The following is a 57,671-nucleotide window of genomic DNA, read 5'->3' as shown; positions in this document are numbered from 1 at the left end:
ATACCATCCTCGTTTGTCGCAGGAAAAATTATTGACGTTCTGTAAGGAGCAAGGAATCCAGCTGGAAGCTTGGAGACCTCTTTTAAAAGGAGAAATCTTTGAAGACCCAACATTGGTAGAACTTGCCGATAAATACAATAAGTCAGTTGCTCAAATCATTTTGCGCTGGGATCTTCAGAACGGGGTAGTCACGATTCCTAAATCTGTCACACAGCATCGAATCGAAGAAAATATTGAACTTTTTGACTTTGAACTGACAAATGAAGATATGACGCGTATATCTGCACTAAATCAAGATAAACGTAATGGTGCAGATCCAGATGACCCGGAGTTTTATAAATAGTTTGTATGAAGTAAGTGAAAGTCTTCCTGTTGTTTGGAAGGCTTTTTTTTTTAGTTTGGTACTTATAGTCCCTAAACAACCATTTATGGTCCTTCAAAATCATTTATAGTCCCTCATGATTAATTTATGGTCCTTCAATAAAACTTATAGGCCCTAAAAATTAGTTTATAGGCTTTTCGACAAATCCGTCTTAAATTTCTACAAAACTACCTTACCTACCTTACCTTCAAAACATTCATTATTTCTTCGTGTTTTAAATCATTAGATTCGGGAAAAATGATAAACGTAATGTAATGAAAGGGAGTGTAACAATGACAAAACGAGTATTGATCGTCGTAACGAATCATCAAAACATTGGTAATAATAAGACAGGGCTCTGGTTAGAGGAGTTTGCGGTTCCTTTCAATGAGTTTCGTGACAAAGGATATGATATTACGGTAAAAAGCATTAAAGGTGGAGATGTTCCGCTAGATCCGAACAGCTTAGAAGGTGTAGATAAAGAAACATATAAGGAAGCACTGGCTCAGTTGGAAGGTACTGCAGAACTTACTCCTGATGATGCAACGAGCTATGACGCGATCTATCTACCTGGCGGGCATGGTACCGTTTTTGATTTCCCGAAAAGTGACGCATTAAAAGAAGTAGTAAGTCAGATGGCACAAACAAATAAAGTAATCGGAAGTGTCTGTCATGGACCTGCAGGACTTACAACAGCAACGCTTAAAGATGGTACACCTATCGTAAAAGGTAAAACGGTTACAGCATTTACGGATGAAGAAGAAGAAGAGATGCAGCTGACGAAAGAAGTACCGTTCTTACTCGAAACAAAGCTTCGTGAACTTGGAGCAGAGTTTCAACGGGCAGGAAAATGGGAAGATTTTGCGGTAACAGACGGCACACTTGTTACAGGACAGAATCCTCAATCGAGTAGAAGTGTAGCACTTCGAATGATTGAAGTGTTGGATAAACAATAAAAGATGAACGGAAGCGACTAGCCGAGGCTGGTCGTTTTTTTTGTAAAAAAATATCACTGATTATCAATTATCAATGAATCTTCTTAAGAAATTCGTTTAAACAGGAACAAATACAAGGACTTAAGACCTACTACTCATACCCAGCGCTAAATATAACTGGAAAGAATTTAGGGACAATTTATCATTGACGATGATAATCATTATCAATTAAGGTTATACATGTAATCAATAATGAGAATCATTTTCACTGATGTGTCGGATAATCCACTAGGAGGAATAAATGATGAGCATGCTACAAATAGAGATGAATGAAAAATATCTAAAACAACAAGAAAAAAGAGAGTCTAACGCAAGATCTTATCCACGTCGTATTCCAATCGCAATTGAAGAAGCGGAAGGAATCTATGTAAAAGATGCTGATGGGAAGACATATATTGACTGTCTGGCAGGAGCAGGAACACTTGCGCTAGGGCATAATCATCCGGTAGTGATAGACGCTATTGAGAAAGTGCTTCATGACAAGCGCCCTTTACATACACTGGATTTAACAACGCCAGTAAAAGAGGAATTTGTAAGTGAAGTGTTTGATAGTTTACCAGAAGAATTCGCAAAACGTGCAAAGATTCAATTCTGCGGACCGACTGGCGGAGATGCCATCGAAGCAGCGATCAAGCTTGTAAAAACAGCAACTGGTAGAAGAAGCATCCTATCTTTCCAAGGAGGCTATCATGGCGCTACGCACGGAACGATGGCGCTATCTGGTAACTTAGGGCCGAAACAGAGCGTGCAAGGCTTGATGCCAGATGTACACTTTATGCCATATCCATATGAATATCGCTGCCCGTTCGGAATGGGTGGAGAAGATACGTGGAGAATCAGCGCTAACTATATTGAGAATCTTTTATATGATCCAGAAAGCGGAATCCTTCCTCCAGCGGCCATGATTTTAGAAGTCGTACAAGGAGAAGGTGGATCTATTCCTGCTCCAGTTGAGTGGCTGCGTGAGATCCGCCGCATCACGAAAGAGCGTAACATTCCATTAATCATTGACGAAGTGCAAACAGGTATCGGACGCACTGGTGAACTATTTGCCTTTCAACATGCTGGAATCACTCCGGATGTAGTCGTTCTGTCTAAAGCGATCGGTGGAAGCTTGCCTTTATCTGTTGTGATCTATGATCGTGAACTGGATAAATGGGGACCTGGTGCGCATATCGGAACGTTCAGAGGAAACCAGATGGCTATGGCAGCTGGAACAGCAACACTGCGTCATATTAAAGAAAACAACTTATCACAGCATGCTGCTGAACTTGGCGAGAAACTTATGCTTGAACTTTCAATCCTACAAAATGAAATTCCTGAGATCGGTGATGTTCGAGGCCGAGGTTTGATGGTAGGGGCAGAAATTGTGAACCCGCGCATTCCAACTGGATTAAAAGGAACATATGCCGCAAACTCTGAACTCGCTAGCCGCATTCAACGAGAATGCTTTAACAGAGGATTGATCTTAGAAGTAGGCGGAAGGCATGGCAGCGTTGTCCGATTCTTGCCACCGCTTATCATTACAGAGGAACAACTGGATGAAGTAATCGCAATTTTCACAGATGCGGTAAGAGCCGCACTAAAATAGAGGTGCTAGATGAATACAACTGATTTTGATCGCTTTTTTCTTAACGATAGCGGAGCGGGGATACAAAGTTTTCAGCAAACCATTCTTGAAACTCAGCATCTGTTAAGTGGATTTTATAAAGATAATTCAGATGCTTATAACGGTTTATTTCCTACTGAGATCGAGACAGAGATAAATGAACTATCTCTCACTTCGAGTGACGGAGAAGAACCGTTAACCGTACTAAAAGATGTTATGGAGAAAATTGTGAGAAACAGCATACATGTTTCTCATCCGACGAGCATGGGACACCTACATTGTCCACCTCTTATCCCAGCCATTGCAGCTGAATTGATCATCGGAGCACTAAATCAATCAATGGATTCTTGGGATCAAAGCTCAACGGCTACTTATTTAGAAGAGCGATTGATCAAATGGGTAAGTAACAAGCTTATCCTTTCATCTTCAGCAGATGGGACATTTACGAGTGGTGGTACTCAATCGAACTATATGGGGCTTCTACTCGCTCGTGATTTCTTTTGTGATAAACGATGGGGATGGAATGTTAAAGTTCACGGATTGCCACCAGAGTCGCATAAGCTTCGTATCTTATGTTCAGAAGATGCCCACTTTACCGTGAAGAAGTCAGCGTTTCAACTTGGACTAGGTGAACAGGCAGTCGTAACGGTTGAAACGGATGAAAATAAAAAGATGAATACTGCTAAATTAAGAGAAGAAATTGAGCGCTTGAGAAGTGGCGGACTTGTCCCGATGTGTATAGTTGCAACGGCCGGGACAACGGATTTCGGCAGTATCGACCCGATTCAAGAGGTTGCAGCTATTGCTCAAAACCATGGATTATGGCTTCATGTTGATGCAGCTTACGGGGGTGCGTTACTTCTTAGTAAAAAGCATTTTCATAAGTTAACAGGAATTGAGCGAGCAGATTCCATTACGATAGACTTTCATAAGCAGTTTTATCAACCAATAAGCTGTGGAGCTTTCTTCGTAAAAGATAGAGCAAATTTCAAATATATTGCACATCATGCAGACTATTTGAATCCTGAGAACGACGAACAAGATGGACTCGTTCACCTAGTGAGCAAATCGGTTCAAACGACAAGGCGTTTTGACGCGTTGAAGCTCTTCATGTCATTACGAATCGTTGGCGAAAAGAACTTTGCCAGCATGATTGATTATACGCTTCATCTTGCGAATCAGGCAGCAGGGGTAATGGATCAGAACCCACAGATTGAAGTGTGTAACGTAAATCCCGAAATTAATGCTATTGTATTTCGTTATACTGACGCACCAACTGATTCATTAGATGAACTGAATACTTATATCTACAAAAAAATTCTTCATACAGGAACAGCTTTAGTCGCGAAAACAAAAGTGAAGGATGAAGTCTTTTTAAAGTTTACTTTACTGAATCCACGTACAACAATCGTGGATATTGAAGATATTCTTCATAGCATTACTCAATTTGCAGCAGAGTACGAAAACAGGGGGATCACCCAATGACAAATCATAAACAACAAGCAGAAAATGCGAGCATACAGAGCTTCTTAAATTGTTATCTTCGAGAAACACAAGCATTTGTTACCTTTGAAGATACGGTTGATCATTTAGGATGGAGTGGGGAGACGCCGGACAGATGGGTGAAGATTGAACTTAGGAATCAAGGTTCAGCAATCTTTGCGGCAATCAAGCATTGGTCTTTAACAGGCAGACATTTGTTTCACTTTCCTATTCTTTATCAAAACAATGAAAACGTGATAAAACTCGATTACATTTCGCTTGTTGCCATTCTTTCAAAAGAATTGTTGCTAAAACAAGATCGTGAGGATGCAGAAGATGAATTGATGCTGCGGACGATTTTAAGTAAAAAGAACATACAACGGTACCTAGAAGCACGTGAAGGTGACTCCGTGAATTTAGAAAGCAGTGAGTTTACATTCATTGAAGCAGAGCAGTCGCTTTTGTTTGGTCATCTGCTTCATCCGACTCCAAAAAGCAAGCAAGGCATGAGTGATGAAGAGGAATCTCTCTATTCCCCAGAACTTAAGGGAACGTTCCAGCTCCATTTCTTTCAAGCGGACAAGTCGATCGTCGATCAGGATACTGCAGATGAAGTGACAGCAGAAGAAATAACTCGGACGCTACTACAACGGGATGAGGAGTTCGTCAAACAGATAGAGATTAATGATGAGTCAGTCTTCATACCTGTTCATCCTTTACAAGTTCAAGTTCTACTGAATGATACGTTTGTTCAAACTTTAATCAAAGACGGTAAGTTGAGCTACATCGGTCCATTCGGTGAGCTGTTCTCGGCAACATCATCAATGCGTTCTGTTTACAGCCACAATTTTAAATATATGTTCAAGTTCTCTGTACCTGTGAAGATTACAAATTCACTGCGCGTTAATCTTGAAAAAGAACTGCATAGAGGGGTAGAAGTTTCTCGACTCATGCAATCGATAATCGGACAAGAGATGAAGGAGATCTACCCATCGTTTCAGATCATAAAAGATCCCGCATTCTTAAATATCCCTACAAATAAAGAGACATCTGGATTTGAAGTGGTGATCAGAGAGAATCCTTTTTACGAGAATGATAGAAATGCAAGTTTAGTAGCAGGTCTTTGTCAGGACCACGGTTTTGGAGGGAACTCTAGAATTGCTTCAATCATTCATGACATCGCTCAAAGAGAGAACAGAACGACAGAAGAAGTCAGTAAAGATTGGTTCCAGCAATATTTATCAATCGCTCTAGATCCGATGCTGTGGCTGTACGAAAGATACGGTGTAGCACTTGAAGCGCATCAGCAGAACTCGATCGTCCAAATGGAGAATGGCTATCCGAAGCGTTTTTATTACCGTGATAATCAAGGTTACTATTACAGCGAATCAAAAGCCGATCTGCTCGTTGAACAGCTTCCAAGCCTAAATCGTAAGAGTGTAACGATCTGCAGTGACGAGGTCGCGATCGAACGGTTCCGTTATTATTTCTTCATGAACCATCTCTTTGGTCTCATCAACGGATTTGGAACCGCAAATCTTGTCGCAGAAGAAGAACTTATGGACATGCTACGTCATCGTTTGAAACACCATGATACGTTAACAGACGGAAAGTCAGGCCTGATCAGAAGCTTACTAGATGCGGAAGAACTTCCGTGTAAAGCGAACTTACTTACTCGTTTTCATGATATGGATGAGCTTGTTGGTTCTCTGGAAACACAGTCTGTCTACACAAAGATCCCAAACCCATTACAAAAGGTGATGAAAACAGATGCAGCCAGAATTTAGTTTCTATGATCACACCATCCAAAAGACGTTATCGTATGTAAAAGTAGATTTGGAGCGGGATGTATCACTTCTCCATAAGTGGCAGCAGCAACCGTATGTGATTCCATACTGGAAACTGGATGTCTCGTTTGAAGAATACAGAAAGCACTTAGAAACTTTCCTGGCTGATCAGCATCAAACGCTGTATATGGGATTAATAGATGGAGTTCCGATGAGCTATTGGGAAGCATACTGGGTAAAAGGAGATGTGGTAGAGAAGAGCTATGATCCACATCCTAAAGACCAGGGAATTCATCTTTTGATCGGAGAAGAATCTTTTATTGGGAAGGGTTACGCACTTCCCTTATTACGTGCCATCGTACATTATCAGTTTTTATCAAAAGGGACTGAGAAAGTAATCGCTGAACCTGATATTCAAAATGAGAAGATGATACATGTGTTTGAAAGGTGCGGCTTTGAAAAAGTGAAGCCGATCGAATTGCCGGATAAGACCGGGATGCTCATGTATTGTCATAGAGAAACGTTCGAGAGGAGATGGAGAGATGTCTTTCAAACCATCACAACATAAAGAGATATATGACATCATCGGTGTCGGCATCGGTCCATTCAACCTTGGGCTAGCGGGGATGCTAGATGAAACAGAAGGTAAAAAAGCGCTCTTTTTTGAAAAGAAAACAGAATTCAACTGGCATAAAGGAATGCTGATCGATGGTACGACACTACAAGTACCATTCTTTGCAGATCTAGTTAGTATGGCTAATGTGAGAAGCAAATACACGTTTCTAAACTATCTGCAGAAACATGATAGACTATACCACTTTTATTTCTTAGAGAACTTTCATATCCCGAGAAAAGAATACAACCACTATTGCCGTTGGGTAGCGAGTCAGCTTGATTCTTGCTCATTTGGTATGGGAGTTGAACACATTCAACCGGTTGAAGATGCGGAGAGCTCGGTATACGAAGTGAGTGTAGAGTCTTTAGAAACCGGGGAAACACAGACGTACTATACGAAGCATCTTGCTGTCGGCATCGGTACGATTCCATCTATACCTTCGCATATAGAGAAGAAACTTGGTGCAAAGGTCATCCACTCTTCACAATACTTAGATCGAAAAGAAGAGATTCTTAACGCAAATTCAGTTACAGTCGTCGGTTCTGGTCAGAGTGCAGCAGAAGTGTTTTATGATCTAGCACAGCATCAGGATAATGACTCTTATTCTTTAAACTGGTTCACGCGATCAAAAGGATTTTTCCCAATGGAATATTCGAAGCTTGGTCTTGAATATTTTTCACCCGATTATACGAATTTCTTTTACAACCTCCCTTCTTCAAAGAAGGATGAGCTTTTGAAAAAGCAAGACCTTCTCTACAAAGGGATCAGCATGGACACGATCGCGGATATTTATGATCTGCTTTATGAAAAATCAGTTGGACAACATAAGCCTGATATTCACCTACAGGCGATGACCGAACTTGTTCATCTTGAAAGAAGTGAAGATACTCACTTGCTTACACTTCGTCAGAACGTAACAGGGGAAGTGTTTGAATTGAAATCTGATGTCATCGTGTTAGGGACAGGCTATGCTCCAGCATTTCCGCATTTCTTAATGAAGATGCAGGATCAGATTCAATGGGATTCTAAGAATCGCTATCAGATTACTAGTGATTATCGTTTGGAGACAAAGGGTCTGCAAAATAACCACATCTTTATTCAAAACGGAGAGCTTCACACTCACGGTGTAGGTGCTCCAGATCTTGGTCTCGGCGCACATAGAAACGCAGTTATTATCAATACGCTATTTGAGAAGGAAATGTATCCTGTTACTACAAAAAATGTGTTTCAGAATTTTGGAACGGAACCTTCATGGAAACCAGCAACCGTTCGTTAAACCTTTTTTTATTAAGCTGTGTCTTTCTATTCGTATGCACAGAAGTATTACTATCGCCTTTTTATCCTCAATTTTTTAAAAAGGTATATGGCATAAATGATCCGGACCTGACAGGGTTCTACATTATGACGTGCAGACTCGTCGTTGTAGTCTTTACTCCGATCTGGGGATTGATCGCCTACAAAAGTAATAACAGCTCTACCTTATTGATCATCGGACAATGGGGAACAGGAATTTCCTGCTTTCTGATGGCGATCTCACAAAGCTTTGAAATGTTTGTAGCAGCGAGTGTACTTTTATTGATCTTTAAGAGCAGCTACTTTCTGTTGTATACCATTTTAATCTCTGAGAATCGAAATTCTACAACAGGGGCAGCAGCCAGCTATCATGCCGTTTTACAAGGTGCGATCGTTACAGCGACTATTCTGTCTGGATGGGTTATAGGAATGGATAATCCTTTACTGATCTTTTGGATCGTTGGAATTATTGAATGTTTAATGGCAGTCTTTAGTCTATTTTTCTTAAAAAAAGTAAACAAAAACGTAATTGTAGAATCAGATTTAAAACAAACAAATCATCGAAGCTTAATAACTCAATTCTTGTTTTTTGGAATTATCGTTTTAACGCTTCATCTTGCAGTAAATATGATCCGGCCATTTTTTACAACATACACGGAAAATGTCTACAGCACGAATACGATGATGAGCAGTTGGTTGTATTTGATTCCGAGTCTGATGGCAATCGTCACATTGCCTCTCACAAAAAAATACAGTGAACGGTTAGGATGGTACGGCTATGTTGGTGCGGCGAGCATGATTATTGTCGGTTTGTTTCTTCAAGGAATCGAAACGAGTATCGCGGGACTCATCTTTTTCCGCTGTATGTTCGGTATAGGTGCTGCGTGGTGTCTTGCAAAAATAGACGTATTTATCTTTAAGTGGAGTGTTAATATGCATGGAGACTATAGCAAAATCTCAGCGATTCAAAATGTAGGGTTGCTGCTAGCTCCAGTCGCGGCATCATCCATTGTTAACACCCGTTCAATATCAGCAGTATTTACTTTTGCTAGTTTGTTCGTCGTTCTCCACTTACTTATTTTTTTATGGGGAACGTACTCGAGAGAAAGAAACAAAGCAAAATTGCACTTACATAAGGAGGAAGAACATGCTTTATATAAATGAAACAGAGTCCATGCTAAAAAAAGATACGTGGGAAAAAGTGAACAAAAATTTGTTAGCTAAGATGCTTGCAGAATATATGTATGAAGAGATGATTTTCCCAGAGCAAGAAGATGGGGGATACATTTTTACTGTGAACGAAGAACGCAAATATCGTTTTACTGCCCAAAAACGTTTATTTGAAAGCTTTGATGTAGATCCGGAATCAATCGAAGTGCTTGAGAATGGTGAATGGAAATCTGCAATCCATGCGATTCGCTTTTTGATGGATATTCAGCCGATGATCGGCATGTCCTCCGAAACAGCGGGTCACCTTATCAAGGAACTAAACCATACACTTATTGCCGATGCGAATCTTTTAAACAATCATAAAAGAACGTCTGACCAATTAGTAGATCTTGATTATGCCGAGCTTGAGGGAGAGATGTCAGGTCATCCATGGATCACGTACAACAAAGGTCGTATCGGTTTTGGATTCGATGACTATAACAAATACGCTCCTGAAAATCAGAATGAAACAAAGCTGTTCTGGATTGCCGTTCATCGCGATCGTGCTCAGTTTCAATCTGTACAAGAACTTCATTATGAAAAACTTTTAATGAGAGAACTAGATGGTGTTCTTGTTCAGCGCTTTAACGAGATTTTACGAGAGAACGGGAAATTACCGCTAGATTATTATTTTATGCCAGTACATGAATGGCAATGGAATAACGTTTTAGTTCAAAATTTTGCTGAGGATCTAGCGACAGGCATGATTGTTCCTTTAGAAGAAGGAACGGATCATTACTTGCCACAACAGTCTGTTCGAACGTTTGTTAATGTGACAAACCCGTTGAAATCTCATGTCAAGCTTCCGATGAGTATTTTAAACACGCTTGTGTATCGTGGACTTCCGTCAGAACGAACACTGATCGCACCTCGCGTTACAGAGCACATCAAAGGAATTTTTGAAGGTGACAGTTTCTTACGTGACGAATGTGAAGTGGTCCTTCCGGGAGAGGTTGCGAGCATTAATGTAGATCACCCTCACTATAGCCAGCTAAAAGGAGCACCTTATCAATATCTGGAGATGTTAGGAACAATCTGGCGTGAAAGTATCTACACGTATCTAAAAGACGGTGAACAACCGATCACGCTTGCTGCCCTTCATCATGTTGATGGAAACGGAAAGCCTTATGTACAAAGTCTTATTGAAAAGTCTGGGTTAACTGCTGACGAATGGATGAAGAAGTTCTTTGGTGTTGTGATGCCACCGTTGCTTCATTTCCTTTATCAATATGGAACAGTCTTTTCACCGCATGGTCAGAACACGATACTGATCTTAAAAGATTACCAGCCTGAGAGGTTAGCAGTAAAAGATTATGTAGATGACGTGAATATTTCAGATCAGCCTTTCAAAGAGTTAGAGGGTGTAACAGAGGAGCTGCGCGCTGTATTACGAAGTGAACCACCTGAAGGTTTAACGCAATTTATTTTCACGGGACTATTTATCTGTCATCTGCGTTATCTCTCAAACGTAATGGTACGTAACGGTTTAATAGAAGAAAAAGCATTCTGGTCACATTTGGTAGACAGTATTGAATCGTACCAAGCAAGATTCTCACATCTAGAAGATCGTTTTAAGCTGTTTGATTTCTTTAAGCCAGAGCTTACAAAGCTATGTTTGAACCGAAATAGAATGGTAGATTACGGATATGGAGATGGAGATGACCGTCCACATGCCTCTGAGTTTGGAAAAGTACGAAATGCACTTTATGAAATTCGCCAAAACAAAGAGATGGCTGTTCAATAATTAGAAAATGAGGACTTCCCTGGTAAACGGGAAGTCCTTTTTTTGTGCTTTTAGGTGATGAGTTGCGATTTACCGGTGGAAAGAGCGATCGTTCGGGTGGTGAGTTCACAGTTACAGGTGGTTACGATATGTCTACAGGTAGAAAGAGACCATTTACCGGCGAACGTGTGACCGAAATAAAAACACGTACCGTAAAATGCAAGTATTTAATCTGAACCTTCTGTTTTTTTATTCCTGTATGTAATATTATGGTAGGTGGGTATTGTGAGGGATAACGAAAAGAAGCGGTGGTTCTAACGAAACGTCTGCTTCAATATGGTATTACGCCTCGTTTCATGTGGAAGTGGGATCCGAATGGAGTTCCATGTATGGCATGTTAGTTGAAGGTGATCAAGGGACACTTACTTTTCAAGGCGCACGTTATCTAGGTTTTGAACGTAATAGCCCATCCCAATCTGTATAAGTTGAGGGTTTAAGAATATGAGAAGATTAAATCAAAGTGATCATGAAGATGTAATGAGACTTCTAAGTAAACGACCAGCAGAGAACCTGTTTACATTGTGGGGAATAGAAGCATATGGATACGAAGCAGATATTCAAACCCTATGGGGGCAGTTCGATTCCGATGGTGAGTTGAACGCTGTGCTGTGTAAATTTAAGAACAAATATACACCGTATTGGGAAACAGGTTGTAATGTGCAGGTAATTGCGGACATGATCAATGCCGATACAAACGAGAAACAAGTTAATGGAATAGAACGGTTAACGAAAGAGATAGAACCTTTGATTACAGAAGGTTACTCAAAACGCGAAAGTTATTATTATGCAAAATGTGACCCCACACCGAATCATAACCATTCTGATTCAGTCAGATGTTTAAGCGAAGAAGAAGTTCCTCGGCTCATCTCTTTTTATCAAGAAGTTCCTGAATTTAAGAGAGAATATAATCCTGAGTCTTTTATGGATCAGATGAGTAATGGGTGGTCTAGGATATTTGTTATCGAAGAAGATGACAAGTTGATTTCATCAGCATCTACAGTTTGCGAGACATCTGTCGCAGCAATGGTTTCAGGAGTTTGCACACTACCCGAAAAAAAGGGAAAAGGATTGGCAAGCATCTGTGTAGAACACCTGATGCATAACCTTTTTCAAGAAAACAAGACACTTACTTTATTCTATGACAATCCAGAGGCTGGCCGCATCTACAAGCGGTTAGGTTTTATAGACATTGAAAAATGGACGATCAATCACTGTAAAGAAAGGAATTACCAGAATGACAACTAGTCTAGATAGCTACCAAAAGAGTGTATTAAACGCATTTCTAAACAAAGAAGGACGATTGAAAAACATGCCTTCACAAAAGAAGAAAAAGCTAGTGGTGTTAGAATATTTAGTTCAGCAGCTGAATGACAACCAGTCCTATACGGAAAGAGAGATCAACGAATTTATTAAAACGTATCATGAAGATTTTTGTACCATTCGCAGAGAATTTATTGTGAACGGATACATGGACCGAGATGCGGGAAATTACATAAAAAGAGATGAAACACTTTGGACAAAATGGCAAGAACTCTAGTAACAGTTAGAAAGAAGTGAATGAAGTGGAGACTGGTATTTCGAATGAAAGTCTTTGGACTCATTTAAAAGAAGAAGCAGAAGCACGTTTTGGTTTTGAAGTGGATAAATGTACACCGATCGATCGAGGTTGGCTCAATCAAAAATGGAAGATAGAAACGAACCAAGGCGTTTTCCTAATCAAGCAATACAACAAAGAGCGGATGAAAAAGTACGACCTTCAAATGATACAATCAACCCTTCAAACACAAAATCGGTTGTTTTCATTAGGTTTAGTTTGTCCTGAGCTCTTGTCATATAAAGGTGATCTTTTACAGAAGTCGACAGAAGGTGAACGCTTTACCGTTATGCGTTTTATGGAAGGAATGTTAAATCCGCCTGGTAATGTTTCTAGTGAACAGATGCATTCTGTCGGTGAAGAAATTGGAAAGCTGCACGCGTTATTAAATGATGGAACATTAGAAGCAAAATCAGAAACGGTATTTAAGGTTCCTTCTATAGCAGTACGTGTGGAATATTGGCAATCTGAAATCAATAAGTGTGATGAACAAGGATTAGATCATGTCCGTTCTTTGATGGAACTTCAAATGGCTGCAACCTTAGCGTTTAATATAGAGCTGTTTGGAAATCTCACCCCTGGCTGGTGCCATCGTGACCTTTGGGTAGATAACTTGCTGTTTTCGGGTGATTACATATCGGCAATTCTCGATTTTGATCGAATGAACTATGACTTCTTAGAATTGGATATAGGCAGACTGATCATCTCAACATGTCTGCAAAATAATACATTAAATCGTAAAGCTGTCCAGGCATTTCTTAAAGGATACAATAATACAAATGAATTATCAGTTGAAAGATTAGTGATAGCTTTAAAATTAGTATGGTACATGGAAAGTACGTGGTGGATCGATGTCACTCCTCATGAAGGAGAGCCTCCGAAACGATTTCAGCAAGAAATGGTCTGGTTAGCCCGTCATCTACAACAATTAGAGCGAATGATGGACTGGAAAAAAGAAGAAGTAACATTCATGTTTTAACAAAGTAGCTTAAGGGAAATTCCTCATTAACAGATTAGAGGAGTGGTTGAGTGGAGACGAAACAATTATGTTTGCTGAAAAAAGAAGATATGACGAATCCAGAAAAAGTACCAGCTTGGGTGATAGAAGAGTATAAGACTTTTCATGAGACGGTGACCAACAAGACCTTTCCTTGTTATTTTGGAATGGCTGCTGAGAATAAGGGGGAGCTTCGTTATGCCTATGTGACGCATGATGATTGGTCGAACCTTCCTGAAGCGATTCGAGAGTTTAACAAACTTTTTGACGCACCTAAATTGATTCGTCACGGACTATTTGTGTTTGTTGAGCCGGAGAAAGAAGAGAAAGACATTCCGTATTACCGCGATTATTTTTGGAAAATGCTTCAGTCACTGCACGAAACAGATAATCAACCTTGGCCAGAGCATATACCGAAAGATCCGGACCATCACTTATTCGCTTTTTCATTTGATAATGAGCCTTATTTCGTATTCGGAAACGCGCCCGCATACAAACAAAGAAAAACAAGAGATCTTGGGAATAGCTTAGTTCTCGGATTCCAGCCTCGCCGCATTTTTGAAGGATTAGAAGGTACTTCACCAGGCGGAGCGATGTCTCGGGAAAAAGTTCGAGAGCGGGTAGAGAAGTGGGATAATCTTCCGAAACACCCGAACATCAGTCATTATGGGGACCCTGAACACCGTGAATGGAAACAATACTTTATTGGAGACGATGTTGAACCGATAGCGGGAAAATGTCCGTTTCATCATAAATAAAACGTAGAAAAGGGCTCTTAACCGAGTCCTTTTTTCTTTGTCCATTCGTGCTCTAGCATACTGAATAACAAAGAGTCACGCCATCCGTCATTTAGCATGATGGTTTGCCGCATTTTTCCCTCTAACTTCATATCTAATTTCATCAAAACTTTCTCTGATGCTCTATTTCTGGGGTCACATGTTGCAAAAATGCGATGAAGCAGCAGAACTTCAAAACCGAACTTAAGCAATAGTTGCCCGGTTTCTGTTGCGAATCCTTTTCCCCAATAATCAGGATGAATCACATAACCGATCTCACCCACACGATTTGTCAAAGAGGTGATCTGTAGTTCTCCAGCTCCGATCAACATCTGTGATTGATTTTCAACAGTTGCAAACGCATATCGTCCACGAGGATTTTTCTTTGCATCGTTAATAACTTCATTCACATAAGTAATAGAATCATTTTCGTCATTCGGTCCCCATGGCTGGTATTGAGACACAATTTCTTGTGAGGCATACTTATGAACATTTATCCAATCTTCAGCTACCATCTCTCGAAAAGAAATTCTTTTTGTATGTAACATCGATTGATCCCACCGTTCTCTGTTAAAGTTTTCTATAAATTTTACATGTAAAGTCAGCCCACGCCTATTTGAGGTCGCTAATTCTAATTACTTGCCAAGGGTTAAACATCGTTTGACCATGTTTGTTAAATGCATGTTCTTCACTTAACAGATAAGTAGCAGATAAATGTTTAAACTATGATAATCTAATACTATCAATAATTCACATATGTTAGTAGACTTCAGAAACAAGTGAAGATAGATGAAAGTGGGAGAGTTGATATTGAATCTAAAAGATAAGGCTAGTAAAATGGCAGCTATTTATAAAGAAAATAAAAAAGTGCAGGCTGTATTATTGGCAGGGTCTGTTTCAAGAGGCTGGGAAGACAAGCATTCAGATATTGAACTAAATATTTTCTGGTCAGAACCTCCGACTGATGACGATAGAATGTTTCCTATTCGCGAGGTAGATGGATCAATCATTGAGTTTCATCCGTTTGAAGAGGAAGAATGGGCAGAGAGCTATTTAACACCTCAAAATGTAAAGTTTGAGATCAGCAGTTTCTTAACAACTACAGCTAATACGTGGATAAAAGAAGTAGTGAAAGAGTTTGAAGTGGATTACGGCAAACAGTGCATGGCTTCATCCCTATTTTATGGAGTGAGTTTGTACGGAGATCGCGTGATTAGTGAAATGAAAAAAGAAGTGGAAGTGTATCCAGATCAATTAGCACAAAACATGATCAAAGAAAATCTAGCTTTATGGAGTAGGTGGAATAACCGTTATGCTCTATTGGATAGGAACGAGTGGATTATGTTGTATGATTTGATGGTGGGTGTTCAGAAGAAACTTCTTGGAACATTATTCGGTATGAATAAATTGTATATTCATCATCCGTCCTTTAAGTGGATGCATAAATATAGCGAGATCTTCACAATAAAGCCAGTTTATTTAGATGAGCGGCTATCTTCTATTCTCATTCAAAATGTTCATGAGAGTATAAAAGAATTAGAACTGTTGATTCGAGAAGTTTTTAACCTCGTGGAGAAACATTACCCTGACCTTCCATTTTTACCGGATTACAAAGAAAAGATGAGCTTTGTTCGACCGGAAAATAAAGGCTGATTCCAAGTATAAAAAAGCAGTTATGCACACACAATAGAAATAGCCATCCGGGTGGATTCGTCTTCTCGGGTGGTTTTTTATTTTTTTGTACGCTCATCGCCTGCCTCGCAAAAAGCGAGCAACGTGAACAAAAATCGATACAACAAAAAAAATAAAGTTTAACCGTTGACAAAAAGAGGTAAATAGAATATAAATAAATTAACAATAAACATTTTGTTAATTAAAAAAGGAGGTACACCATTGTCTAATAAGCAAGCTTTGAAACAATACGACATCAAAAAATATCGTACACCAGATGGTTACACTTCCGATATTTGCGTTTTTACAATAATCTCAGAAAAAAATGAGGCGTATAAACCTCCAACGATGGACCTTAAAATCATGCTGATTAAAAGAGCGGGACTTGATTCTGAAGGGAATTTGAACATCGAAGCAAACAAGTGGGCGATTCCTGGAGGTTTCGTGCAAGACGATGAAACAGGCTTTCAAGCAGCTAAACGAGAGCTAGAAGAAGAGACGAATATCTCTGGAATTCATATTAAACAATTTGGCGTTTACGACAAACCTGGTCGAGATCCTAGAGGATGGATCATCTCGAACGCACATTATGCGATTGTTCCTGATACGTATCTATCGCTAAGAAAAGCACAAGATGATGCGGCAGATATTGAGTTGTTCTCAATAAAAGATGTGCAGAAACTGGACCTGGCATTCGATCATGAACAAATCATTGGAGATGCGATTCAAGTGATCACAAACGATTTATTGCAAACGACTGTAGCTAAAAACTTTCTGCCTGAAAACTTTACTTACTCTGAACTACAGGCCGTATTAAGAACTGTAACCGATGATCCTGCAATTTTAAGCGATCAGTCATTTTCAAGAAAGATTAAATCTCTTCCTTTTATTCAAGAAGTACAAGGAAAAACAACCACCAGAACATCAAAGAGAGCGACAAAACTTTATACATTTATTGAAATGGATATTTTAAAGCCGATCTATACAGCGCGATATTAACCAAATTTTTTTACGGATAATAATTAACGAATCGTTAATAGTTAACCAAAACAATATGAGGAGGAATTTATGATGAAAAAAGCTTTAATCAATATTGACTACACATTTGATTTTGTGGCAGATGAAGGTGCACTAACTTGTGGGAAACCAGGTCAGGATATTGAAAGTGAGATTACTTCTATCACGGAACAATTTATTAAAAACGATGATTTTGTCGTTTTTGCCATTGATCAGCATCATAGAGATGATAAGTTTCATCCGGAGAACGAGCTTTTTCCACCACATAACATTGAAGGAACACATGGTCGTGAGCTTTATGGATCTCTTCAAGAAGTTTATGAAACACATAAATCAAAATCGAATGTTTATTGGATGGATAAGACTCGATACAGTGCCTTCGCGGGAACAGATTTATTAATGAAGCTTCGCGAACGTGGTATTACAGAGGTTCACATCGTAGGAGTTTGCACAGACATCTGCTGTCTTCATACAGCTGTCGATGCTTACAATGCTGGACTTAAGATCGTTGTTCATGAAAAAGGGGTAGCGAGCTTCAACCAAGCAGGACATGAGTGGGCATTAGGACATTTTAAGAGTTGTTTGAACGCAAAAGTTATCTAAAAATCATTCACTTGGAGGTAATGAAAATGAACAATCAATATGCTGATGATAGCTTAACGCTCCACACAGATCTTTACCAGATTAATATGGCGGAAACATACTGGGAGGACAACATTCATAATAAAAAGGCTGTATTTGAAGTCTTCTTTCGTAAACTTCCTTTCGGGAACGGTTATGCTGTATTCGCTGGATTAGAAAGAATTATAGATTATTTGAAGAACTTTAAGTTTACAACAACTGATATTGATTACCTTCAAGAGGAACTAGGGTACGGAGAAGATTATTTGGAGTATCTGCAGCAAGTGAAATTTACGGGTACTGTTCGCTCAATGGTTGAGGGAGAACTGGTCTTTGCGAACGAACCTATCATACGAATAGAAGCACCATTAGCAGAGGCACAGCTAATTGAAACAGCTATCTTGAATATCGTAAACTATCAGACACTCATCGCTACAAAAGCATCCCGCATTAAACAAGTAGTTGGAGAAGAACGAGTGATGGAATTTGGAACACGCAGAGCACAAGAGTTGGATGCAGCGATTTGGGGAACGAGAGCCGCGTTTATCGGTGGTTTTGAAGCTACTTCTAATGTTAGAGCAGGAAAACGGTTCGGTATACCTGTTGCAGGTACTCACGCTCATGCTCTCGTCCAAACGTACCGTGATGAATACACAGCTTTCCATAAATATGCTCGACGTCACAAAGACTGTGTGTTTTTAGTCGATACGTATGATACATTGCGATCTGGAGTACCTACAGCGATTAAGGTTGCCAAAGAATTAGGAAACAAGATCAACTTTAAGGGAATTCGTTTAGATAGTGGAGATCTTGCTTACCTTTCAAAAGAGGCTAGAAAGATGCTTGACGAGGCAGGATTCACAGATACTAAGATTATTGCTTCAAATGATCTAGATGAGAATACGATTATTAATCTAAAAGCCCAAGGTGCAAAAATAGATTCTTGGGGAATCGGTACAAAACTAATCACTGCTTATGACCAGCCAGCTTTAGGAGCGGTCTACAAACTCGTCTCAATTGAAGACGAACAAGGAAATATGGTAGACACGATCAAAATCAGCGGAAATCCTGAAAAGGTAACGACTCCTGGTTTGAAAAAAGTTTATCGAATCATTAATACATTGAATAATAAATCTGAAGGCGACTATATTGCACTGGACAATGAAACGCCTCAAGAAGAACCTAGACTCAAAATGTTTCATCCTGTTCATACGTTTATCAGTAAATTTGTAACAAACTTTAAAGCGAAAGAGCTTCATCAAGATATTTTTGTAGAAGGTAATGTAGTCTACGAAACTCCCACTCTTAAAGAGATACAGCTCTTTGCAAAAGAAAACCTTGAAGTGCTATGGGACGAATACAAACGCACGATGCATCCGGAAGAATATCCTGTTGACCTTAGTCAAGAATGCTGGGATAACAAGATGAAGAACATACAGGAAGTACAAACAAAAGTTATGTTAGTCATGGAAAAAGGAGAACCTCACAATGGGTAAGATTGGAATCTATGGATCATCTTTTGACCCGATAACGAATGTACATCTATGGACAGCAAGTACTGTTGCACATCGCTGTAAACTAGATAAAGTGATTTTTCTACCATGCTCAAGTAAACGAAAAGATAAAACGATGAAAACCTCAGATGCTCATCGCTGGGAGATGCTTCAACTCGCAATATCTAATAATCATACATTTATAGCGGATGATCATGAAATGCTTCAAGAAGCTTGGGAAGTATACACGTATTACACGATGGAACATTTTAAAGAAAAATATCCTGATGATGAAGTGTACTTCATTATGGGAGCAGATCTGTTGGTTGATATTGCAGATGGTAAGTGGAAGTATGACCAAGAGTTAATCTCAAACAATAAGTTTATTGTGATGGCAAGGGACGAGATCAATATGGTGAAAACGATCTCTCGCTCTCCAATCCTAAGAAATCATGATGATGGTACAAAATTTCATCTGATCGATAAAGGACTGTCTATGGAAATCAGCAGCACTTATATCCGTGATGAATTTTCTAAAGGTGGCGAGCCAAGATATCTGTTGCCTGACGCTTGTTACGAATATATAAAAAAACATGATCTGTACAAGTGATAGGAGGAATGATTAATGTCTTTGCAGTTAAGAATTATGAGTGATCTCCATACAAAATCAAATATAGTAGCTTCGACTGAAATACGAAACAGATTAAACTTCTTAAAACAATACCTTGTTCAATCAAAAGCAAAAGGTTTCGTCCTAGGGATAAGTGGTGGCCAAGACTCTACATTAGCAGGGCGACTGGCACAGGTCGCAGTAGAAGAGCTAAGAGAATCAGGTTACATCGTGAAATTTGTTGCCGTTCGCCTGCCATACGGAACACAAAGAGATGAAGAGGATGCTGAGCTTGCACTGTCATTTATTAACCCTGATGAACGAATTTCTTTCAATGTTAAAGAAACAGTAGATGTTTTTTCAAAAAACTATAAAACGTATGTTTCACAGCCGCTTTCTGATTTTAATAAAGGAAATGTCAAAGCAAGAGTAAGGATGATCACACAGTATGCTGTAGCTGGTCAGGCAAACTTATTAGTGATAGGAACAGATCACGCCGCTGAAGCGATAACGGGATTTTTTACGAAATATGGAGATGGAGGGGCAGATATCCTTCCACTCGCCGGTTTAACAAAGCGTCAAGGTAAAATGCTGTTAAAAGAATTAGGAGCGCCAGAAAAATTGTTTGTCAAACAACCAACGGCTGACCTATTAGATGAAAAACCACAGCAAGCCGATGAAACAGAATTAGGTATAACGTACGATGAATTAGACGATTATCTAGAAGGAAAAGTCGTTGCTGATCAAACAGCAAAGCGAATTGAAGAACGTTATCTTCAAACTGAACATAAAAGACAGCTTCCCGCATCTCTTCATGATGAATGGTGGAAATAAATAATAACAGCTGATTCTAAAAGGTACTTACTTAGGGTACCTTTGAGTCAGCTGTTTTGTTGTATTTTCCTAAATATTTTTAAAAGAAGTTAACTTTTAGCTATTTTTGGAAAAAATATAAATAAACTAATGAAAGATGCAAAAAACGTTTACGGGACTATTGATTTAGGGAAGAGCCTTATAAATACCTTATGAGCGCATGGAGGATTATAGATGGCTACCGTAATAAAAGGAGAATACAAATACGTGAACTGTGATAGTGAATACGGCACATTAAAAAAAGTAATTGTGTGTGAACCGAGATATATGAAGATCGATGAAATTATTAATGAAACACAGCGCCATTTTGCTAAAGATAACATCAACATGAAACGAGCGATGAAACAGCATCAACTCTTCGTAGATACGATGAAAAAAAATGGTGTAGACGTTTATAAGCTTCCTGCGATGGAAAAGTTCCCAGAACAAGTTTTCACTCGCGATATAGGGTTTACGATCGGTGAAACCGTCTTCGTTTCCCGGATGGGAAGCAACATTAGAGATGGTGAAGAGAAGGTCTTGCGAAACTGGTTGTTAGAACACCAGATCAATCTTTCATTGATCGAAGGAGACAGGATTGAAGGTGGAGACGTAATCGTCCATGGTGATACCGTTTATATCGGGGTGAGTGGAAGAACGTCTGAGGAAACCATTCAAGAACTTCAATCACAGGTTCCTCATATGAATGTCGTAGCAGTTCCATTTGATCCTATCTATCTACATTTAGATTGTGTATTTAACATTTTGTCTGAAAAAGATGCTCTGATTTACAAACCAGCTTTCGAAGAAAAAGACTATCAGATGCTTGCTTCTACGTTTAATGTGATTGAAGTAGAGAAAGAAGAACAATTTACGTTGGGTACGAACGTGTTATCAATAGGAAACAAAAAGGTTTTGAGTCTTCCTATTAATGAAAACGTAAATAGGGCGCTTCGTGAAAGAGGTTATGAAATACTCGAAGTGGACATTTCTGAGATCATAAAATCAGGTGGATCTTTCCGCTGCTGTTCAATGCCTTTATATCGTGAAGAGATGCACTAAGGGTTTATGCGGTAGTATTTGCTAGTGGAAAATTCTTTTTCTATATTAAAGAGGAACTTGGACGTTTTCCAAGTTCCTTTCTATATTTCTATTTGAGAAGTCTCTTCTTCCTGCATAGTACCTTGAAGAGGAAGTACGATGGTGAAGGTCGTTATGTTATCATCGGATGAACAACTGATGGAACCATTGTGTTTTTCAATAATTTTTTTACACACAAATAGTCCTATACCTGTCCCCAATTCTTTTGTAGTAAAAAAGGGCTCGAAGATTGTACTGATTGTTTCAGGTGGAATAGCTGGGCCATTATTAGAAATGGTGATATGTACGTTATCGTTATTTTCGATCTTGCTAAAGATCATGATTCGGCGATTCTGTTTCATCTGGCGCAACGCATCGATCGAGTTCATGATGAGATTAAGCAAAACTTGTTTCAACTCATCCTTGTGTGCCCGCAAAGTAATCGTAGGATCAACACGCGGAATAACCGTAACATCTGCATCGACTAAACTTGGATACATAAAATCTAAGATATCCGTGAATAAATCTTCTAAAGCAAAATCCTCCGCTTCACGTTCTTGAACCCCTTTTCTAGAGGCATGAAGAAATTGAGAGATTCGAAAGTTTAATTGAGTTAATTCATGACTGATGATATCAATGTATTTCATGTTTGGATTTTCTTGCTGCATGAGTTTTACAAATCCCATAACAGCTGTTAACGGATTTCTGAACTCATGTACAAAGCTAGATGACATCTGCCCCAAAATGGTTAAACGTTCTTTGTGACTTTGATCGATGAATTCTGTTTTTTCCTCAATCTCGATATCTTTCAACTGTGTATACTTCTTAACCGCGTGATATAAAAACTCATCAAAAAGTGAATTGATCGTTTCAATTACAGGCTGAAGCTGTTCAATGGATATGCCAGAGCCCGTCACGAAACGGACGATTTCACTTCGTCCAAGGTTCACATTATAAACAAATTCACCAATATTAATCTTGGCTTCTAACCGTTGAAGCGCTACTTCATGTGCGAGGTGCATAATTTTTTCAGGAGATAGCTCGCCTCGTAAGGATTGTTTAACGAGCTCAACCATATGTAAGGCATTCTCTATCACTTTTTCTTTATGTACATCATGATTCGATATCACGATTCTCTGGTGCCATTCATGTAAGTATGTAGGCAAGTTATCATCCATATAAGTGACTAGACTTTCTGTTATGTCCACCGCTCGCACCTCTTTCACCATTAAAATCATGGAAAGAATAAAGAACTGAATCAGTAATCATTTGATATATAAAAGTATTTATACTACATATAGTAATTGAAATATAGACTAAATGCCATATGCAGTTTACATTTTTTTCATTAAATTATGAAAATTATGTAGGTATTTGGGCAGAGAGCAACGAAATCATTCATAATCTCATAAACTCCTATTGTTTATACATCTTCGTTACAGAAGAAAAACTATCCTTTAAATTTTACGTACTATACGAAATATATTTTAGTGATTTCATCTGTATCAAACTCGTTTGAGGAGGAGAAATTGTGATTTCATCTGTTCAAAAAATTTCAAGGATATTAAATTGTTTCACCAAAGATGAACCCGCGTTAGGAAACTTGCAGATTGCAGAAAAGTTAAACATGAATGCAAGCACAGTACATCACTTAGTTCGTACACTGTGCTCAGAGGGCATATTGATTCAAGACAGCCAGAAAAAATATAGATTAGGATGGAAATTGCTAGAATGGAGCAACCACGTGATGTATCAGCAAGATATCAACACAGAAGCACTTCCACTATGTGAAGGCCTTGTAAGAAGGTTTAATGCGACTGTACATATAGGAATGCTTGATCGTGGAGAAGTCCGCTTTGTTCTCAGAGTAGCTTCTTCAAATTCAGTTTCAGTTCCTACTTTTATAGGTGATACAAAACCTGCCTATTGTACAAGCACAGGTAAAGTATTGCTTGCATTCAATCCTTCCATGATTAAGCCGACCATCTCAAGAGGCTTGCTTCGCCGAGCTCCAAATACGATTACATGTGTTGAAAAATTAAAGAATGAGTTTGAAGTTATTCGTTCAAATGGATATGCCATCAGTAACAATGAAAATGAGATGGGCTTATATGGGATTGCTGCCCCGATTAAGTCTTATACAGGACAAATTATTGCTGCTCTTAACATGGTAGGACCTGTATCCTATATGGTCGGGCAGGATACTCAATCTATGATTCGTCATGTTGTAAAAACAGCAGAGTCTATCTCAAAAGAATTAGGCTATATAAGCGTTCTATAATAATGTTATCCTTCTATCCGCTACACGGTATATAAAATTCTTCCACATTTACTCCAAATGTCTATTCATTCAGCTAATAGCTTCTTCGAACATTGCACCTCAGAGCATATTGAATATTTGATTTTAGTGAGAATAATTAATAAAATTTTCTGACGATTTCATAATGTGAAATTTCGTGGTAGTAAATTGAAAGCGCTTTCTTTTATAGTGGAAACAAATTCACATATCTTTAATAGAGGAGGCAGATTGGATGGGAATTCGAACAGGTGCTCAATATATAGATGGGCTCAAGTCACGTTCACCTGAGATTTGGATGGAAGGCAGGAGAGTTGCAGACATTGTAAACGAACCTGTTTTTAAACAACCGATAGCTGAGATCGCCAAATTGTACGATATGCAACATGATCCAAAATATCAAAATGACATCACTCATATTTGTAAAGAGACAGGAGAACGAGTCAACAATTCATTTCTTCACCCTACAACTTATGAAGAGATGATGGCAAGAAGTCAGCTGTTTGAGATCTATGCAAGGTCCACCTTCGGATTGATGGGGAGAACACCCGATTTTCTTAACGTGGTAGTGACAGGTATGGCCAATAACGGATGGTTCCTCGATCAATATAATCCCGAATGGTCGCTGAATATTAAGAACTACTACAACTACTTGAAGACCAACGATCTGTTTTTAACGCACGCCATCATCAACCCTCAAAATGACCGCAGCAAGAATTCTCATGGACAAAAAGATATGTATACACATTTAGGTGCTGTTGAAGAAACACCTGATGGTTTAATCGTTAGGGGAGCCAAAATGCTCGCTACATTAGCGCCGATTACTGACGAAGTCATCATCTATTCATTCCCAGGATTTGCGCCTGGTGATGAACGTTATGCTCTAGCTTTTGCAGTTCCTGTGGACACGCCTGGACTTAAATTGCTTTGCCGTGAACCTATGCAAGATGGAAAACGTTCGCAGTTCGATCATCCGTTAGCATCCCGTTTTGAAGAGATGGATGCATTGCTTGTCTTTGATGATGTTCTTGTACCGTGGGATCGTGTCTTTCTTTATAACAATGTGGAGGCAGCTAATCTTCTTTATCCTAAGACTGGGATCGCTCAGCAGCCTGCTCATCAGTCTGGTGTAAGAGGATATGTGAAACTAGCATTTGCTACAGAAGTCGCTTGTAAACTAGCAGACTCAATTGGTGTCGATGGATATCTGAATGTACAGAACGACTTGGGTGAACTCGTACAGAACGTGGAAGTAATCCGCTCATTATTGAGAGTAGCTGAATATGAGTATGAAACGACAGCATCTGGTGAAGTGATGCCAAATGCAGCCGCGCTAGAAACAATAAGAGGAATGCTTCCTAAAATGTATCCTAGAGCGATTGAAGTGATTCAGATTATTGGAGCAGGCGGGCTTCTTATGTCACCGACAGGCAACGACTTTAATGCTCCAGAAATTCGAAGTGAGATTGATAAATATTATTTAGGTCGTGAAGGTGTTGATTCATTAGAGCGCGTTAAGCTTTTTAAACTGGCTTGGGATCTCTGTGGAGAAGCATTCGGCCAGCGCCTCGTACAATATGAGCGCTATTATACGGGAGATCCGATCCGTAAGAGAGCGATCTTCTACAACGGATATAAAAGAAACGCAAAATTTTCGATGGTTGAGGATGCTCTCTCAGTCACACATGACCTTGTAGCAGACAAGCCTAAGCTCGCTAAATAAAAGGAGGAACTCAGATGAGTACAACAGCAACTTTAAAATCGTTTAATTTATTAAAATGGATCGACGAAAACAAAGACTTGCTCAAGCCACCTGTAAATAACAAAGTAATCTGGCAGGATTCCGAATTTATCGCCATGATTTTAGGCGGGCCTAATAAGCGACGTGATTTTCATGTTGATCCTTCAGATGAATTTTTTTATCAGATAAAAGGCAGCTGTTATGTAGAAATCATCAATAAACACGGAAAGCGTGAAGTCGTTGAAGTAAAAGAAGGAGACGTATTCATGCTTCCAGCAATGGTTCCGCACTCCCCGCATCGTGTGGCTAATTCGTATGGTCTCGTAATCGAGCGAAAACGTGCACAAGGTGAGCTTGAAGACTTCGTTTGGTTCTGTGATCGCTGTGATTCTGAGATGCATCGCGTGACCGTTCAATTGAGTGATATTGAGAAACAAGTAAAAGAAGCAATCCACAGTTTTAACTCCAATGAACGAGTTCGTCTATGCAAAGACTGCGGTTATCAGATGCCAGAGAACGTGGAGGAATGGAAGTGCTAAGAATTGACTTTCACACACATATCATTCCAGAGTCGTTTCCTGACTTTGCCGAAAAATATGGTGGAGAAAGGTGGCCGGTGTTAAACCGGACTTGTGCTTGCGGCGCAGCCATTATGGTAGGCGGGAAAAATTTTAGAGATGTAACTGACCAAGTATGGGATCCGAAAAAACGAATACAGGACATGGACCGTGAAGGGGTAGACATTCAAGTGCTATCCCCGATCCCTGTTACATTCTCGTACTGGGCTCCACCTGAACAAGCGGAAATGATGGCAAGGATACAGAACGATTTTATTGCCAAAACCGTGAATGAATATCCCGACCGCTTTGCTGGTCTAGGAACGGTTCCAATGCAGAATTCAGAAACGGCGATACGTGAGATGGACCGCTGTATGAATGACCTTGGCCTTCATGGGATCGAAATTGGAACAAATATAAATGGACAGAACCTCGATCATCCTGACTTTATTCCATTTTTTGAGATGGCTGAAAAGTGGGAAGTGCCGCTTTTTATTCATCCGTGGGAAACGCTAGGGAAAGAGCGTATGCCAAACCATAACTTTATGTATACGATCGGGATGCCGAGTGAAACGGCATTAGCCGCAGCTTCATTAATTTGGAGTGGGATGATGGAGAAGTTTCCAAGGCTTAAGATCTGTTTTGCTCATGGAGGAGGTTCGTTTCCTTACTTGATTCCGCGTCTTGATCAAGGATGGCAGGTGTGGCCGCATCTTCGCCTGACAACACATCCCCCAAGTCATTATGCAAAGCAGTTTTATTTTGATTCATTAAATTACGATCCGATGAACATCCGCTATATGATGGAGCGATTCGGTTCAGATAAGATCTTTATGGGTTCAGATTATCCGTTTCTGCTACGTGAAGTGAATCCCGGAAAAGTCCTGGATGAAACGCTTGAGCTGACGGATGAACAGCGTAAAGCGATGTTTGGCGGAAACGCTGCTGAATTTTTAAGTCTTGGTAAAAGAAAGCGGGGTGCAGTCGTTGCAAGTCATTCAAACACCGGAGGATAAACTTGAAGCGTTAGGAATCGTGCTGCCAGAAGTCCGCAGAGCTGTAGGGAACTATGTCGGCTGTGTAAGAGTGGGTAATCTTCTATTTACAGCCGGACAAGGTGTCGATCAATACCACGGCAAACTAGGAAGAGACTTATCCTTAGAAGACGGGTATGCCGCTTCTCGCCAATCCATGCTGAATTTGCTGGCAGTCGTTCAGAACGAGCTTGGCAGTTTAAATAAAGTAAAACGCATTGTAAAACTTCTTGGATTCGTGAATTGCACGGAGGATTTTATCGATCAGCCAAAAGTAATTAACGGTGCGTCAGATCTTCTTGTTGATGTTTTTGGCGAGAAAGGAAAGCATGCCCGATCAGCAGTTGGCATGGCCCAGTTGCCAGGCGGAACGGCGATCGAAATTGAAATGATTGTTGAAGTGGAAGAAGAGAAGGGGGACTAACAAATGAAAACAGAAACCCTCGCGCAACATGTAAAAGTGAATAACGCAAAATTGTTCATTGATGGAGAATATGTCGATGCACTTTCGGGTGAAACCTTTGAATCCATCAACCCAGCAACAAATGAAAGGTTAGCGCTTGTTGCAAACGGTAGTGAACAAGATGCGAAACGAGCGATTCAATCTGCCAAAAGTGCCTATGATAGCGGCGTCTGGAGCAAGATGCCTGTAGAAGAACGATCCGAAATTTTATGTAAAATGTCAGACCTTATTATGGAAAACGTGGATGAACTTGCGATGGTAGAGACACTCGACGTAGGAAAACCGATCAAAGAGAGCCGTGGGTTTGATATTCCTCGCGCTGCCTCCAATTTCCGTTTTTTTGCTGAGATGTCCAAGTACATGGTGAGTGAGCATTATGACAAACACAATATCATGTCGTATGCCAAATACAGTCCAGCTGGGGTTACAAGTCTGATCATCCCTTGGAATCTGCCATTCATGCAGATGACATGGAAAGCTTCCGCAGCACTAGCGGCTGGAAACACGGTTGTCGTTAAGCCCGCATCTTACACACCGCTTTCTGCTGTTATGTTTGGGGACATCGCTAATAAAGCAGGACTTCCGCCAGGTGTACTAAACATTATCACTGGACCAGGAAGCACGATGGGAGCTGCGATGACGACTGACCCTAACGTCCGCCGCATCTCGTTTGTGGGTGAATCGAACACTGGAAAAACGATTATGAAAAACGCTGCTGAAAATTTGATTCCAGTTTCTCTGGAATTAGGAGGAAAGTCAGCAAACATCGTTTTTGAAGATGCGGATCTGGATGAAGCAGTTAAAGGATCGATTGATGCGATCTATCGAAATCAAGGGGAAATCTGCCTGGCTGGATCACGTATGCTTTTACAAGAAAGCATCTATGATCAGTTTATGGACAAGTTTGTGGATGCTGTAAAAAACATTAAAGTAGGCGACCCGACACAGGAAGATACGGACATGGGTGCACTCGTGTCAAAATGTCACTTAGAGACCGTAGAAAAGTATGTGGACATTGGTATTAAAGAAGGTGCCAAACTCGCTTATGGGGGTAAACGGGTTGAGGGTCTTGGAAACGGAAACTTCTATGAACCTACCGTTTTATATGATGTGAACAACAAATGGCGTGTGGCGCAAGAAGAGATTTTCGGGCCGGTGCTTGTGGTCATACCGTTTAAAACAGAAGAAGAGGCGATAGCTATTGCAAATGATTCACAGTACGGGTTGGCGGGAGTCGTTTGGACGAATGATTTGCGCCGCGCTCAACGTGTTTCCACTGCAGTAGATTCTGGCCTGCTTTGGATCAACTGCTGGTACATACGAGATCTGCGTACGCCGTTTGGTGGTTCGAAGGCAAGCGGAATCGGGCGTGAAGGCGGGAGACACAGCTTTGAGTTTTATTCAGAGGCTAAGACGATAACGATGAAGTTATAGAAGGTGGTTTACTCTCCAGATGTTTTTGAAAGTAGTTGATTTCCGCTCCAGGCTGCTCGCTTTCCGCGGGGCAGGCGGTGAGCCACATTTGTACGTTTCACTCTTAAGTGTCTCACCTGCCCGCCTGTCCCGCAGGAGTCTCGCACCTTGCGCTTCAATCAACTTGCAAATGATGAGAGAAAAAACAAAAGCAACAATCCTATAGAAAGCAATGGTGTTCCTTCGTCTACAAGCAATTACTTTCGAAAGTGACTTTTCGTCGCATGTCTTGAAAAGAGGATTCAAACGGTTAGCACCCACCCAATTACCTTCAACGTGTTTTTAAAGCACACTTTGAAAGTTACGATTGTGCCATGTGTAAAATTGTATGTATACAGCTTTTAGTTAAACGTGATTGGACTCCAGTCGCGTTTTGCTCTTTGAAAAAAAGAAAGGAGGAAGTAAAGATGCAAAAGCAAGTGATTTCAAGAATAACGGAAGAACTTTTAGAAGCAGAAGAGAAGCTAAGTCCGGTAGAGCCATTATCCAAACGTTTCCCAGAATTGTCGATAAAGGATTCATATGAAATTCAGCTTGAGTGGGTTGAGAGAAAGCTTGAAGAAGGTCGTGTGGTAATCGGGAAAAAAGTTGGCCTCACGAGTAAAGCGATGCAAAATATGCTTGGGGTTGATGAGCCTGATTACGGTCATCTGCTAGATCATATGAAGGTTGACTCTGGCAGTGTGCTCAGCAGAAAAGATTTTATTAAACCGAAAGCAGAAGCGGAAATCGGCTTTATTTTAAAAGAAGACTTACGGGGGCCGAATGTGACATACGTGGATGTACTGATGGCAACAGAAGCGATTGTGCCGGCACTTGAAATTATCGATAGCAGAATAGAAGATTGGAAGATTCAGCTTGTGGATACTGTCGCTGACAACGGTTCATCGGCTAGAGCAGTTGTAGGGAAACCATTTTACGAGATGGACCAAATTGATCTGCGTACACTGAGCATGACACTTTTAAAGAATGGTGAAGTGACGGCGACTGGAGCCGGAGCTGCGGCTCTTGGGCATCCAGCACATGCCATCGCATGGCTCGCTAATAAACTAGCAGACTACAACATTTCATTAAAAGCGGGAGAGTTAATTCTGCCAGGTGCACTGTCTGCTGCGATAGACATAGATTCAGGCGATGAAGTGACTGCCTCTTTTGGAAAACTAGGTTCAGTAACCATCACATTTCGGGATTAAAAACTGTGCAGAAAGGACCTAATACATTGAAAAAGATGAAAGCAGCCATAATTGGTTCTGGGAATATTGGTACGGATCTGATGTACAAGCTTCAAAAAAGTGACTATTTAGAACTAACGGCAATGTTTGGAATCGATCCAGATTCTGACGGACTAAGACGAGCGAACTCTGCAGGGTACAGAGTATTTACGAACGGAATTAATGACTTTGTTGAACGTCCAGAGTTAGCTGATATTGTTTTTGATGCGACTTCAGCTAAAGCTCACTTACGGCATGCTGAGATTTTAAAAGAAATGGGAAAAACAGTGATCGATCTGACGCCTGCTGCCGTTGGACCTTTCGTGTGTCCGCCGGTTAATTCAGGTGAACATATGCAATCTCAGAACATCAATATGATTACTTGTGGCGGGCAAGCTACCATCCCGATGATTCACGCAATAAATGAAGCTGCTGACGTTTCATATGGTGAGATTGTAGCAACGATTTCATCCTTAAGCGCAGGTCCAGGTACGCGTGCAAATATTGATGAATTTACAATCACAACACGGCGTGGCATCGAGGAAGTTGGTGGAGCGGATATCGGAAAAGCCATTATTATCTTAAATCCGGCTGATCCTCCGATTTTAATGAGAGCGACGATTTATTGCGAAGTAAAGCTTGTTGATGTTGAGAAAATTAGAACGGCTATTTTAGATATGGAGAAAAAGGTACAGAGCTATGTTCCTGGATACAGATTAAAACAGGAGCTGCTATTTGATGGGAATCGCATCACTATTTTTGTTGAAGTAGAGGGAGCTGGCAACTATTTTCCGAAGTATGCCGGTAATCTTGATATTATGACTGCAGCCGCTAAACAAGCTGGAGAAATGGTTGCTAAACATCACTTAGGGCAAGGGAAACTGGATAAGGCGGTGACAGCATATGAAACGAAATAGCACGTTGCCGCTAAAGTTTACAGAAGTCTGTCTTCGTGATGGCAGTCATGTGATGGCTCATCAGTTCACAGAAAAGCAAGTGTATGATGCAGCAAAAGCACTTGATGAAGCAGGTATGCATTACATTGAAGTCAGTCACGGTGATGGTTTGGGAGGCTCTACGCTTCAGTATGGAAGATCGCTTGTAGATGAGATGAAGTTGATTGAAACAGCTGCGGGTGTGTGTAAGCAGGCGAAAGTTGCTGTTCTTTTGCTGCCTGGTATTGGAACGGTTCATGAGCTTAAGCAAGCGGGAAGATTAGGAGCGAGTCTTGTTCGTGTGGCAACACATGTGACAGAAGCTGATGTATCCGCTCAACATATCTATATGGCACGTGAACTTGGTATGGAAGTGATGGGGTTTTTGATGATGGCTCATTCTGCGCCTGTTGAAAAGCTTGTCGAACAAGCAAAGTTGATGGAGTCTTATGGAGCACAAGGTGTGTATGTAACGGATTCCGCGGGAGCATTATTGCCGAACGAAGTAAAAGAACGAATTGCAGCTTTGCGGGGATCACTTGATATTGAAGTCGGATTTCATGCACATAACAATCTATCGGTAGCTGTTGCTAATACACTTGTTGCGATTGAAGAAGGAGCGACACGCATCGATGGAAGTGTGCGTTGTTTAGGTGCAGGAGCAGGAAATACGCAAACAGAGGTATTGCTTGCTGTACTTGAGCGCATGGGAATACACACAGGTATTGATCTCTACAAAATGATGGACCTAGCAGAAGATGTGATCGGACCGATGCTGCCGGGTGCACAGGAAATTCGAAAAGGAAGTTTAGCCATGGGGTATGCAGGTGTTTATTCAAGCTTTCTTTTGCATGCAGAACGTGCGGGTAAACGCTTTGGTGTGGATTCAAGAGATATTTTAATAGAATTAGGTAAACGAAAAGCGGTAGGTGGACAAGAGGATCTTATCCTAGAAGTGGCAGCTGACCTAAAAGCCAAACTGGAGGTGTAGAAGATGACGGTTACGAATAAGGTTAACGTGGAATGGGTTGATTATCTTTTAAGAGCGGAAAGTGATGTTACAGAAGTGGTCAAGATAACAGACCGATATCCTGAGCTTTCTTTAGAAGAAGCGTACGATATGCAAAAAAAACTGATCGAAAGACGCATGGAGAAGACACAAACAAAGCGTATAGGAGTTAAGCTAGGACTAACGAGTAAAGCGAAACAAGAGATGATGGGCGTTCATGAAGCGATTTACGGTTATCTTTTGAGTGATATGCTCGCATTCGAGTGGGAACCCTTACAGCAACACCGTCTCATCCATCCAAAAGCTGAACCAGAGATCGCTTTTATTATGGGTGAGGATTTGATGGGAAAAGATGTGACAGCATCAGATGTCATGAGGGCGGCAAAGTATGTGGTAGCTGCAATCGAAGTAATCGACAGCCGTTACAAGGACTTTCGTTTTACACTTCCTGATGTTGTGGCAGACAATTGCTCATCCGCCAAATTGATTTTAGGAAGCAAGATGGTTCGGCCAGAAGAACTTGATATGGCGAATATCGGAATGGTGATGAGTAAGAATGGAGAGATTATGACAACCGGTGCGGGATCTGCAGTTCTTGGTCATCCAGCAGAAGCGGTAGCTTGGGCTGTTCAAAAGCTAGCCGAGCGTGGTGAAGGTTTAGTAAAAGGAGATATCGTTTTGAGCGGGGCATTATCTGAAGCGATTGCTTTTGATATGGATGATACGATTGTTGCACAGTTTGATTGTCTAGGATCTGTAACACTATCTTCGAGATATGTGAAATAGGTGAAGAGTTATGCCAATCATTCAAGTGCATGTAATAGAAGGACGAACAGATGAACAGTTGAGCACCTTGATGGAACGATTAACAGTGGCAGCTGCTGAATCATTGGATGTAAAAAAAGAACAAGTCCGCGTGCTGATCCAAGAGGTCCCAAATAAGCATTGGGGAGTTGGCGGAAAACCGAAGTTTTAAGAACGGGAGTTGAGACCCTTTGCTAAGCAAAGGGTTTTTCTTTTAGGGATACAAGTGGTTTGTGAGCGATTCTTGAGATTTATGATCGATTCCGGAGTTGGTGCTCGTATCTTGTCCCTTTCCTTCATCTCATCGATATTCAAAATTAACCAGCATAGTACAATCTTGACATCACATACCCTTAAACGACATGCAATCGTGAGGAGGGAGCACTATGTTTAAACGCTATAACCGGCTGGCGATCGAACTACCAACACCTACGAATCCTGATGCGAATGCGGCCGCTGCGGTTCAAGAATTGCTAGGCGGTCGTTTTGGTGAGATGTCGACACTTAATAATTATATGTATCAATCTTTTAACTTTAGAAAAAGAGGGAAATTAAAACCGTTCTTTGATCTCGTCTCAAGTATTACTGCAGAAGAATTTGGGCACGTTGAGCTTGTTTCACATACCATTAATATGATGATCTATGGCACGACACATCCAGGTGATGTCAATGATGCGCCAATGGCAGCTGCTACTGACAAGAGGAACACACAGCATTTTATTGGGACCGCACAAACATCCTTCCCTTTTGATTCGATGGGGAAAGCTTGGAACGGTGATTATGTGTTCAGCAGCGGAAACTTACTCCTTGATCTCCTGCACAACTTTTTCTTAGAGTGTGGAGCCAGAACACATAAGATGAGAGTTTATGAGATGACGAGTAACCCTGTTGCTCGAGAGATGATCGGCTATCTTCTTGTACGCGGTGGTGTGCATGTTTTGGCATATGCAAAAGCGATCGAGATGGTTACAGGCGTCGACATTAAGAAGATGCTGCCAGTTCCTGATCTAGAGAACTCAGCTTTTGAAACGACACGAAAGTTTGAAGCAGAAGGCGTACACCGAAAATTATATACGTTCAGTGATACCGATTATCGAGATATTGCTTTAATCTGGGCTGGTCAGCATCCGCTAGGAGGACCACTTGAGACGGTAATCGGTGCTCCAGAAGGTGCCCCAATGCCTGAATTGCGCTCCATCTCAGAAGAGTTTGCTCCAGGCATCTCTCATGAAGATTTTATGCAGATTGCTGAAAGACTGAAGAAGAATGCAGGAATAAGTTGATCGACCGGCGTACAATACGTCGGTTTTTTTTATGGTATGATTTATTATGTTTATAGAATTTGTAAGAAATGAAGGGAAGTCTGGCAGATGACATACAGACAGATTAAATGGTTGATCCTGCTCATTCCAACGATTTCAGTTGGTTTATGGGAATACGTTAGACATACGGTTCTCTTGCCTTATATATCCATGAACACGGGAAACTGGCTCTCTGCCATAATTGTATTTCTTGTTACGCTTTACTTTTTGAATATCTTGTTTGGAAGATTAGAGCGAATGCAGCAGGAGCTTCAGAGAGAACGTTCTGAGAAAGCAGTCTTAGAAGAGCGGGAAAAAATTGCGAAAGAGCTGCATGATGGCATCGCCCAGTCTTTATTTTTTCTCTCTGTTCAAGTGAACAAGCTGGGTAATGAATTTAGTAAGGATGATAAATCGTATAATAAGTTAAAAAAAACGTTGCAGCACATTCATGACGATACTCGAAGTGCTATTCAAAATCTACGTAGCGTTCCGGCAGAAGCTGATATTTCGTGGACACGAGCATTAAATGCATTTTTTAATGAAATGGAGAGTCAGCATGACTTAAAGATTCATCGAGAGTGGCGTTTAAAAGACGATGATCTTACCTCAAAGGAAAAAATTGAGCTGTTTGCATGTGTACGAGAGGCAATTATCAATGTTATAAAACACGCTAATACGAACGAAGTATGGTTGAATACTACGACTACTCCAAAAGGATGGATCTGTACCATTGTAGATAAAGGATCAGGATTTGATTCACAAGAGCCAACGGACGGCTTTGGTCTGAAAATTTTACAAGACAGAGCGTATTCTATGGACTGGAAACTAAGGATCGCCAGTACGGAAGGAAAAACGACGGTTACGGTTGAAAAGGAGGAAAATGCATGACGACACAGCCTATTCGTTTATTAATTGTTGATGATCATCATCTAGCACGAGAAGGAGTCAAAGAGATTCTTGAGGATCAGACCGAGTTTGAAATTGTGGGTGAAGCCTCTAACGGTATACAAGCCGTAGAGAAGACTGAAGCTCTTATGCCAGATCTTGTTCTCATGGATATCTCTATGCCTAAGATGAATGGTTTTGAAGCGACTAAAGAAATTAAGAAGCAGTTTCCAAACGTAAAAGTAGTCATCATGACGGTTTCTTATGACATTACGGACTGGTTTGAAGCTTTAAAGCGTGGTGCACAAGGATACCTTCTCAAAAATTTGAACACAGAAGATATGCTGAACGGATTAAAAGCATATGCGATGGATGAAATACCGATGTCGAAAGAGATGGCTTTTCGTATATGGAAGGAATTTAAGAAGGATGGACAAGCTGAGCAATCTCTTTCTTTAAGAGAGCAGGAAGTGTTGCAGTTGGTAGCTAAAGGACATTCGAACAAGGACATTTCAAAAGTACTTACTATTTCTGAGAATACCGTTAAAACACATATGAAGAACATCCTAGGAAAACTGCATCTAGAAAATCGTGTACAATTAGCGAGTTATGCTTACGACAATGGAATCGTTTAACTTCCAATGTCATACAATTGACACATTTTTATTTTCGTAATCACCCTTTAGAGTGATTACCATTTCATGCTTGTTGTTTATACTTTTCCATATTGAGTACGAATAAGGAGAAAATAATTATGCAAGCAACAGCTTATAAGTTACCAGAAAACAATGAAAATCCATCGAAAAAATCCAATAGTCTTTATCAAACTTTTTGGAGATGGCATTTTTATGGCGGAATCATCTTTGCACCTTTTTTAATCTTACTTGCCATAAGTGGCGCACTATATTTATTCCAAGCTGAAATTGAGACGATGATCTACAAAGACAAGATTATTGTTCAAAAAGGCGATCAATCTCTTCCGCTCTCACAGCAGATCGACACCGTTAAAGCAGAGTACCCAGAAGCTGAAATAGGTTCTGTCAGACTTCCGAAAGAAGATAATCGAGCTACTTTAGTAAAAGTGATCGAAAATGACGTTGTTACACAGGTATATGTAAACCCATACACAGCGTCAATAACCGGAACGATTCTAGATGAAGATCATTTCAAAAACGTTGTTGCTAAACTTCACAGTGAATGGATCGTTGGTGGAACATTCATCAATAGATTCGTTGAACTGGCTGCATGTTGGACGATCATCATTTTAGTAACGGGGCTTTATATTTGGTGGCCAAGGAACAAAAAGACATTCATGGGGACGATCTTTCCTCGTCTGAAGAAAAATGGCCGCATGTTCTGGAGAGATCTTCATGCAGTTACTGCATTCTGGCTATCACTGATGATCTTAATTCTTATCGTAACGGGTCTGCCGTGGTCAGGTGTGATGGGAGAACAGATCAACAAGTTGGCGACGAATGCAAAAGCGGGATATCCAACTTATGCATTCATGGCACCAACAGCAGAAAAGACGACAGATGAGATCGCAGAAGATATACCCTGGGCAACGGAGAACAATCCTGCTCCAGCATCAAAAAAAGATGACGGATCACTCTCTGTTGATCAAGTGATGTACCTAGCTCAAGAGAACAAGATTCAAAAGCCTTTCACGATTTCAATGCCAGTAGGAGAAGATGGAGTATTTACTGTTGCTTCTTCAAGAGATAAACCTGAAAATGAAGCTACCGTTTATTTTAACCAGTATAACGGTGATATCGTAGAGGATGTAAGGTTTAGCGATTACGGATGGATGGCTAAAGCTATTTCAATCGGAATCGCACTGCATGAAGGTCATTACTTTGGTCTGGCTAATCAGCTTTTAGGAGCAATAGCTGCTCTAGGCTTAGTTGCAATTGTCATCTTCTCACTTATCATGTGGAAGAAGCGTAAACCTTCCGGGAAATTGGGAGTGCCAAAAAAATCTGACAAAAAATTAAAGCCGTGGATCATTTTCCTTATGGTCATAACAGGTATTGTTATGCCACTTGCAGGTATATCTTTCGTCTTCGTATTCTTACTTGATCGTTTTGTTATACCAAGAGTAAAGCCGCTACAGGCTTGGCTATCATAATATAAATTTTATTAGAGGTGAACTTATTATGAAAAAAATGATGATAATTTTCGGTCTAGTGCTGACGATGGCAATCTTATCAGCATGCGGTTCAGGCGGATCAAAGGACGAACACGAGAATCATAAGAACCACGAACAACATAATAGCGAAAGCAAGGAGACGTCTCAGTCATTAGACTGGGACGTTCAGTCGTTTTCTTTCAAAGACCAAAACGATGCTGAATTTGGATTGGAAGACTTAAAGGGAAAAGTGTGGATGGCAAATTTTATCTTCACGAACTGTACAACAGTTTGCCCGCCGATGACTGCACATATGGCTAAACTTCAAGGAATGGCGAAAGAAGAGAATGTGGACGTAGAATTTGTTTCTTTCTCTATCGATCCAAAAAGAGATGATGCTTCAGCATTAACGAAGTTTGGTGAGAACTATGACGCAGACTTCTCCAACTGGCACTTTCTTGGAGGCTATGAACAGAAACAGATTGAACAGTTAGCAAGAGATTCATTTAAAACACCTGTAGTAGCTGATCCTAACTCAGATCAATTCATTCATGCGACTGCATTTTTCTTAGTTAATAAAGAAGGAAAAGTAGTTTCTAGATATGATGGAGTAGAGAATACGCCGTACGAAGAGATCATTGCAGATATGAAAAATAGACTAAAAAAGTAAAGTAGCTGTATTACATAGTGAGAATATAGCAAACACCCTAGTGGAATAACGAAAAGCGAAGGAAAAGAAAAATAGTTTGGGGTCTGACCCCAAACTATTTTTCTTTTATTCATTTGTTCACACAATAGTTATGGTTTGGAAGTCTAACTTCTACCTACTTATGATAAAACTAAAGATAGAATCGTCATTATGTGATAATGGAGGTATATTCATTTATGAATCCGATAAAAACGTTAAAAACAGTAGGTTATCTTGAAGGTGCTTCGTTCTTGATCCTTCTTTTCATCGCCATGCCGTTGAAGTATTTTTTAGATCAGCCGATGGCCGTATCAATCGTTGGTGCTCTTCATGGTCTATTGTTCGTTCTCTATATTCTCGTCATCCTTTATGTGTACAACGTGAAGAAGTGGCCGATCATGCGCGCGTTCTTGGCGCTAGTTTCTTCTGTCTTGCCGTTTGGCCCGTTCATTTTCGATCGTAAGTTTTTAAAAGATTAATACTGTTAGATGAGAGCCTACTTTTCACAGGCTCTCTTTTTTTGTTAGGTAAAAAAGATAGAAGAGATGTATCAGGATTTGTCGAAAAGTCTATATTTTTCAATTTAGACTTAATTATTTTGATTTAGACTTAATTATTAGCAGATTAGACTTAATTACTACTGATTCCGACTTAATTATCCCGCCGCACCTAAATCACATTCATGGGTGTACTTTCTACATGTACACTTCGCCTGATATTGTACTCCTCAGACACAACTAACCCCCCATTAGAATAAAATCTCAACAAAATCTTAAAACCAAACCGTTCATGTTAAGAATTCGTTTAAATTGTTTTAATTTTCTAATTTTAGGCTATTTATACTTTAATATGGTTTTTAACAAGGAGGGACAAGCTTGTGATTAAAGCACTACTACTTAATGCGTCTCTTAAAAGTGGTGAAGAAGTCTCCAATACGGAAAGTTTGATGAACGAAGCGGTGCATATTTTTAATAAGAACAACATAGATACAGAGATGGTAAGGCTTGCTGATTACAGAATCGCACATGGTGTTACGGCAGATGAAGGTGATGGCGACGAGTGGCCTGAGATTTTTGAAAAAGTGAAGGCGGCTGATATCCTCATTATCGGAACACCTCTATGGCTTGGTGAAAAGAGCAGCTTAGCAACACAAGCAATCGAGAGGCTGTACGGTGCGAGTGGTATGACAAACGAAAAAGGCCAATATATATTTTATAACAAGGTGGCAGGTGTAGTTGTGACAGGTAATGAGGATGGAGCGAAACACGCGAGTGCATCCATTCTATATGGCCTGTCTCATATTGGATTTACACTACCACCAAATGTGGATACATATTGGGTTGGTGAAGCAGGTCCAGGACCTTCTTACATTGAAGCGGAAGGAAACAAAAATGATTTTACGATGCAGCACAATAAAATAATGACGTACAATCTGATTCACTTTGCAAAGCTATTAAAAGAACATCCTATTCCGACAGAAGGCAATGTGGTAGAAAGCAACAGCTAATAAAGGGAGGATATTTATGGCCATCGATCAAGTAGCAGTGGAACGATTATGTGAGCAATTCAGGGGAATTAGGTCATTATCTGAAAAACTGGCATCAAAGCTACAAAATGAAGATACGATTATTCAGGCGATGCCAGATGTGAGTCCACCAAAATGGCACCTTGCGCACACGACGTGGTTTTTTGAACGTTTCATCTTAAAAGAAAAGAATCCTTCATACGTTCCTTTTAATCCAAAGTTCGATTACCTCTTTAATTCCTACTATGAAACGATCGGTTCTTATCATCCTAGACATTCTAGGGGCGTATTGTCCAGGCCATCAATGGATGAAGTCTATGCTTATCGGAACTATGTTAACGAAGAAATTTTGAGTCTGCTTAGGGACTATGGCGATCAGCTCCCTAAAGAGGTTGAAGATTTGATCGAGATCGGTCTTCAACACGAACAGCAGCACCAAGAACTTCTATTAACAGATGTAAAATATAACTTCAGCTGCAATCCGATGCTGCCATCGTACACAGAACCTTCACTCTCAAACAAATCAACAAATACAGATCAAAAATCGCAAGTTACTGAAATTAAGTTTGAAGGGGGACTCGTTGAAATCGGTTTTGCAGAAACGGGGTTCTCATTTGATAATGAACGGCCGCGTCACAAGGTTTGGTTGGATGCTTATCAGATATCTTCCCATCCAGTTACGAACGGAGAATATCTTTCTTTTATTGAAGCGGGTGGATATGAGCAGCCAGAGCATTGGTTGTCGGATGGCTGGGCAACAGTCAAAAAAGAAAAATGGAAACATCCCCTTTATTGGCGTAAAACCGAGGATGGTTGGTACACGTTCACGTTAACAGGTGAAAAGAAATTAAATCTTGATGAACCCATCTGCCACGTAAGTTTTTATGAAGCGGATGCTTTTGCTAGGTGGAGTGGAAAAAGGCTGCCAACAGAAGCAGAATGGGAGCATGCAATGAGTTCCATCCCAATAGAAGGGAACTTTGTTGAGGATGAATCGTTTCATCCGGTTGTCGGTGAGTCTTATTCAAAATCACCAATAAAAAAAGCTTTTGGAGATGTATGGGAATGGACCAGTAGTCCTTACACTTCTTATCCTCAAAGTAAACCACTCGAGGGTGCGCTCGGAGAATATAACGCTAAGTTCATGTGCAATCAGATCGTTCTGCGTGGTGGATCGTGTGTAACATCAAAGCTGCATATTCGACCTACTTATCGCAACTTTTTTCAAGCAGATAAAAGATGGCAGTTCAGCGGAATTCGCTTAGCGGGGGACCTCTCATGAAAACGGTAAGATCGAATGTTCATTATCATATTGGAAACGAACCTGAAACAGATATGTATAGTGAGGTACTACATGGACTCCAAAGCGAAAAGAAGTTCATTTCACCCAAATACTTTTATGATAAAAAAGGTTCTGAGCTGTTTGAAGCGATTACGATGCTTACGGAATATTATCCGACCCGAACGGAGCTGCTTCTATTAAATAAATTTAAAGATGAAATGGCCAATGCAATTGGAAGGGATACAGCACTCGTAGAGTTTGGAAGTGGCAGCAGTGAAAAGGTGAGGACGCTTCTAGAGGCGATGCCTGAACTTAAAGAATATGTACCGATTGATATCTCAAAAGATTTTCTGTATCAATCAGCACGAGCGCTTTCTATAGAATATCCTCATCTGGACGTTCATGCGGTTTCTGCCGATTACACGGATAAGTTTGAGCTACCAGAGCTCACATCTAAACGGAAAGCTGTGTTTTTTCCTGGATCTACTATTGGAAACTTTGAGCCACAAGAAAGAATGAATTTTCTAAAGATGACAGCCGATTTTCTTCAGCCAGATGGCGGCCTATTGATCGGTGTAGATATGAAAAAGGATCATGCTGTTTTGAATGCTGCTTACAATGATAGTAAAGGGATTACAAGTCAATTCAATACAAACCTACTAAACCGATTGAACAGAGAACTTTTGGCAAACTTTGACCTTGAAAAATTTCAGCATCATGCTTTTTATCATGCAGACAAAGGCAGAATTGAAATGCACCTTGTTAGCTTGTCAGATCAGACGATCACCATTGGTAATGAAAAAGTCTTCTTTACTGAAGGTGAGACTATTCACACTGAGAATTCTTATAAGTTTACAATTGAAGAGTTTCAAAATATGGCAAGAGAGTGTGGGTTCACACCTAAAAAAGTATGGTGTGATGATAAGAACTGGTTCAGTATGCATTATTTGGTTGTAGAATAGACTCGAATGGACTCCTATATTAGGGGTTCCTTTTTTGTCCCAAACCTTTTTCTTCCTCAGCAGGTTTACGTTCATAAGTACGTGTCAAAGCATTTTATTGGGCATTTTTATAGCAAAGGGAGATAATAGGGGAAAATGGCATAGAAGAGAGGTTAATCATGAATTTAAAAGGAATTCACCACGTTTCTGCGCTTACTGCAAAAGCACCTGAAAACTTTAAGTTCTATACAGAAGTAATGGGATTAAGACTGATCAAGAAAACTGTAAATCAGGATGACACTAGCGTTTATCATTTGTTTTATGGTGATGAGAAAGGAAATCCAGGAACGGAGCTTACGTTTTTTGAAATTCCGATGGCTGGAAGAAACCATGATGGAAACAACAGCATTTCCGCTATCTCGCTTCGCGTAAATAATGATGATGCTCTTCACTATTGGCAGGGTCGTTTAAAGGATCATGGAATCGAAACAGAAGATATTAAAGATCGGGCAGGTCGAAGTACACTGGCGTTTAGAGATCCTGAAGGTCAGAGGATGATCTTAGTTTCTGATGAAAACAACAGAGGCGTTGCAGGTGGTCAGCCTTGGAGTAAGAGTACAACACCAAAAGAACATGCAATTGTTGGTCTTGGACCTGTTAGGTTAACAGTTCCTGCAGCTGAACCAACTATTGGAGTGCTAACAGAACTATTAGGTTTTCGGAAAAAGGGAAGCTATTCACCTGAAGTGGCAGGTCAAACTGATATTGTTGTATTAGAAACGGGTGAAGGTGGAAGTGGTGCCGAAATTCATGTAGAAGAACGAAATGACCTTCCCCAAGAACGACTTGGTCGGGGTGGCGTGCACCATGTAGCCTTTCGAGTAGATAATGAAGAAGAACTTCGTGATTGGATTGAAAAAGTACAAACATCTAGGTTTCCAAACTCTGGATTTGTGGATCGTTTTTATTTTAAGTCTCTCTATTTCCGTGAACCGAACCGAATTCTATTCGAACTTGCAACAGACGGTCCGGGCTTTGATACGGACGAAGAATTGGAACATCTAGGAGAGTCACTTGCATTACCTCCGTTCTTAGAGCCTCATCGTGAGGATATTGAAGCGAAATTAAAACCTCTCCAAACAAAACAATAAAATTTTCTTTGCCTGAATCTTAACGGATTCAGGCATTTTTGTTTTAGGTAATTTTTTCCATTAATACAAATGAGCGACTTTAGGGGTTACTACAACTGTAGATGCACGACAAAAGCTGAGTTATTGAAATTATTTTTTGAGCAAGAACTGGTCATAAAAAATGCAATTTGGGAAAAATTAAAAAGCGTTACAACAATAAACAAACATGAAGGAGATGTCACAAGATGTATTGGCAAAAAAATGCAAAGAATATTTCAAAATATGTGAGTGCTTTTGTATTGGCATTAGCACTACTTTTAGGTACTTCAAATGCAGCTTCTGCAGTTGGGAAGAATGCAAAGGGTCCAGATGTTTACGCGATTCAATCCATGCTTAAATCCCTAGGCAGTTATTCTGGAAAGATAAATGGTTACTATAACGCATCAACGGTTAAGGGTGTAAAGTATTTTCAAAAAAGTCACGGACTACCTGTAACAGGATCTGTTGACGCTCGTACGTATCAATCGATTCTGTATGCTTACTCTTCGTTAAAATTACCTAAAGTTCGCCAAGGTGGCGGAGCAGGCCAAGGCGGCGGAGCAGGCCAAGGCGGCGGAGCAGGCCAAGGCGGCGGAGCAGGCCAAGGCGGCGGAGCAGGTCAAGGCGGCGGAGCAGGTCAAGGCGGCGGAGCAGGTCAAGGCGGCGGAGCAGGTCAAGGTGGCGGAGCAGGTCAAGGTGGCGGAGCAGGCCAAGGCGGCGGAGCAGGCCAAGGTGGCGGAGCAGGCCAAATTGAACAAGGTGAAGGTCAGCAGCAACAGCAAGAAGAAGGACAAGAGCAGGAAGGTCCTAAGCAGATGGAAGAACAAAAAGGTGAGACTCCACAAGCACCACAAGCACCTAAACAAGATATGCAACAAAAAGATTCAAAACAAGGTCCAAGTGTTCAACCTGGGAAAAGCAGCCCATCACCAGGAATGAAAGATAATGGAAAAGACTAAAAGTATAGTATGAAAACAAAATTTTAAATGAAAATAACAAAGAGGTCAGCTCCCGTGATCTCTTTGTTTTTATGAATAAGAGAAATAATTAACCGGAGTGATCGATAAATGTTGCAAGTATGGTTAGCTGGACTGCTTTTATTATCAACAACTGGTCAACAAAACGCTGAAACTTTAATAGTAAATCAGGAAGGGCAAAAACTTGCTGAAGTAAGCCGCAAACAGTTCGAAGGCTCTATACCTGGATTTCCAATGATCGATGACACAAAATATAATCAATTTGTTGATCTGCTTGATAAGAGATCATACAAAGCGCCTGTTAACGCTAAATTAAATGATTATGGTGCTATCATACCTGGACAAGTAGGTTATAAATTAAATCGGAAATTATTTCGAGAAAAGTTCTACACCTATTTTTTTGAAAACGGACCCAAAGTGATAGATGTACCAGAAATGAATATTTATCCTAAAGTCGATACGGAAGTACTGGCGCATATTAAAAATCAGCAGATTGGGCAATACGTTACATACTTCAATTCAAATAATAAGAGCCGAACAACAAATATTGAGCTTGCTGCCAATGCGCTTGATAGTCATGTTGTTTTTCCAAATGAGACGTTTTCATTCAACCAAGTGGTAGGCAGACGAACGACTGCAAAAGGATACATGAGAGCACCAATCATCGTTAGAGGTGAATTGTCAGAAGGTATTGGGGGAGGAATCTGCCAAGTATCCTCCACATTGTTTAATGCTGTAGATCGTGCAGGACTAAAAATCGTTCAACGTTATTCGCACAGCAAACGTGTACCATACGTACCATCGGGTAGAGATGCTACCGTCAGTTGGTATGGACCCGATTTTCAATTTCAAAACAAATACAATCAGCCTATCCTTATCCGGGCTAAGCGCTATGGAGGAACTTTAGTCATTAAACTCTATTCGTCTGAAATCCTTGATCAGAGAAAACGGACAGTACCGAACGCACCAACTCATATTCCTGAAGAAATTAAGACTGAACAGAATGTGCATCTTTCTAACCCTAGCAGATAATATAAAGTACAATAATGAAGTAACATATGTGTTTGAATAGGGAGTTGGATCGTATGCAAACATTAGAAAAACTAACAGAGCGTTTTTGGTACCAAACACCTGTTTCAGAGACAGATCGTCCTATTTTAGGAGCTGTTGTGGGAAACGATATGACTTTGATGATTGATAGTGGAAATTCAGAGAATCATGCAGAGTACTTTTTAGATGAGTTGCGCAAAAAGGGTATCAAAGGACCGAGTTTAGTCGTCATCACACATTGGCATTGGGACCATATTTTTGGATTGCCCGCGCTAAACATTCCTTCTATTTCTTCGGCAGAAACAAAAACAAAAATGCAAGAACTCCTTCCTTTCTCTTGGAGTGATGAAGATCTGGATGAAAGAGTCAAGAAAGGTATTGAAATCGAATTTTGTGCAGAAGCCATAAAAAAAGAATTTCCAGATCACCGCAACATTAACATAAAGCTGCCAACGATTACGTTTCATCAAGTATTGGAAATCGATCTAGGTGGTGTAACGTGTGTTCTTCAACATGTAGGAGGAGACCATACAACAGATTCGATCATTGTGTACATAAAGGAAGAAAAAGTTTTATTTTTATCGGATTGCCTCTACGCAAATATGTATGCACCTAAAAATAACTATACGGTAGATCGAACGCTGAATCTGTTAGATCAATTAGAGTCCTTTGACGCAGATTTTTATATTTTTTCTCATTGGAAAGCTGCGACAAAGCAAGAGTTTCAAACTGAAACATCCATGTTACGAAGTTTCGCTAACCTTACGAAAAAGTTTGAAGGTAATCAACAAGCTATTGAAGAAGAATATAAAGTCCAGGTCAAACGGGAGCTAACTGAAGATGAACGTGAGACCTTACAGTTTTTTGTTAACGGTTTCAGTCTTAACTTGCATAAATAGAATAGGAGAGTATGATGTTACAAGAATTTAAAGTGACTATTGAACAATTCGGGGGAATAGAAAGACAGATCCGGGTGTGTTTGCCCTGCGATTATAGTGACAGACAAGACCATTATCCTGTGCTGTATATGCATGACGGTCAAAATCTGTTTAATGATGAAGACGCCAGTTACGGTGTCTCGTGGGGTTTAGCTGATTATCTAAAGAGGAGTAAAGCACCCCTTATCATTGTTGGAATCGACTGTAATCATGAAGGCTTCGAGCGTTTTAATGAATACGCACCATGGGAAAACCCGACAGTAGGACCTGAACTTTTAAAATGTGAAGGGGTTTATGGAGGAAAAGGAGCCGCATACATTCAGTTCATTCTTCATACCCTAAAGCCGCTGATCGATGAAAAATACAGAACAAAGACTGACGAAACATTAATGGCAGGCAGTTCGATGGGTGGTCTCATATCGACGTATGCAGCTTGTCGTTACCCTCATGTATTTAGCAGGGTGGCAAGTCTATCTTCCGCTTATTGGTTTAATCAAAACGAGATTGAGAGCTTGATCGAAGAAAGTGATCTCACGAGTATAAAAAGATTTTATATGGATGTTGGAACTGAAGAGGACACATCAAAAGTGGACGCCGCTCATTACATCCGGTCCTCTGAAGAGGTTTATGAAGTCTTTAAGAAAAAGAACGTCGACCTGAAATTTGAATTAATACAAGATGGAAAACATCATGAGAGCGCATGGCGTGAAAGAATGCCTGAAATTATTGATTACCTGATGAAGTAAAGGGGAGATAGACGTTGATCACATTTGAAAGAATGGACAATAAGCAGTTTAAAGATTATATGAAGTTTATGCTGCCTGATTATATTCGTGATACAGCTGAACATTATAAACTAGATACAGAGCTAGCTACTGAAAAAGCAGAGAAACAAATGGAACAACTGCTCCCAGATGAGGAAAAAACAGAAGGACAGCATTTATTTCAAATCAAAAGCGATAAGGAACTAGCAGGCTACCTTTGGTTTCATGTTTCAAAAGAAGAGAAAAAAGCTTTCCTTTATCATATCTTTGTGAAGGATGCATTCCGTAAACAAGGGATTGCACAAGATGCTCTTCGTTTTTTTGAAAATGAATCAAAAGATGAAGGAGCTGATTATGTTGGCCTTCATGTCTTTGGTTCGAATGAACAGGCAATTGCACTATATACAAAGCTAGGCTACAAACAAGCATCCATATCGATGAACAAAGTTTTGTAAACGTTATAAAAGGGAGAGAGATAAACATGAGAAAAATTGGATTGCAACTGTACTCCATCCAACAAGAAGCAGAAAAAAATCTACTAGGTACATTAGAAAAAGTGAAAGAAATCGGATATGACAGTGTTCAGTTTGCTGGATTGTTTGGAATATCTGCTAAGGATGTAAAAAAAATATTGAACGAAAATGCTTTAACTGTTGCTGGAGCTCATATTCCTCTTCAGCAATTTTCGGGAGACGCATTTAAAAAGCAAATGGAAGATCAGCTTATCTTAGAGAACGATTTAATGATCATGCCTTACTTAACAGAAGATCAAAGAAAATCAATCGATGATTACAAGCGTGTAGCAGAAGTGTTGAACGAAGCAGGATTTAGAAGCAAAGAGTATGGGATACGTGTGGCATACCATAATCACGATTTTGAGTTTTACGAGCTTGATGGAAAGATGCCGTTCGATTTGCTCTATCAAGAAACAGATCCTGATTTAGTAAAGATGGAGCTCGACACGTATTGGGCAAAATATGCGGGGTATGAGCCAGAAGAGCTGCTTAATAAGTATCGCTTCCGTTGTGTGTCACTACACCTGAAAGATATGGTAGAGAAAAACGGTCAAAAACAGAGCACGATTGCGGGAACAGGAATGCTTGATATCGGTAGCTTCTTACGATTGGCAGATGAACAGAAAGTGGATTATTGTGTGATCGAGCAAGAACATTTTGAAGGAGATCTTCTTTCGGAAGTAGAAAAAGGTGTGCAGAACGTCAAAGCACTTTTATAGAGGAGAACCCAGTCGTGGAAGATATAACGTTTGCTCTTTATATAGAAAAGGTGCATTTTGAAAGAATTCAAGAGTTGAACAAAAAAGAGAATTGGACGCAATTAGTTGAAAGATATGAAGAAACAAAACAAGCATGGAATAAGTCTAATGTAGCCTATGTCATGTTAAAGAATGAAGAGTTAATAGGTTATATTCGAGGGTTGACAGATGAACACGTAACACTCTATATATGCGAGCTGCTGATATCAAAGCCTTATCGAGGACTAGGATTAGGTGGAAAGCTGTTGAACAGCATTCAAGAAAAGTATCCAACAGCACGTATGGAGATGCTGGCATCACGAACATCACACACTTTTTATGAAGGGCAAAACTTTAGATCTTTTTACGGATATCGAAGAACATATGAAGAATGTAAATCTTAGGAGGCGTTTTATATGAGTGAGAAAGTAAAGAGTATCTCTGTTATACAGAGCCACGTCAACAATGTATTCGTACATGTTACTGATTTGAAAAGATCTGTAGAGTGGTATGCAGATCTGTTGGGTGTAACGATTGATTCAAGTGAAGTACAATCCCCTGTACATAACATTCCCGTGACAGGACAAACTGGATTATCACTAGATGATCATACGTTTGACCCGTCCTTCCACCGGACGCCTGGTTCAGGTCCTATGTTTAATGTATTTGCACCAGATATTGATGCAGCTTACAAAGAGCTACAAGAAAAAAACATGAAAGTCATTAAAGAAATTCAGTGGCATGGTGAAGTGGCTTGGTTTAATGTAGAAGATCCAGATGGAAACGTAGTTATGATTTGTAATTGCTAACAAAATTAAATGTTTAGTAACTGGCACTTACTAGCCTTCCTTGGTACTAGTAGGAGTCAGTTTTTTTTCTGCAAAAGTATATAAACTGAACATTCTATCTATCAAGCATTTTCCTATTTGTGGTAAAGTGGATAGTAGAATGAATTGGGAGGAATAGGTATGAACGAGCAGAAAATAAATGCACTTAAAGAAGAGTTCGAGAATCTTGTAAGCTTAACCATAACTTCCATAGATGATCTCAAGAATTTTTTAAATCAACAAAAGCACACCTACGAAAAAGTAGAAGAAGAGATGCTTCGACATTATATTGCTTTTCAATGCCAAAGCAATCATGACGAAATTAAGCAGCAATATGAATTTGATCAGCAGCACATAAAACCATTGTTTAAAAAATACCAATCTATATTGGACGAGAAAGTATTAGAGTCACCCTTTATGGCAGAACTTCCTGACGATGAATTTGGAGAATATAAAAAGAAGCTGAGAACGCAATTTGCTCTTTTTCAAGAAGCTAACCTAGATATAGAAAAACAAGAAGATGCTCTTACAAATCAATATTTTGAGATCACAGGAAGTCTCTCTTCAAATTGGGAAGGAAAAGAAGTTACGATTAGTGAGCTTTTTGTTCATGTTAGAGATTCTAAGCGTGACACAAGAGAGAAAGCGATGAAAGCCTTGTATGAACCTATCTTAAAAGAAGAAGAGAAACTTCAAAGTATTCTTGACGAGTTGATCCAACTTCGTGTGAAGAAAGCAGAGAATGCTGGTTTGAGCGGCTTTAACGATTATATGTTTAAAAAATATAATCGATTCGACTATACGCCAGAGGATTGTACAGAACTCGCTGAATCCATACGTGAGCATGTTCTTCCGATCACGATACAACTTCAAAAAGAGCACAAAGCTGAAATAGGTGTTGATGTTTATAAGCCATGGGATGTTCAAGCAGAAGCAATCGGTCGAAAACCATTACAACCTGTAAGTTCCGATGTGGAGTTAATCAATAAATCAGCGAAGGTTTTAGGCGAACTTGATGTTGAATTTGGTTCACTTGTTCATGAAATGAATGAGAAGAAACTTTTTGATCTAACGAGCAGAAAAGGAAAAGCGCAGGGGGGATTCTGTGAATCGCTACCTGAAACAGGACTTCCGTTTATCTTTATGAACATGTCCAACACGGATAGTGATCTTGTTGTTTTTATGCACGAGATGGGACATGCGATTCATGATCTACTGAAGAGTGATCAAGAATTATATGCTTATAAACAAATTCCAATGGAGTCGGCCGAACTAGCGAGTATGAGTATGGAGCTTTTCACGATGGATCGTTGGAATGAGTTTTACAAGACAGAGGAGGAACTTAACCGAGCGAAGAAAGATCAGCTAAAGGGGGCTTTAATGAGTCTTCCGTATATTATGGTCATTGATCAGTTTCAGCACTGGCTGTACCAACATCCAAATCATACTTGGGAAGAACGCACAAAGAAGGTTGGTGAGTTGAAAGATCGCTATGATGCTTCGATCGTAGATTGGAATGGATATGAAGAATGGAAAGTAAAAGGATGGTTCTATACACTTCATATATACGAAGTTCCTTTTTATTTTGTTGAGTACGCGATTTCTCAACTTGGAGCTATCCAATTGTACAAAAATTACAAAGAAGATCCAGAGGGAACGATCAATAAATATAAAGAAGCATTGAAACTTGGAAGTTCTAAGTCACTTCCGGAAGTTTATGCATCTGCAGGGATTGAGTTGGATTTTTCATCTAATAAGATTGCTGAGCTTATGGAGTTTGTTGCGAAAGAACTTAACTTGCTATCCATTAGTTAGGTAAAGAAATAAATAATTAAAGAATTTAAACAATATAAAGGGTTTCTATCTATTTAGTAGAACTATTAGAAAAGGCGCACTTTATATAGAAATGTTAAATCAATTAATAATAAAGAGGTGTCCATAAATTCTTGTCATAACCGGTTGGTGAGAAAGTATTTCATTGCACTGCCGACATACCGATTCCGATATTGAGCCGGACTCTATTCCCAGTGAACAAAGGAGATTGTATGCTGGATTCTCAATAACGAGAGCAAAATATGCACGTTTTAACATACGATTTAGGATTCATTTTCCTAAGTAGGGGAAAATAAAGTTAAATGGCATATTGTTATGGGAAATTAGTCGGAATATGAGGGGTGAGAGGTATGAGAAAACCCGATGACGAAAAATTATGGGACACAGGCACATCAGATTTTGAAGAAGGCGACAAGATCACCTTTCACAATACCGAGCAGGGTGTTGAGAAAACTTACACGGTGAAGCGTGTGAAGGAGAACGGTGATATTGAACTCGTTTATTCTGTAAAAAAGCAGAGACCACCGATGCAGTAGCATACGATATAAATAGCAGGAACAGCTCACACGTTTAGTGAGCTGTTTTTTATTATGTGGGAAAGAAAAATGTAATAGGTATGAAAATATGGTTAATAGTAATAGGGATGATAAATTATGGGTGTTTATGATTAGGTGATTAAGGTAAAACATGATTGAACAGCCACTAGAGAGGAAGTTATATATGACGCAAAAGCCATTAATTGGTTTAACAAGTACAATCATGTCAATCAATACGATTGAAACTCAAAATGAAAACGTTGATACGATCGTTGTTTATAATAAATTTGCAGAAACCGTTAGAGATGCAGGAGGTATCCCCATCGTTATTCCGATGGGAAAGCCTGAAGAAGCTGAATACTATGCGAAATTATGTGATGGATTAATCTTTACTGGTGGAGAAGACATCAGTTCGATCACTTATAACGAAGAACCTCATCCAAAGGTGAAAAAGGTAAACAAACACCGTGATGATTTTGAGATTGAACTCGTGAAAAAGGCACGTGAGAACGAAAAGGCCATTCTAGCTATGTGTCGAGGATATCACTTACTGAACGTCAGTTATGGAGGTACAATCATACAGGATGTGGAAAGCGAGTATTCAGATAGTATTAATCACTTCCAATCATCTGCAACACGAACAGAACCTTCTCACACCGTTAACATTGAAGAAGGTAGTAAACTGCACAAAATTGTGGGAGAAAAAGAGGTTGCTGTAAACAGCTTTCATCACCAGGCGATCGGAAAAGTGGGTAAAGGATTACGAGTAGCAGCTAGAGCATCTGACGGTATAATCGAGGCATTAGAACTTGAAGATCAGGATAAAACATTCTTGCTTGGAACACAGTGGCATCCAGAAGAATTGAGACATGAAAACGAGAATATGATGGCAATCATTACTACATTTATTAACGAAGCGAAGAAAATGAAGGAATAGAGATTGAAACCTCGACACCAGGAGGTTTCTTTGTTTAAAAGGAGAGGTAATGTTTTGAAAGGAAACTTTTTTCATGGTAATCACGTAGTATATAATAGAAATTATTGAGGAGGCTGTCTCATGAATATATCGAGACTTTTGAAAATGGTAACAGGCGGTATTGAGGCTTTCCTTGGCATTCCTTTCTTAGGAGGAGCCATCATTCTTGCTTCAGCATGGGGACCACTTCAATTCATGTTTGTTTTTCATTTGATCACACTCATCATTTGTATCGTTCAAAAAGAAAGATTTACAGGAAGTGTGTTAGGTCTTATTACTTCTATTGTTGGCTACTTGCCAGTCATCGGAATGATCATGCACATCGTTACAGCGCTTGTTTTATTTTTTGACGCTGCAAGAGGGAGCAGAAAACGGAAGAACGAGCATATCATTGATGTAAGAAAAGGTTATTAAAGGCTTAACTCTTCATGAAAGCTTTCAGCCAAACAGTGGTTGAAAGTTTTTTGTTGGAGAAAAAAGGGTTATATTTGGTTAGACAAGAGTATTTTCAGATTAGAGAGGATGAAAAAAGATTGGGATTCATATTCTATGCGATAACACAGATTGCTATCGCTTATTATTTATATGTTCAAGCTCCGCTGTATAATAAAGATCGGTGGCTTTGGGCGATATTAGGTTTAATGTTTGGTCCCTACACATTAAGTATTTTTCTTATTCTAACAAATCGAAAAGGATTAGGATGGACGTTGTTAATAGTAATGTTCCTCTTTTTAATAGCTGGAATTCTATTTTTAAGTTTACTGGTCTGGGCTGTCTTTTTTTCAAAAGGATAATGCTTGTAAAAAAGAAGGTGAGTTTATGAAAAAACAACTAGTGTTTGTTTACGGAACGCTTCGAAAAGAGGGAAGTAATGCCCACTTTTTAAAGAATGCAACATACATAGAACATAGATGCTACGCTGAGGGACAACTATACGATACGGGTCTTGGTTACCCAGCATTAATTCTTGAGAAAGATAAATGGGTAACAGGTGAGTTATATGAAGTAACCAAGGAGGAACTAAAACGTTTAGACGAACTTGAAGATTTTGTTGAAAACAGAGCTGATAATTTATATGATCGCATCGTTGCTAAAATAAAGACATCAATTGGAGATAAAGAAGCTCTGATGTATGTAATGAATACTAAAGCGAATGACTTTATTTCAATTGAGGAAAATGATTGGATAAAATATCTCCAGAGATAAACAAAAAAGAGGTCACCATTACTTTGGTTGACCTCTTTTATTATGAAAAAGAGTAAATCTCTATTTAGCGATTAAGTTGTTTATACAATGAACGGCAGAATCGACATCATCGAACCGCTTCAGGGAGTTAGTTTCAATCTGAATCACTTCGAACGATTGATCGTTCTTTAAATACTTAACAGAAAAAACAGCTGAATTGTTTTCACTAAAAGTGTGTGTAATATCGGATTCAATATACTGTTTGTTTTGTAAATTTAAGAGTATGGTTTTCACATCTTGTTGGTTCATGATACATCGTCCCCTTTCTATTATGGGGGAACTTGTTAGGAACCCAAATAATAAATTATTTTCCTTCCTTAACATTTATGCTAACATAAGTATTTTTTTAAGTACAGATAACGAAAGGACTGTTCTTCTAAATTCATCCTTTTTCTATCGTCAAAATCGCCTCTATTTCGACATTACCTTTCAATGCTCGTGAAATCATACACGAATGCTCAGCTTTAATGGCGAGTTTTTGAAGAAGTGTCGAAATGTTTTTTGACGTGCCATGTTTGATCGTGACGACCGGTCGATGGATGATTTTTTGATACGTAATCACTCCGTTTGTAACATCGACATATCCTTCAGACTTCATCGTTAAATTTATGTTGTCTATCTTACTTCGTTCTATCATGGCAGCAAGTGTGATGATATAACAAGTTGCCGCTGCTCCAAGCAACATCTCATCGGGATTCGTTCCAATACCTGGTCCATCCATCTCAGGAGGTATCGATACCTTAGTCTTCAAATTCTGTGTTTCTATCGTTCCTATATTATTTCTTCCCCCTGGCCAATGCGCATTCAGATAAAAAACGTGTTGTGCCATTTTAAATCACCTCAAATTTTTACTTCTTTAAGTGTAAAGCAAGCGAGCTTTTACGTCACATTTCCTGTTTAAAGTGTACAAAATGTAAATTTTTTTGTTTTTTTAGTGATCCAAATCAAATTTGTCTTCGTTAGCTATTTGAAAACACTTACAGAAGGAGGTGATAACCAGGTGAAACGATTTGTACAATTGGTTGTATTCGCAGCGGGTATGAGTATTCCCGCAATCGTATCGGCTGATAGCGGAGGTATTCTTTCTTCAGTCACAGACCTTACAAAAGAAACAACTGAGATTGTTGAAAGGGTTCCAGACAAAGTGAACATTTCGACGAAAAATCATTCAGTTACCGATGAGGTTGTGAGACCTACTCTTAACACAGTTACAAATATTGTGAAAGACACAACTCGTGCTGTCGACAAGGTGGATCAAACGGTTAACAAAGTTACCGAGACCGTAAAGCCAGTAGATCAAGCGGTCAAAACGGTAACGAAAACAGTCGATACGGTAAAAGAAGCAGTTCCGACAGAAAAGCTAAAAAGTTCTAAACCGATCGTAGATGTAAACCTTACTGAAAAACCATCGATAAAAGTTGATGTTTTAGATCAGGAGGTGAACGTTACGGTCCCTGTTACACCGGAAAAACCTCAAGTAGACGTGAAGCTTCCAGTCGTTTCAGAGATTGTTACTACTAATCCGGAAGTTGAGGAAGTGGTCAAAGCAAAACCAGAACCAGCTCCTACCCCAACACCAGTCACTGAACCTGTTGTGGAGAAGAAACCGATTACGAGTGAAACGATTAATGAAACAAAAGGTGCAATAACTAAAAAGCCGGTTGTTGTGAAGACAAAAGAAATTTTTGTAAAAGACATAGAGAATCCCGTTAGTACGATTACGAGTGGAGAAGTACTTAAAAAGAGCAGGGATCAAAAAGAAACTGAGAAACCTGTACGGCAAAAAACAAGTACGGATTATCCGGTAACTCAAAAGGCAATTCAAACACAAATGCTAACTCCATCATCACAAGGTGGACAATCTCCTTCAGGTTCATCCAATGGACCGATGACTTCATCAAGCACTGTTACGTTCTTGGCTATTCTAGATGGTGGACAAAATGATACTCAGCTTGAAACAGGAAGTCGGCTTGGTGAGGGAGTTCGACACTATTATGATCAATGGCTAAATGCTCCACCTGGGCAACCACCACAATCTTTCTTCTTCTAATTCAAATTTGGTAAAACAAAAAAATTAAGAAGAAGAAGGAGAGAAATGACAATGAAAAGATCAAACTTTATTAGAACATTTGCGATTACAGGTGCTGCGGCTGCTGGGTTATTTTTTGGAGGAAGTGAAACATTTGCAGATGAAGGGTCATCGAGTCTTAAAATCGGAACAGGGTTGATCAGTAACATTCAGCTTTCTGAAAAAGATGAAGAGTCTAATCTTAACCTTGATCTAGGTGCCGTAACAGGCATCGAATTAGAGAGCTCAGATGATGATTCCGTAAAAACAAACGTTGGTGCAAATGTGAATGCTGAAGCTTCCGGTGAAGAAGAAGAAAAAGCTCAAGTAGGTACGGCTGTAATTGCTGGAGTTGAAGCGGAATCAAAAACTGAAGATCATAACGACGGTGCTAAAGCTAATGCGGCAGTCGGAACTGATGCTACAGTTAAAAGTTCTTCTGATGATGAAAGTAAAGCGTCTGTAAACGCAGATACAAACGTTGAAGCGGAAGTGCGTTCTAATGAAGAAGATAACAAAGATTCTAGTTCTCTAAATGCGGGAGCGGGAGCAGATGTTCATACAGCTGTTGTAGCTCAAGATGAGGAAGAATCAAATACAGAGGCTGCTGTGAATGCAGGTGTAACTGCAGGAGTAGAAGCAACGGAGGAAGACGAAGCGTCAAGTGCGAAAGTAGATCTAGGCACAGATGTAATGGCGAACGTAACTTCTGAAGACGAAGAGAATAACTCTTCTGTAATGGCTGATGCTGGTCTATGGGCAGGAGTAGAAGCAACGGAGGAAGACGAAGCGTCAAGTGCAAAAGTAAATCTAGGCACAGATGTAATGGCGAACGTAACTTCTGAAGATGAAGAGAATAACTCATCTGTGATGGCTGACACTGGTCTATGGGCAGGAGTAGAAGCAACGGAGGAAGACGAAGCGTCAAGTGCGAAAGTAGATCTAGGCACAGATGTAATGGCGAACGTAACTTCTGAAGATGAAGAGAATAACTCTTCTGTGATGGCTGACACTGGTCTATGGGCAGGAGTAGAAGCGACTGAAGAAGACGAGAAGTCAAGTGCGAAAGTAGATCTAGGCACAGATGTGATGGCAAACGTAACTTCTGAAGACGAAGAGAATAACTCTTCTGTAATGGCTGATGCTGGTCTATGGGCAGGAGTAGAAGCAACGGAGGAAGACGAGAAGTCAAGTGCGAAAATAGATCTAGGCACAGATATGATGGCGAACGTTACTTCTGAAGATGAAGAGAATAACTCTTCTTTGATGGCTGATGCTGGTCTATGGGCAGGAGTAGAAGCATCTGAAGAAGACGAGAAGTCAAGTGCAAAAGTAGATCTAGGCACAGATGTAATGGCGAACGTAACTTCTGAAGACGAAGAGAATAACTCTTCTGTAATAGCTGATGCTGGTCTATGGGCAGGAGTAGAAGCATCTGAAGAAGACGAGAAGTCAAGTGCAAAAGTAGATCTAGGCACAGATGTGATGGCGAACGTTACTTCTGAAGATGAAGAGAATAACTCTTCTTTGATGGCTGATGCTGGTCTATGGGCAGGAGTAGAAGCAACGGAGGAAGACGAAGCGTCAAGTGCAAAAGTAGATCTAGGCACAGACGTGATGGCGGCTATTATGTCTGAAGACGAAGAAGATCGTTCTTCTTTAAGCTCAATGCTTAACACGGATACAGCACTTTCTTTGTCTTCTGAAGATGAGTTTGAAAATACTTCTCTTAAGTTAAATACTTCAATCATGGCAGACTTAATGAGCTCATTTGATGAAGATGAAGATCGTTCTTCTCTATACTCTTCATTAGACGCTGGTCTTGAACTTGGACTTGAAGGCGATGATGAAGACCGTGGGTTGAATCTAGATCTTTGGACAGGTTTAATGCTAGATGCAATGTATGAAGGACAA

General features: G+C 39.9%; 63 protein-coding genes (2 of these 63 only partly in view). 59 read left to right on the top strand and 4 right to left on the bottom strand.

Annotated elements, in window-relative coordinates; genetic code table 11:
* The 15 genes from IHV12_RS09515 to IHV12_RS09445 form a co-directional block, all read left to right on the top strand.
* Positions 1 to 343, top strand: the final stretch of a protein-coding gene (locus tag IHV12_RS09515) for an aldo/keto reductase (RefSeq protein WP_197127038.1). It extends 494 nt beyond the left edge of the window; only the last 343 of its 837 coding nucleotides appear in the window; its start codon lies off the left edge, out of view; it ends in the stop codon at positions 341 to 343.
* Positions 344 to 654: 311 nt separating this feature from the next.
* Positions 655 to 1,317, top strand: coding sequence for a type 1 glutamine amidotransferase domain-containing protein (locus tag IHV12_RS09510; RefSeq protein ID WP_197127039.1), 663 nt, complete (start codon positions 655 to 657; stop codon positions 1,315 to 1,317).
* Between the two features lie 283 nt (positions 1,318 to 1,600).
* A complete protein-coding gene (locus tag IHV12_RS09505; RefSeq protein ID WP_197128149.1) occupies positions 1,601 to 2,947 on the top strand; it encodes an aspartate aminotransferase family protein in 1,347 nt (448 codons plus the stop codon).
* Positions 2,948 to 2,956: 9 nt separating this feature from the next.
* Positions 2,957 to 4,450, top strand: a complete 1,494-nt coding sequence (locus tag IHV12_RS09500; protein ID WP_197190705.1) for a pyridoxal phosphate-dependent decarboxylase family protein — start codon at positions 2,957 to 2,959, stop codon at positions 4,448 to 4,450.
* Positions 4,447 to 6,234 carry an IucA/IucC family protein gene (locus tag IHV12_RS09495; RefSeq protein ID WP_197190704.1) on the top strand — a complete coding sequence of 596 codons (1,788 nt, stop codon included), beginning with the start codon at positions 4,447 to 4,449 and terminating at the stop codon, positions 6,232 to 6,234. The genes IHV12_RS09500 and IHV12_RS09495 overlap by 4 nt, the downstream gene beginning before the upstream one ends.
* A gap of 16 nt (positions 6,235 to 6,250) precedes the next feature.
* Entirely contained in the window at positions 6,251 to 6,802 is a 552-nt protein-coding gene (locus IHV12_RS09490) for a GNAT family N-acetyltransferase (RefSeq protein ID WP_197128150.1), read from the top strand.
* Positions 6,777 to 8,126 (top strand): lysine N(6)-hydroxylase/L-ornithine N(5)-oxygenase family protein, encoded by a 1,350-nt coding sequence (locus tag IHV12_RS09485; protein ID WP_197190703.1) that lies wholly within the window; start codon positions 6,777 to 6,779, stop codon positions 8,124 to 8,126. The genes IHV12_RS09490 and IHV12_RS09485 overlap by 26 nt, the downstream gene beginning before the upstream one ends.
* Positions 8,102 to 9,307 carry an MFS transporter gene (locus tag IHV12_RS09480; RefSeq protein ID WP_197190702.1) on the top strand — a complete coding sequence of 402 codons (1,206 nt, stop codon included), beginning with the start codon at positions 8,102 to 8,104 and terminating at the stop codon, positions 9,305 to 9,307. Before IHV12_RS09485 ends, IHV12_RS09480 begins: the two co-directional genes overlap by 25 nt.
* Entirely contained in the window at positions 9,291 to 11,096 is a 1,806-nt protein-coding gene (locus IHV12_RS09475) for an IucA/IucC family protein (protein ID WP_197190701.1), read from the top strand. The genes IHV12_RS09480 and IHV12_RS09475 overlap by 17 nt, the downstream gene beginning before the upstream one ends.
* Positions 11,097 to 11,158: 62 nt before the next feature.
* Positions 11,159 to 11,311 carry a hypothetical protein gene (locus tag IHV12_RS09470; protein ID WP_197190700.1) on the top strand — a complete coding sequence of 51 codons (153 nt, stop codon included), beginning with the start codon at positions 11,159 to 11,161 and terminating at the stop codon, positions 11,309 to 11,311.
* Between the two features lie 56 nt (positions 11,312 to 11,367).
* Positions 11,368 to 11,559 (top strand): DUF2500 family protein, encoded by a 192-nt coding sequence (locus IHV12_RS22630; protein WP_197190902.1) that lies wholly within the window; start codon positions 11,368 to 11,370, stop codon positions 11,557 to 11,559.
* 17 nt (positions 11,560 to 11,576) lie between these two features.
* Entirely contained in the window at positions 11,577 to 12,380 is an 804-nt protein-coding gene (locus tag IHV12_RS09460) for a GNAT family N-acetyltransferase (protein WP_197190699.1), read from the top strand.
* Complete coding sequence (locus IHV12_RS09455) at positions 12,370 to 12,672, top strand: DUF2087 domain-containing protein (RefSeq protein WP_197190698.1); 303 nt, start codon at positions 12,370 to 12,372, stop codon at positions 12,670 to 12,672. Before IHV12_RS09460 ends, IHV12_RS09455 begins: the two co-directional genes overlap by 11 nt.
* A 25-nt stretch (positions 12,673 to 12,697) precedes the next feature.
* The gene (locus tag IHV12_RS09450) at positions 12,698 to 13,708 is read left to right on the top strand and encodes a phosphotransferase (protein WP_197190697.1); all 1,011 of its coding nucleotides are present in this window, start codon (positions 12,698 to 12,700) and stop codon (positions 13,706 to 13,708) included.
* A gap of 89 nt (positions 13,709 to 13,797) precedes the next feature.
* Positions 13,798 to 14,484, top strand: coding sequence for a YqcI/YcgG family protein (locus IHV12_RS09445; protein ID WP_137790788.1), 687 nt, complete (start codon positions 13,798 to 13,800; stop codon positions 14,482 to 14,484).
* Between the two features lie 17 nt (positions 14,485 to 14,501).
* Here the strand turns inward: IHV12_RS09445 and IHV12_RS09440 are convergent, their stop codons facing one another.
* Positions 14,502 to 15,050: a GNAT family N-acetyltransferase gene (locus tag IHV12_RS09440; RefSeq protein ID WP_197190696.1), complete on the bottom strand. Its 549-nt coding sequence runs from the start codon at positions 15,048 to 15,050 to the stop codon at positions 14,502 to 14,504.
* Positions 15,051 to 15,312: 262 nt separating this feature from the next.
* On the opposite strand from IHV12_RS09440, the gene IHV12_RS09435 reads away from it, so the two are divergent.
* From IHV12_RS09435 to IHV12_RS09405, 7 genes are all read left to right on the top strand, one after another.
* Positions 15,313 to 16,155, top strand: coding sequence for a DUF4037 domain-containing protein (locus tag IHV12_RS09435; protein ID WP_197190695.1), 843 nt, complete (start codon positions 15,313 to 15,315; stop codon positions 16,153 to 16,155).
* Between the two features lie 240 nt (positions 16,156 to 16,395).
* Complete coding sequence (locus tag IHV12_RS09430; RefSeq protein WP_197190694.1) at positions 16,396 to 17,172, top strand: NUDIX hydrolase; 777 nt, start codon at positions 16,396 to 16,398, stop codon at positions 17,170 to 17,172.
* A 72-nt stretch (positions 17,173 to 17,244) separates the two neighbouring features.
* A complete protein-coding gene (locus IHV12_RS09425) occupies positions 17,245 to 17,793 on the top strand; it encodes a cysteine hydrolase family protein (protein ID WP_197190901.1) in 549 nt (182 codons plus the stop codon).
* 26 nt (positions 17,794 to 17,819) lie between these two features.
* Positions 17,820 to 19,307, top strand: a complete 1,488-nt coding sequence (locus IHV12_RS09420) for a nicotinate phosphoribosyltransferase (RefSeq protein ID WP_197190693.1) — start codon at positions 17,820 to 17,822, stop codon at positions 19,305 to 19,307.
* Complete coding sequence (gene nadD / locus IHV12_RS09415) at positions 19,300 to 19,914, top strand: nicotinate (nicotinamide) nucleotide adenylyltransferase (RefSeq protein WP_197127053.1); 615 nt, start codon at positions 19,300 to 19,302, stop codon at positions 19,912 to 19,914. Before IHV12_RS09420 ends, nadD begins: the two co-directional genes overlap by 8 nt.
* Before the next feature lie 15 nt (positions 19,915 to 19,929).
* Positions 19,930 to 20,748 carry an ammonia-dependent NAD(+) synthetase gene (gene nadE, locus IHV12_RS09410; protein WP_197190692.1) on the top strand — a complete coding sequence of 273 codons (819 nt, stop codon included), beginning with the start codon at positions 19,930 to 19,932 and terminating at the stop codon, positions 20,746 to 20,748.
* 213 nt (positions 20,749 to 20,961) lie between these two features.
* Positions 20,962 to 21,828: a dimethylarginine dimethylaminohydrolase family protein gene (locus tag IHV12_RS09405; RefSeq protein WP_197127055.1), complete on the top strand. Its 867-nt coding sequence runs from the start codon at positions 20,962 to 20,964 to the stop codon at positions 21,826 to 21,828.
* A gap of 80 nt (positions 21,829 to 21,908) precedes the next feature.
* On the opposite strand, the gene IHV12_RS09400 is transcribed toward IHV12_RS09405, so the two are convergent.
* Entirely contained in the window at positions 21,909 to 23,054 is a 1,146-nt protein-coding gene (locus IHV12_RS09400; protein WP_370568790.1) for a histidine kinase N-terminal domain-containing protein, read from the bottom strand.
* Between the two features lie 323 nt (positions 23,055 to 23,377).
* On the opposite strand from IHV12_RS09400, the gene IHV12_RS09395 reads away from it, so the two are divergent.
* The 35 genes from IHV12_RS09395 (at position 23,378) to IHV12_RS09225 (ending at position 53,650) form a co-directional block, all read left to right on the top strand.
* Positions 23,378 to 24,127 (top strand): IclR family transcriptional regulator, encoded by a 750-nt coding sequence (locus IHV12_RS09395; RefSeq protein WP_197127057.1) that lies wholly within the window; start codon positions 23,378 to 23,380, stop codon positions 24,125 to 24,127.
* A 250-nt stretch (positions 24,128 to 24,377) separates the two neighbouring features.
* A complete protein-coding gene (locus IHV12_RS09390) occupies positions 24,378 to 25,865 on the top strand; it encodes a 4-hydroxyphenylacetate 3-hydroxylase family protein (RefSeq protein ID WP_197190691.1) in 1,488 nt (495 codons plus the stop codon).
* Positions 25,866 to 25,879: 14 nt separating this feature from the next.
* Positions 25,880 to 26,422, top strand: a complete 543-nt coding sequence (gene nbaC, locus IHV12_RS09385) for a 3-hydroxyanthranilate 3,4-dioxygenase (protein ID WP_197190690.1) — start codon at positions 25,880 to 25,882, stop codon at positions 26,420 to 26,422.
* Positions 26,410 to 27,456 (top strand): amidohydrolase family protein, encoded by a 1,047-nt coding sequence (locus IHV12_RS09380; RefSeq protein WP_197190900.1) that lies wholly within the window; start codon positions 26,410 to 26,412, stop codon positions 27,454 to 27,456. Before nbaC ends, IHV12_RS09380 begins: the two co-directional genes overlap by 13 nt.
* Positions 27,428 to 27,898: a RidA family protein gene (locus IHV12_RS09375; protein WP_197190689.1), complete on the top strand. Its 471-nt coding sequence runs from the start codon at positions 27,428 to 27,430 to the stop codon at positions 27,896 to 27,898. Before IHV12_RS09380 ends, IHV12_RS09375 begins: the two co-directional genes overlap by 29 nt.
* 3 nt (positions 27,899 to 27,901) lie before the next feature.
* A complete protein-coding gene (locus IHV12_RS09370) occupies positions 27,902 to 29,371 on the top strand; it encodes an aldehyde dehydrogenase (RefSeq protein WP_197190688.1) in 1,470 nt (489 codons plus the stop codon).
* Between the two features lie 446 nt (positions 29,372 to 29,817).
* Entirely contained in the window at positions 29,818 to 30,603 is a 786-nt protein-coding gene (locus tag IHV12_RS09365; RefSeq protein ID WP_197190687.1) for a 2-keto-4-pentenoate hydratase, read from the top strand.
* 26 nt (positions 30,604 to 30,629) lie between these two features.
* Positions 30,630 to 31,538, top strand: a complete 909-nt coding sequence (locus IHV12_RS09360) for an acetaldehyde dehydrogenase (acetylating) (protein ID WP_197190899.1) — start codon at positions 30,630 to 30,632, stop codon at positions 31,536 to 31,538.
* Positions 31,525 to 32,547 (top strand): 4-hydroxy-2-oxovalerate aldolase, encoded by a 1,023-nt coding sequence (gene dmpG, locus IHV12_RS09355; protein ID WP_197190686.1) that lies wholly within the window; start codon positions 31,525 to 31,527, stop codon positions 32,545 to 32,547. Before IHV12_RS09360 ends, dmpG begins: the two co-directional genes overlap by 14 nt.
* Before the next feature lie 3 nt (positions 32,548 to 32,550).
* The gene (locus IHV12_RS09350; RefSeq protein ID WP_197190685.1) at positions 32,551 to 33,351 is read left to right on the top strand and encodes a 2-keto-4-pentenoate hydratase; all 801 of its coding nucleotides are present in this window, start codon (positions 32,551 to 32,553) and stop codon (positions 33,349 to 33,351) included.
* A gap of 10 nt (positions 33,352 to 33,361) precedes the next feature.
* The gene (locus tag IHV12_RS09345) at positions 33,362 to 33,541 is read left to right on the top strand and encodes a 4-oxalocrotonate tautomerase (protein ID WP_197127064.1); all 180 of its coding nucleotides are present in this window, start codon (positions 33,362 to 33,364) and stop codon (positions 33,539 to 33,541) included.
* A gap of 214 nt (positions 33,542 to 33,755) precedes the next feature.
* Positions 33,756 to 34,652: a manganese catalase family protein gene (locus tag IHV12_RS09340; protein ID WP_197127065.1), complete on the top strand. Its 897-nt coding sequence runs from the start codon at positions 33,756 to 33,758 to the stop codon at positions 34,650 to 34,652.
* Positions 34,653 to 34,739: 87 nt separating this feature from the next.
* Positions 34,740 to 35,561 carry a sensor histidine kinase gene (locus tag IHV12_RS09335; protein ID WP_197190684.1) on the top strand — a complete coding sequence of 274 codons (822 nt, stop codon included), beginning with the start codon at positions 34,740 to 34,742 and terminating at the stop codon, positions 35,559 to 35,561.
* Positions 35,558 to 36,193 (top strand): response regulator, encoded by a 636-nt coding sequence (locus IHV12_RS09330; RefSeq protein ID WP_197190683.1) that lies wholly within the window; start codon positions 35,558 to 35,560, stop codon positions 36,191 to 36,193. Before IHV12_RS09335 ends, IHV12_RS09330 begins: the two co-directional genes overlap by 4 nt.
* A 119-nt stretch (positions 36,194 to 36,312) precedes the next feature.
* A complete protein-coding gene (locus IHV12_RS09325; protein WP_197190682.1) occupies positions 36,313 to 37,686 on the top strand; it encodes a PepSY-associated TM helix domain-containing protein in 1,374 nt (457 codons plus the stop codon).
* Positions 37,687 to 37,714: 28 nt separating this feature from the next.
* Positions 37,715 to 38,356 (top strand): SCO family protein, encoded by a 642-nt coding sequence (locus tag IHV12_RS09320; protein WP_231618104.1) that lies wholly within the window; start codon positions 37,715 to 37,717, stop codon positions 38,354 to 38,356.
* A gap of 215 nt (positions 38,357 to 38,571) precedes the next feature.
* Positions 38,572 to 38,853 (top strand): DUF3817 domain-containing protein, encoded by a 282-nt coding sequence (locus IHV12_RS09315; RefSeq protein ID WP_066391923.1) that lies wholly within the window; start codon positions 38,572 to 38,574, stop codon positions 38,851 to 38,853.
* A gap of 401 nt (positions 38,854 to 39,254) precedes the next feature.
* Positions 39,255 to 39,881: a flavodoxin family protein gene (locus IHV12_RS09310; RefSeq protein ID WP_197128156.1), complete on the top strand. Its 627-nt coding sequence runs from the start codon at positions 39,255 to 39,257 to the stop codon at positions 39,879 to 39,881.
* Between the two features lie 16 nt (positions 39,882 to 39,897).
* Positions 39,898 to 41,181, top strand: a complete 1,284-nt coding sequence (gene egtB / locus IHV12_RS09305) for an ergothioneine biosynthesis protein EgtB (RefSeq protein ID WP_197190681.1) — start codon at positions 39,898 to 39,900, stop codon at positions 41,179 to 41,181.
* On the top strand, positions 41,178 to 42,143 hold the full coding sequence (gene egtD, locus IHV12_RS09300) for an L-histidine N(alpha)-methyltransferase (protein WP_197190680.1): 966 nt from the start codon (positions 41,178 to 41,180) through the stop codon (positions 42,141 to 42,143). Before egtB ends, egtD begins: the two co-directional genes overlap by 4 nt.
* A gap of 158 nt (positions 42,144 to 42,301) precedes the next feature.
* On the top strand, positions 42,302 to 43,273 hold the full coding sequence (locus IHV12_RS09295; protein WP_197190679.1) for a ring-cleaving dioxygenase: 972 nt from the start codon (positions 42,302 to 42,304) through the stop codon (positions 43,271 to 43,273).
* Positions 43,274 to 43,497: 224 nt separating this feature from the next.
* Positions 43,498 to 44,250 (top strand): peptidoglycan-binding domain-containing protein, encoded by a 753-nt coding sequence (locus tag IHV12_RS09290; protein ID WP_197190678.1) that lies wholly within the window; start codon positions 43,498 to 43,500, stop codon positions 44,248 to 44,250.
* A 108-nt stretch (positions 44,251 to 44,358) separates the two neighbouring features.
* Complete coding sequence (locus IHV12_RS09285; RefSeq protein WP_197190677.1) at positions 44,359 to 45,300, top strand: VanW family protein; 942 nt, start codon at positions 44,359 to 44,361, stop codon at positions 45,298 to 45,300.
* 53 nt (positions 45,301 to 45,353) lie between these two features.
* A complete protein-coding gene (locus tag IHV12_RS09280; RefSeq protein WP_197190676.1) occupies positions 45,354 to 46,217 on the top strand; it encodes an MBL fold metallo-hydrolase in 864 nt (287 codons plus the stop codon).
* Between the two features lie 14 nt (positions 46,218 to 46,231).
* Entirely contained in the window at positions 46,232 to 47,002 is a 771-nt protein-coding gene (locus tag IHV12_RS09275) for an alpha/beta hydrolase (RefSeq protein ID WP_197190675.1), read from the top strand.
* 14 nt (positions 47,003 to 47,016) lie between these two features.
* A complete protein-coding gene (locus IHV12_RS09270) occupies positions 47,017 to 47,475 on the top strand; it encodes a GNAT family N-acetyltransferase (RefSeq protein WP_197190674.1) in 459 nt (152 codons plus the stop codon).
* Positions 47,476 to 47,501: 26 nt separating this feature from the next.
* Positions 47,502 to 48,254: a sugar phosphate isomerase/epimerase family protein gene (locus IHV12_RS09265; protein WP_197190673.1), complete on the top strand. Its 753-nt coding sequence runs from the start codon at positions 47,502 to 47,504 to the stop codon at positions 48,252 to 48,254.
* 14 nt (positions 48,255 to 48,268) lie between these two features.
* The gene (locus IHV12_RS09260) at positions 48,269 to 48,676 is read left to right on the top strand and encodes a GNAT family N-acetyltransferase (protein ID WP_370568789.1); all 408 of its coding nucleotides are present in this window, start codon (positions 48,269 to 48,271) and stop codon (positions 48,674 to 48,676) included.
* Between the two features lie 12 nt (positions 48,677 to 48,688).
* The gene (locus IHV12_RS09255) at positions 48,689 to 49,081 is read left to right on the top strand and encodes a VOC family protein (RefSeq protein ID WP_197127078.1); all 393 of its coding nucleotides are present in this window, start codon (positions 48,689 to 48,691) and stop codon (positions 49,079 to 49,081) included.
* 159 nt (positions 49,082 to 49,240) lie between these two features.
* Positions 49,241 to 50,914: a M3 family oligoendopeptidase gene (locus tag IHV12_RS09250; protein WP_197190672.1), complete on the top strand. Its 1,674-nt coding sequence runs from the start codon at positions 49,241 to 49,243 to the stop codon at positions 50,912 to 50,914.
* Positions 50,915 to 51,282: 368 nt separating this feature from the next.
* Entirely contained in the window at positions 51,283 to 51,468 is a 186-nt protein-coding gene (locus tag IHV12_RS09245) for a hypothetical protein (protein WP_197190671.1), read from the top strand.
* Positions 51,469 to 51,619: 151 nt separating this feature from the next.
* Positions 51,620 to 52,405, top strand: coding sequence for a gamma-glutamyl-gamma-aminobutyrate hydrolase family protein (locus IHV12_RS09240; RefSeq protein ID WP_197190670.1), 786 nt, complete (start codon positions 51,620 to 51,622; stop codon positions 52,403 to 52,405).
* Between the two features lie 120 nt (positions 52,406 to 52,525).
* On the top strand, positions 52,526 to 52,858 hold the full coding sequence (locus IHV12_RS09235; protein WP_197127082.1) for a hypothetical protein: 333 nt from the start codon (positions 52,526 to 52,528) through the stop codon (positions 52,856 to 52,858).
* A gap of 14 nt (positions 52,859 to 52,872) precedes the next feature.
* Positions 52,873 to 53,238: a hypothetical protein gene (locus IHV12_RS09230; RefSeq protein ID WP_370568788.1), complete on the top strand. Its 366-nt coding sequence runs from the start codon at positions 52,873 to 52,875 to the stop codon at positions 53,236 to 53,238.
* Between the two features lie 25 nt (positions 53,239 to 53,263).
* Positions 53,264 to 53,650, top strand: a complete 387-nt coding sequence (locus IHV12_RS09225) for a gamma-glutamylcyclotransferase family protein (protein ID WP_197190669.1) — start codon at positions 53,264 to 53,266, stop codon at positions 53,648 to 53,650.
* 60 nt (positions 53,651 to 53,710) lie between these two features.
* Here IHV12_RS09225 and IHV12_RS09220 read toward each other — a convergent pair whose 3' ends face one another.
* Positions 53,711 to 53,938, bottom strand: a complete 228-nt coding sequence (locus tag IHV12_RS09220; RefSeq protein WP_197190668.1) for a DUF1797 family protein — start codon at positions 53,936 to 53,938, stop codon at positions 53,711 to 53,713.
* 133 nt (positions 53,939 to 54,071) lie between these two features.
* Positions 54,072 to 54,518, bottom strand: a complete 447-nt coding sequence (locus IHV12_RS09215; protein ID WP_197190667.1) for an OsmC family protein — start codon at positions 54,516 to 54,518, stop codon at positions 54,072 to 54,074.
* A gap of 171 nt (positions 54,519 to 54,689) precedes the next feature.
* On the opposite strand from IHV12_RS09215, the gene IHV12_RS09210 reads away from it, so the two are divergent.
* Both IHV12_RS09210 and IHV12_RS09205 read left to right on the top strand, forming a co-directional pair.
* Positions 54,690 to 55,739: a hypothetical protein gene (locus IHV12_RS09210; RefSeq protein ID WP_197190666.1), complete on the top strand. Its 1,050-nt coding sequence runs from the start codon at positions 54,690 to 54,692 to the stop codon at positions 55,737 to 55,739.
* Positions 55,740 to 55,790: 51 nt separating this feature from the next.
* Positions 55,791 to 57,671: the 5' portion of a hypothetical protein gene (locus IHV12_RS09205; RefSeq protein WP_197190665.1), read on the top strand. It continues 30 nt past the right edge of the window; the window shows 1,881 of its 1,911 coding nt (coding positions 1-1,881); its start codon is at positions 55,791 to 55,793; its stop codon lies off the right edge, out of view.

It is taken from the genome of Fictibacillus sp. 7GRE50, assembly GCF_015903875.1.
Lineage (GTDB): Bacteria > Bacillota > Bacilli > Bacillales > Fictibacillaceae > Fictibacillus > Fictibacillus phosphorivorans.
This window is presented reverse-complemented; position numbering and strand designations above follow the sequence as displayed.

Coding starts and splice junctions, on each gene's coding strand:
- IHV12_RS09510 (WP_197127039.1), top strand. CDS start 655: ATGACAAAACGAGTATTGATCGTCGTAACGAATCATCAAAACATTGGT.
- IHV12_RS09505 (WP_197128149.1), top strand. CDS start 1,601: ATGAGCATGCTACAAATAGAGATGAATGAAAAATATCTAAAACAACAA.
- IHV12_RS09500 (WP_197190705.1), top strand. CDS start 2,957: ATGAATACAACTGATTTTGATCGCTTTTTTCTTAACGATAGCGGAGCG.
- IHV12_RS09495 (WP_197190704.1), top strand. CDS start 4,447: ATGACAAATCATAAACAACAAGCAGAAAATGCGAGCATACAGAGCTTC.
- IHV12_RS09485 (WP_197190703.1), top strand. CDS start 6,777: ATGTCTTTCAAACCATCACAACATAAAGAGATATATGACATCATCGGT.
- IHV12_RS09480 (WP_197190702.1), top strand. CDS start 8,102: ATGGAAACCAGCAACCGTTCGTTAAACCTTTTTTTATTAAGCTGTGTC.
- IHV12_RS09475 (WP_197190701.1), top strand. CDS start 9,291: ATGCTTTATATAAATGAAACAGAGTCCATGCTAAAAAAAGATACGTGG.
- IHV12_RS09460 (WP_197190699.1), top strand. CDS start 11,577: ATGAGAAGATTAAATCAAAGTGATCATGAAGATGTAATGAGACTTCTA.
- IHV12_RS09455 (WP_197190698.1), top strand. CDS start 12,370: ATGACAACTAGTCTAGATAGCTACCAAAAGAGTGTATTAAACGCATTT.
- IHV12_RS09445 (WP_137790788.1), top strand. CDS start 13,798: ATGACGAATCCAGAAAAAGTACCAGCTTGGGTGATAGAAGAGTATAAG.
- IHV12_RS09440 (WP_197190696.1), bottom strand. CDS start 15,050: ATGTTACATACAAAAAGAATTTCTTTTCGAGAGATGGTAGCTGAAGAT.
- IHV12_RS09425 (WP_197190901.1), top strand. CDS start 17,245: ATGAAAAAAGCTTTAATCAATATTGACTACACATTTGATTTTGTGGCA.
- IHV12_RS09420 (WP_197190693.1), top strand. CDS start 17,820: ATGAACAATCAATATGCTGATGATAGCTTAACGCTCCACACAGATCTT.
- nadD (WP_197127053.1), top strand. CDS start 19,300: ATGGGTAAGATTGGAATCTATGGATCATCTTTTGACCCGATAACGAAT.
- nadE (WP_197190692.1), top strand. CDS start 19,930: ATGTCTTTGCAGTTAAGAATTATGAGTGATCTCCATACAAAATCAAAT.
- IHV12_RS09405 (WP_197127055.1), top strand. CDS start 20,962: ATGGCTACCGTAATAAAAGGAGAATACAAATACGTGAACTGTGATAGT.
- IHV12_RS09390 (WP_197190691.1), top strand. CDS start 24,378: ATGGGAATTCGAACAGGTGCTCAATATATAGATGGGCTCAAGTCACGT.
- nbaC (WP_197190690.1), top strand. CDS start 25,880: ATGAGTACAACAGCAACTTTAAAATCGTTTAATTTATTAAAATGGATC.
- IHV12_RS09380 (WP_197190900.1), top strand. CDS start 26,410: ATGGAAGTGCTAAGAATTGACTTTCACACACATATCATTCCAGAGTCG.
- IHV12_RS09370 (WP_197190688.1), top strand. CDS start 27,902: ATGAAAACAGAAACCCTCGCGCAACATGTAAAAGTGAATAACGCAAAA.
- IHV12_RS09365 (WP_197190687.1), top strand. CDS start 29,818: ATGCAAAAGCAAGTGATTTCAAGAATAACGGAAGAACTTTTAGAAGCA.
- dmpG (WP_197190686.1), top strand. CDS start 31,525: ATGAAACGAAATAGCACGTTGCCGCTAAAGTTTACAGAAGTCTGTCTT.
- IHV12_RS09350 (WP_197190685.1), top strand. CDS start 32,551: ATGACGGTTACGAATAAGGTTAACGTGGAATGGGTTGATTATCTTTTA.
- IHV12_RS09345 (WP_197127064.1), top strand. CDS start 33,362: ATGCCAATCATTCAAGTGCATGTAATAGAAGGACGAACAGATGAACAG.
- IHV12_RS09340 (WP_197127065.1), top strand. CDS start 33,756: ATGTTTAAACGCTATAACCGGCTGGCGATCGAACTACCAACACCTACG.
- IHV12_RS09335 (WP_197190684.1), top strand. CDS start 34,740: ATGACATACAGACAGATTAAATGGTTGATCCTGCTCATTCCAACGATT.
- IHV12_RS09330 (WP_197190683.1), top strand. CDS start 35,558: ATGACGACACAGCCTATTCGTTTATTAATTGTTGATGATCATCATCTA.
- IHV12_RS09325 (WP_197190682.1), top strand. CDS start 36,313: ATGCAAGCAACAGCTTATAAGTTACCAGAAAACAATGAAAATCCATCG.
- IHV12_RS09320 (WP_231618104.1), top strand. CDS start 37,715: ATGAAAAAAATGATGATAATTTTCGGTCTAGTGCTGACGATGGCAATC.
- IHV12_RS09315 (WP_066391923.1), top strand. CDS start 38,572: ATGAATCCGATAAAAACGTTAAAAACAGTAGGTTATCTTGAAGGTGCT.
- egtB (WP_197190681.1), top strand. CDS start 39,898: ATGGCCATCGATCAAGTAGCAGTGGAACGATTATGTGAGCAATTCAGG.
- egtD (WP_197190680.1), top strand. CDS start 41,178: ATGAAAACGGTAAGATCGAATGTTCATTATCATATTGGAAACGAACCT.
- IHV12_RS09295 (WP_197190679.1), top strand. CDS start 42,302: ATGAATTTAAAAGGAATTCACCACGTTTCTGCGCTTACTGCAAAAGCA.
- IHV12_RS09290 (WP_197190678.1), top strand. CDS start 43,498: ATGTATTGGCAAAAAAATGCAAAGAATATTTCAAAATATGTGAGTGCT.
- IHV12_RS09285 (WP_197190677.1), top strand. CDS start 44,359: ATGTTGCAAGTATGGTTAGCTGGACTGCTTTTATTATCAACAACTGGT.
- IHV12_RS09280 (WP_197190676.1), top strand. CDS start 45,354: ATGCAAACATTAGAAAAACTAACAGAGCGTTTTTGGTACCAAACACCT.
- IHV12_RS09275 (WP_197190675.1), top strand. CDS start 46,232: ATGTTACAAGAATTTAAAGTGACTATTGAACAATTCGGGGGAATAGAA.
- IHV12_RS09265 (WP_197190673.1), top strand. CDS start 47,502: ATGAGAAAAATTGGATTGCAACTGTACTCCATCCAACAAGAAGCAGAA.
- IHV12_RS09255 (WP_197127078.1), top strand. CDS start 48,689: ATGAGTGAGAAAGTAAAGAGTATCTCTGTTATACAGAGCCACGTCAAC.
- IHV12_RS09250 (WP_197190672.1), top strand. CDS start 49,241: ATGAACGAGCAGAAAATAAATGCACTTAAAGAAGAGTTCGAGAATCTT.
- IHV12_RS09245 (WP_197190671.1), top strand. CDS start 51,283: ATGAGAAAACCCGATGACGAAAAATTATGGGACACAGGCACATCAGAT.
- IHV12_RS09240 (WP_197190670.1), top strand. CDS start 51,620: ATGATTGAACAGCCACTAGAGAGGAAGTTATATATGACGCAAAAGCCA.
- IHV12_RS09235 (WP_197127082.1), top strand. CDS start 52,526: ATGAATATATCGAGACTTTTGAAAATGGTAACAGGCGGTATTGAGGCT.
- IHV12_RS09230 (WP_370568788.1), top strand. CDS start 52,873: ATGAAAGCTTTCAGCCAAACAGTGGTTGAAAGTTTTTTGTTGGAGAAA.
- IHV12_RS09225 (WP_197190669.1), top strand. CDS start 53,264: ATGAAAAAACAACTAGTGTTTGTTTACGGAACGCTTCGAAAAGAGGGA.
- IHV12_RS09220 (WP_197190668.1), bottom strand. CDS start 53,938: ATGAACCAACAAGATGTGAAAACCATACTCTTAAATTTACAAAACAAA.
- IHV12_RS09215 (WP_197190667.1), bottom strand. CDS start 54,518: ATGGCACAACACGTTTTTTATCTGAATGCGCATTGGCCAGGGGGAAGA.